Annotated in this window: 50 protein-coding genes (1 of these 50 running past the window's edge); 24 read left to right on the top strand and 26 right to left on the bottom strand. The window is 54.3% G+C overall.

All coding sequences use genetic code 11. From position 1 onward, the window contains the following. From DUE52_RS21645 to DUE52_RS21605, 9 genes are all read right to left on the bottom strand, one after another. Positions 1-103: the beginning of a DapH/DapD/GlmU-related protein gene (locus tag DUE52_RS21645; RefSeq protein WP_114408145.1), read on the bottom strand. Its footprint begins 500 nt before the window's first position; only the first 103 of its 603 coding nucleotides appear in the window; it begins with the start codon at positions 101-103; the stop codon falls past the left edge of the window. Positions 104-146: 43 nt separating this feature from the next. Further along, positions 147-542 carry a (R)-mandelonitrile lyase gene (locus DUE52_RS21640; protein ID WP_114408144.1) on the bottom strand — a complete coding sequence of 132 codons (396 nt, stop codon included), beginning with the start codon at positions 540-542 and terminating at the stop codon, positions 147-149. A 168-nt stretch (positions 543-710) separates the two neighbouring features. Continuing rightward, positions 711-2,945 (bottom strand): xanthine dehydrogenase family protein molybdopterin-binding subunit, encoded by a 2,235-nt coding sequence (locus DUE52_RS21635; RefSeq protein WP_114408143.1) that lies wholly within the window; start codon positions 2,943-2,945, stop codon positions 711-713. Positions 2,946-2,947: 2 nt separating this feature from the next. Continuing rightward, on the bottom strand, positions 2,948-3,967 hold the full coding sequence (locus DUE52_RS21630) for an FAD binding domain-containing protein (RefSeq protein WP_114408142.1): 1,020 nt from the start codon (positions 3,965-3,967) through the stop codon (positions 2,948-2,950). Further along, the gene (locus tag DUE52_RS21625) at positions 3,964-4,614 is read right to left on the bottom strand and encodes a (2Fe-2S)-binding protein (protein ID WP_114408141.1); all 651 of its coding nucleotides are present in this window, start codon (positions 4,612-4,614) and stop codon (positions 3,964-3,966) included. Before DUE52_RS21625 ends, DUE52_RS21630 begins: the two co-directional genes overlap by 4 nt. A gap of 84 nt (positions 4,615-4,698) precedes the next feature. After that, on the bottom strand, positions 4,699-5,130 hold the full coding sequence (locus tag DUE52_RS21620; protein ID WP_229312256.1) for a cyclophilin-like fold protein: 432 nt from the start codon (positions 5,128-5,130) through the stop codon (positions 4,699-4,701). Positions 5,131-5,185: 55 nt separating this feature from the next. After that, complete coding sequence (locus tag DUE52_RS21615) at positions 5,186-5,689, bottom strand: cupin domain-containing protein (RefSeq protein WP_114408139.1); 504 nt, start codon at positions 5,687-5,689, stop codon at positions 5,186-5,188. Positions 5,690-5,899: 210 nt separating this feature from the next. Then, positions 5,900-6,778: a helix-turn-helix domain-containing protein gene (locus DUE52_RS21610; RefSeq protein ID WP_114408138.1), complete on the bottom strand. Its 879-nt coding sequence runs from the start codon at positions 6,776-6,778 to the stop codon at positions 5,900-5,902. A 136-nt stretch (positions 6,779-6,914) separates the two neighbouring features. After that, the gene (locus DUE52_RS21605) at positions 6,915-7,823 is read right to left on the bottom strand and encodes a LysR family transcriptional regulator (protein WP_114408137.1); all 909 of its coding nucleotides are present in this window, start codon (positions 7,821-7,823) and stop codon (positions 6,915-6,917) included. A gap of 153 nt (positions 7,824-7,976) precedes the next feature. On the opposite strand from DUE52_RS21605, the gene DUE52_RS21600 reads away from it, so the two are divergent. Further along, positions 7,977-9,638 carry a carboxylesterase/lipase family protein gene (locus tag DUE52_RS21600; RefSeq protein ID WP_114408136.1) on the top strand — a complete coding sequence of 554 codons (1,662 nt, stop codon included), beginning with the start codon at positions 7,977-7,979 and terminating at the stop codon, positions 9,636-9,638. A gap of 127 nt (positions 9,639-9,765) precedes the next feature. Here DUE52_RS21600 and DUE52_RS21595 read toward each other — a convergent pair whose 3' ends face one another. Both DUE52_RS21595 and prmC read right to left on the bottom strand, forming a co-directional pair. Then, the gene (locus DUE52_RS21595) at positions 9,766-10,740 is read right to left on the bottom strand and encodes an AAA family ATPase (RefSeq protein ID WP_114408135.1); all 975 of its coding nucleotides are present in this window, start codon (positions 10,738-10,740) and stop codon (positions 9,766-9,768) included. A gap of 119 nt (positions 10,741-10,859) precedes the next feature. Then, a complete protein-coding gene (gene prmC, locus DUE52_RS21590) occupies positions 10,860-11,705 on the bottom strand; it encodes a peptide chain release factor N(5)-glutamine methyltransferase (RefSeq protein WP_114408134.1) in 846 nt (281 codons plus the stop codon). 121 nt (positions 11,706-11,826) lie between these two features. On the opposite strand from prmC, the gene ribD reads away from it, so the two are divergent. Then, entirely contained in the window at positions 11,827-12,963 is a 1,137-nt protein-coding gene (gene ribD, locus DUE52_RS21585) for a bifunctional diaminohydroxyphosphoribosylaminopyrimidine deaminase/5-amino-6-(5-phosphoribosylamino)uracil reductase RibD (RefSeq protein WP_114408133.1), read from the top strand. A gap of 6 nt (positions 12,964-12,969) precedes the next feature. Here ribD and DUE52_RS21580 read toward each other — a convergent pair whose 3' ends face one another. The 6 genes from DUE52_RS21580 to DUE52_RS21555 all read right to left on the bottom strand — a co-directional run bounded on the left by DUE52_RS21580 (position 12,970) and on the right by DUE52_RS21555 (position 21,011). Continuing rightward, complete coding sequence (locus DUE52_RS21580; RefSeq protein WP_114408132.1) at positions 12,970-15,234, bottom strand: NADP-dependent malic enzyme; 2,265 nt, start codon at positions 15,232-15,234, stop codon at positions 12,970-12,972. A gap of 59 nt (positions 15,235-15,293) precedes the next feature. After that, a complete protein-coding gene (locus DUE52_RS21575; RefSeq protein ID WP_114408242.1) occupies positions 15,294-17,186 on the bottom strand; it encodes an aldolase/citrate lyase/malate synthase family protein in 1,893 nt (630 codons plus the stop codon). Between the two features lie 170 nt (positions 17,187-17,356). Next, complete coding sequence (locus tag DUE52_RS21570; RefSeq protein WP_114408131.1) at positions 17,357-17,947, bottom strand: LutC/YkgG family protein; 591 nt, start codon at positions 17,945-17,947, stop codon at positions 17,357-17,359. A 33-nt stretch (positions 17,948-17,980) separates the two neighbouring features. After that, positions 17,981-19,375, bottom strand: coding sequence for a lactate utilization protein B (locus DUE52_RS21565; RefSeq protein WP_114408130.1), 1,395 nt, complete (start codon positions 19,373-19,375; stop codon positions 17,981-17,983). Continuing rightward, positions 19,375-20,112 carry a (Fe-S)-binding protein gene (locus DUE52_RS21560; RefSeq protein ID WP_114408129.1) on the bottom strand — a complete coding sequence of 246 codons (738 nt, stop codon included), beginning with the start codon at positions 20,110-20,112 and terminating at the stop codon, positions 19,375-19,377. The genes DUE52_RS21565 and DUE52_RS21560 overlap by 1 nt, the downstream gene beginning before the upstream one ends. A 119-nt stretch (positions 20,113-20,231) precedes the next feature. Further along, positions 20,232-21,011: a metallophosphoesterase family protein gene (locus DUE52_RS21555; RefSeq protein ID WP_114408128.1), complete on the bottom strand. Its 780-nt coding sequence runs from the start codon at positions 21,009-21,011 to the stop codon at positions 20,232-20,234. A 189-nt stretch (positions 21,012-21,200) separates the two neighbouring features. On the opposite strand from DUE52_RS21555, the gene DUE52_RS21550 reads away from it, so the two are divergent. Next, entirely contained in the window at positions 21,201-22,973 is a 1,773-nt protein-coding gene (locus DUE52_RS21550; protein WP_114408127.1) for an L-lactate permease, read from the top strand. Between the two features lie 60 nt (positions 22,974-23,033). Here the strand turns inward: DUE52_RS21550 and nagA are convergent, their stop codons facing one another. The 3 genes from nagA to DUE52_RS21535 all read right to left on the bottom strand — a co-directional run bounded on the left by nagA (position 23,034) and on the right by DUE52_RS21535 (position 25,602). Then, complete coding sequence (gene nagA / locus DUE52_RS21545) at positions 23,034-24,182, bottom strand: N-acetylglucosamine-6-phosphate deacetylase (protein ID WP_114408126.1); 1,149 nt, start codon at positions 24,180-24,182, stop codon at positions 23,034-23,036. Positions 24,183-24,237: 55 nt separating this feature from the next. Next, the gene (locus tag DUE52_RS21540; RefSeq protein ID WP_114408125.1) at positions 24,238-24,990 is read right to left on the bottom strand and encodes a shikimate dehydrogenase family protein; all 753 of its coding nucleotides are present in this window, start codon (positions 24,988-24,990) and stop codon (positions 24,238-24,240) included. 63 nt (positions 24,991-25,053) lie between these two features. Continuing rightward, the gene (locus tag DUE52_RS21535) at positions 25,054-25,602 is read right to left on the bottom strand and encodes a hypothetical protein (RefSeq protein ID WP_133299901.1); all 549 of its coding nucleotides are present in this window, start codon (positions 25,600-25,602) and stop codon (positions 25,054-25,056) included. Positions 25,603-25,761: 159 nt separating this feature from the next. Here DUE52_RS21535 and DUE52_RS21530 point away from each other — a divergent pair, with 159 nt between their 5' ends. From DUE52_RS21530 to rimK, 4 genes are all read left to right on the top strand, one after another. After that, positions 25,762-26,955, top strand: a complete 1,194-nt coding sequence (locus DUE52_RS21530; protein WP_114408123.1) for a GlmU family protein — start codon at positions 25,762-25,764, stop codon at positions 26,953-26,955. 93 nt (positions 26,956-27,048) lie between these two features. Then, a complete protein-coding gene (locus DUE52_RS21525; RefSeq protein ID WP_114408241.1) occupies positions 27,049-28,194 on the top strand; it encodes a DNA polymerase III subunit in 1,146 nt (381 codons plus the stop codon). Further along, positions 28,191-28,667, top strand: coding sequence for an ATP-dependent zinc protease family protein (locus DUE52_RS21520; protein ID WP_114408122.1), 477 nt, complete (start codon positions 28,191-28,193; stop codon positions 28,665-28,667). Before DUE52_RS21525 ends, DUE52_RS21520 begins: the two co-directional genes overlap by 4 nt. A 68-nt stretch (positions 28,668-28,735) precedes the next feature. Then, complete coding sequence (rimK, locus tag DUE52_RS21515) at positions 28,736-29,638, top strand: 30S ribosomal protein S6--L-glutamate ligase (RefSeq protein ID WP_114408121.1); 903 nt, start codon at positions 28,736-28,738, stop codon at positions 29,636-29,638. A gap of 174 nt (positions 29,639-29,812) precedes the next feature. Here the strand turns inward: rimK and ggt are convergent, their stop codons facing one another. The 3 genes from ggt to DUE52_RS21500 all read right to left on the bottom strand — a co-directional run bounded on the left by ggt (position 29,813) and on the right by DUE52_RS21500 (position 36,227). Then, complete coding sequence (gene ggt / locus DUE52_RS21510; RefSeq protein ID WP_114408240.1) at positions 29,813-31,504, bottom strand: gamma-glutamyltransferase; 1,692 nt, start codon at positions 31,502-31,504, stop codon at positions 29,813-29,815. 76 nt (positions 31,505-31,580) lie between these two features. Then, positions 31,581-33,068: a SusD/RagB family nutrient-binding outer membrane lipoprotein gene (locus tag DUE52_RS21505; protein WP_114408120.1), complete on the bottom strand. Its 1,488-nt coding sequence runs from the start codon at positions 33,066-33,068 to the stop codon at positions 31,581-31,583. 12 nt (positions 33,069-33,080) lie between these two features. Further along, positions 33,081-36,227: a SusC/RagA family TonB-linked outer membrane protein gene (locus DUE52_RS21500; RefSeq protein WP_114408119.1), complete on the bottom strand. Its 3,147-nt coding sequence runs from the start codon at positions 36,225-36,227 to the stop codon at positions 33,081-33,083. 312 nt (positions 36,228-36,539) lie between these two features. On the opposite strand from DUE52_RS21500, the gene hemC reads away from it, so the two are divergent. The 10 genes from hemC to DUE52_RS21450 all read left to right on the top strand — a co-directional run bounded on the left by hemC (position 36,540) and on the right by DUE52_RS21450 (position 48,181). Then, positions 36,540-37,463 (top strand): hydroxymethylbilane synthase, encoded by a 924-nt coding sequence (gene hemC / locus DUE52_RS21495; protein ID WP_114408118.1) that lies wholly within the window; start codon positions 36,540-36,542, stop codon positions 37,461-37,463. Positions 37,464-37,496: 33 nt separating this feature from the next. Continuing rightward, on the top strand, positions 37,497-37,940 hold the full coding sequence (locus DUE52_RS21490; protein ID WP_114408117.1) for a GNAT family N-acetyltransferase: 444 nt from the start codon (positions 37,497-37,499) through the stop codon (positions 37,938-37,940). A 95-nt stretch (positions 37,941-38,035) separates the two neighbouring features. Continuing rightward, the gene (locus DUE52_RS21485) at positions 38,036-38,749 is read left to right on the top strand and encodes a peptidylprolyl isomerase (RefSeq protein WP_114408116.1); all 714 of its coding nucleotides are present in this window, start codon (positions 38,036-38,038) and stop codon (positions 38,747-38,749) included. Between the two features lie 9 nt (positions 38,750-38,758). Then, on the top strand, positions 38,759-39,658 hold the full coding sequence (locus DUE52_RS21480) for an SDR family oxidoreductase (RefSeq protein ID WP_114408115.1): 900 nt from the start codon (positions 38,759-38,761) through the stop codon (positions 39,656-39,658). A gap of 37 nt (positions 39,659-39,695) precedes the next feature. After that, positions 39,696-40,130, top strand: a complete 435-nt coding sequence (locus tag DUE52_RS21475; RefSeq protein WP_114408114.1) for a hypothetical protein — start codon at positions 39,696-39,698, stop codon at positions 40,128-40,130. A gap of 90 nt (positions 40,131-40,220) precedes the next feature. After that, positions 40,221-41,480, top strand: coding sequence for a glycosyltransferase 87 family protein (locus tag DUE52_RS21470; RefSeq protein WP_165840987.1), 1,260 nt, complete (start codon positions 40,221-40,223; stop codon positions 41,478-41,480). Between the two features lie 135 nt (positions 41,481-41,615). Continuing rightward, complete coding sequence (locus DUE52_RS21465) at positions 41,616-44,774, top strand: PVC-type heme-binding CxxCH protein (protein WP_114408112.1); 3,159 nt, start codon at positions 41,616-41,618, stop codon at positions 44,772-44,774. 350 nt (positions 44,775-45,124) lie between these two features. Beyond that, a complete protein-coding gene (locus DUE52_RS21460; RefSeq protein WP_114408111.1) occupies positions 45,125-45,928 on the top strand; it encodes a 3-keto-disaccharide hydrolase in 804 nt (267 codons plus the stop codon). A gap of 28 nt (positions 45,929-45,956) precedes the next feature. Next, positions 45,957-47,039 (top strand): Gfo/Idh/MocA family protein, encoded by a 1,083-nt coding sequence (locus tag DUE52_RS21455; protein WP_114408239.1) that lies wholly within the window; start codon positions 45,957-45,959, stop codon positions 47,037-47,039. A 149-nt stretch (positions 47,040-47,188) separates the two neighbouring features. Continuing rightward, positions 47,189-48,181, top strand: a complete 993-nt coding sequence (locus DUE52_RS21450; RefSeq protein WP_114408110.1) for a 3-hydroxyacyl-CoA dehydrogenase family protein — start codon at positions 47,189-47,191, stop codon at positions 48,179-48,181. Positions 48,182-48,745: 564 nt separating this feature from the next. Here DUE52_RS21450 and DUE52_RS21445 read toward each other — a convergent pair. From DUE52_RS21445 to DUE52_RS21435, 3 genes are read right to left on the bottom strand one after another with little or no spacing between them, the layout of a single operon-like run. Continuing rightward, a complete protein-coding gene (locus tag DUE52_RS21445) occupies positions 48,746-49,204 on the bottom strand; it encodes an HMG-box domain-containing protein (RefSeq protein WP_222930310.1) in 459 nt (152 codons plus the stop codon). A gap of 51 nt (positions 49,205-49,255) precedes the next feature. Then, on the bottom strand, positions 49,256-49,564 hold the full coding sequence (locus DUE52_RS21440; protein ID WP_114408109.1) for a hypothetical protein: 309 nt from the start codon (positions 49,562-49,564) through the stop codon (positions 49,256-49,258). A gap of 11 nt (positions 49,565-49,575) precedes the next feature. Beyond that, positions 49,576-50,226 carry an RNA polymerase sigma factor gene (locus tag DUE52_RS21435; RefSeq protein WP_114408108.1) on the bottom strand — a complete coding sequence of 217 codons (651 nt, stop codon included), beginning with the start codon at positions 50,224-50,226 and terminating at the stop codon, positions 49,576-49,578. A gap of 431 nt (positions 50,227-50,657) precedes the next feature. Between DUE52_RS21435 and DUE52_RS21430 the strand changes: the two genes are divergently transcribed. The 7 genes from DUE52_RS21430 to DUE52_RS21400 all read left to right on the top strand — a co-directional run bounded on the left by DUE52_RS21430 (position 50,658) and on the right by DUE52_RS21400 (position 57,537). Further along, positions 50,658-51,248, top strand: coding sequence for a gluconate 2-dehydrogenase subunit 3 family protein (locus DUE52_RS21430; RefSeq protein WP_229312255.1), 591 nt, complete (start codon positions 50,658-50,660; stop codon positions 51,246-51,248). A gap of 108 nt (positions 51,249-51,356) precedes the next feature. Then, a complete protein-coding gene (locus DUE52_RS21425) occupies positions 51,357-53,075 on the top strand; it encodes a GMC oxidoreductase (protein ID WP_114408106.1) in 1,719 nt (572 codons plus the stop codon). 169 nt (positions 53,076-53,244) lie between these two features. Further along, positions 53,245-54,507 carry an Ig-like domain-containing protein gene (locus DUE52_RS21420; RefSeq protein ID WP_114408105.1) on the top strand — a complete coding sequence of 421 codons (1,263 nt, stop codon included), beginning with the start codon at positions 53,245-53,247 and terminating at the stop codon, positions 54,505-54,507. Between the two features lie 75 nt (positions 54,508-54,582). Continuing rightward, positions 54,583-55,134, top strand: a complete 552-nt coding sequence (locus tag DUE52_RS21415) for an RNA polymerase sigma factor (RefSeq protein ID WP_114408104.1) — start codon at positions 54,583-54,585, stop codon at positions 55,132-55,134. Beyond that, positions 55,121-56,518 carry a hypothetical protein gene (locus DUE52_RS21410; protein ID WP_114408103.1) on the top strand — a complete coding sequence of 466 codons (1,398 nt, stop codon included), beginning with the start codon at positions 55,121-55,123 and terminating at the stop codon, positions 56,516-56,518. Before DUE52_RS21415 ends, DUE52_RS21410 begins: the two co-directional genes overlap by 14 nt. A 124-nt stretch (positions 56,519-56,642) precedes the next feature. Further along, entirely contained in the window at positions 56,643-57,197 is a 555-nt protein-coding gene (locus tag DUE52_RS21405; RefSeq protein WP_133299900.1) for a hypothetical protein, read from the top strand. 67 nt (positions 57,198-57,264) lie between these two features. Next, positions 57,265-57,537 carry a hypothetical protein gene (locus tag DUE52_RS21400; protein WP_133299899.1) on the top strand — a complete coding sequence of 91 codons (273 nt, stop codon included), beginning with the start codon at positions 57,265-57,267 and terminating at the stop codon, positions 57,535-57,537. The last annotated feature ends 134 nt before the right edge of the window (positions 57,538-57,671 follow it).

Raw genomic sequence — 57,671 nt, 5'->3', positions numbered from 1 at the left:
ATTTGCCATATTCCGGATCATCCTTTCGTAAAAGCGCCCCCGCTTGTAGCCGCTCAAAAATAGCTGAAGGGTCGACCGTTGGTTTGTTTTCCGTTTCACTCATCGTTACTCGAACTTTTCCTGGTACTATTTTAAACCCGTTGTTTTTATTTTGAATAATCCCGGTCACTTACCTTTTCCAGCCAGTTTACCACTTCACCGTTTAGCTCTTCATGAATGGCTATGTGGCTCATCGCTTTTGTAGGCGAAGCGCCATGCCAGTGCTTTTCATTTGGGGCAATCCAAATGACATCGCCGGGATGAATCTCTTCAATGGGATCTCCTTCCCGCTGCACCCAACCCATACCGGAGATGACGATGAGCGTTTGACCCGCAGGATGGGTATGCCAGGCGGTTCGGGCACCGGGCTCGAAGGTGACCAGCGCGGCAGCCCCTTTCGTGGCTTCTTTTTTTGCGAATAAGGGGTCTATTCGCACAGCACCTGTAAACCAGTCCTCTGGACCAACCATTGATGGCTGGGTTCCGTTTCTACTAATTTCCATACATTCTTTTTAGCTTGTCACTACGTTAGGACTTATGTCTGATAATTCTTTATACTTTCGCTTTTGCCCCTATATCCCCTAAAGGGGACTTATAGCATCCGAGTTAAGCTGCGTCCAAGTCCCCTTTAGGGGATGTAGGGGCAAAAGCGAAAGTCCTATGCGTCAATCTTAAACCAACTTTTGCATCACTTTATCGGGCGTAATCGGTAGGTCACGAACCCGCTGACCGGTGGCGTTGAAAACCGCATTGGCAACGGCCCCGGCAAAACCGATCAGGGCAATTTCGCCCATGCCTTTGGCCCCCATCGGGTTGATGATCGGGTCGGGCTTGTCGATCATGATCGTTTCAATGGCCGGAACATCGGCGTGAACCGCGACGTGATAGTCAGCAAAGTTGTTGTTGACAAACCGGCCAAACCGGTGGTCAATGACGGCTTCTTCGGTCAGGGCCATGCCAATACCGCCCGCTACCCCACCAATCATTTGGCTGGCCGCGGTTTTGGGACTGATGATGCGGCCCGAATCTGCCACACTGACGGCTTTGGCGACCCGCACCACCCCAGTCAGCGGATTGACCCGCACCTGCACAAAATGCACCGAAAACGAATACATCGAATACTTCTGGTGGTCCGGCCCCGCTTTCGATTCCTTCGTTCTGTCGATCACCGTCAGTTTATTGACCTGCATCAACTCACTCACGGTCAATTTCTTACCCGGTTCTTTTTCGACCGATAGAATGCCATTGGCCAGCGTGAGTTCATCTGCCTGCCGCCCGGCGAGGGAACTTCCATCTTTCACGGCCAGTTCGATCAGTGCCTGTTTGATGGCGGTGCAGGCATCGAAAACCGCCGATCCCACCGCCGAAACAATGGCCGAACCGCCCTGGCTGGGTGCTTTCGGCAGAGAGGTATCGCCGTATTCAACCTTGATCTTTTCAACCGGCACGCCCAGCACGTTGTGGGCAATCATCGTCAGGGCGGTTCCTGTTCCCGGCCCGATGTCGGTCACCGCACTCTGCACCGTCAGCGAGCCGTCGGCTTTCAGCAAAGCGCGCGCCGAAGCCTCCCACCGGAAGGCGTTGAACACGCCCGTGCTCATGCCGTAGCCGATGAGCCAGTTGCCCTCGCGCAAACTACCCGGCTGCGGTTTGCGGTTATTCCAGCCGATGGCATCTGCGCCTTTCTCGTAAGCCTCCCGCAGGTTTTTGCTCGAATAAGGCCGGTTGTGTTCAGGGTCGGTTTCGGTGTAGTTGCGCAGGCGAAATTCGATGGGATCGAGGTTCAGTTTATGGGCCATTTCGTCCATCGCCGATTCGAGCGCAAAAGCACCCGTGGCTTCGCCCGGCCCCCGCATCCAGATCGGTACGCTTCGGTCGAGCCGCACAATCCGGTAGCGGGTGCTGACGTTGGGGCAAGCGTACATGAATTTGGTCATGTTGACCGTTGCTTCCGTAAAGTCCTCGTAACGGGCGGTTTCTGCCGTTGCCGCGTGATTGATGCTCACCAGCTTACCGGTTTGGTCGGCTCCCATCCGGATCGTCTGCACGGTGTAGGGCCGGTGACCCACCAGCGTAAACATCTGGCTGCGGTTCATCACGAGCTTCAGCGGACGACCGATTTTGCGGGCAATGGCGACAACGGCCGTTTCCTGCGGCCAGGTCCGAAGGCCCATACCGAAACCGCCCCCCATGAATTCGGTATGGACGTGGATGTTCTTCGGGTCCAGTTTAAACGCCTGCGCCATGGCATTTTGCGTAGCGTTTACGCCCTGCGTTTTGGCGTAAATCATCAACTTGTCCGGCCCCGTCCAGTGGGCCAGAATACCGTGCAGTTCCATCGGATTGTGTACCTCGATGGGAATGGTATAGTTGGCCTCCAGCGTAATCGGGGCCGTCTGATGGGCGTCGGCTTTTCCGCGTGAATAATCGCCTGAGCCGCCGGGCGCAATGCCCTCGGCGACGTGTTTCGACAGATCGGTTCGAGACGCCTGTTTGGCATAGGTCGCTTTGACCAGCGAAGCCGCATAGGTCGCCCGTTCGTAGGTATCCGCCACCACGATCGCGATGGGTTGTCCGTCGAAGAGAATTTTCGGGCTGCTCAGGATGCGGTAGGTTTCTTCCGTTTTGGGTTTGGGAGGTGGCCCATCCGCCTGTCCACCAATGGGGGCGTCCCAGCCCGGAATGGGCGGCATATTCTGGTGGGTAAACACGCCCAGTACACCGGGTGCGCCCTGCGCTTTTTTCGTATCCAGGCTGCTGATGGTGCCCCGGGCGATTTCGCTGCCGACGAGAACGCAGTAGGCCATGCTCGGCAATTCAAAATCAGCGAAGTAGTTGGCCCCGCCGGTCACCTTCATCCGTCCATCGACCCGGTCGATGGAAGGATTTTTCGTTTCTTTCGTCATGATCAGGCGGTTTTTGTGGCGGTTTTCAGGGCGTCGATAATCGAGTTGGGAGCCAGCGTGAGCTTGAAATCGTTCTCGCCGTAGCCTTTGGCGTCTTTCATGGCCAGCGCAGCCGCCTGTTTAAAGTTGACTTCGGTGGCTTCTTTGCCTTTCAAAAACTGTTCGGCTTCGAAGAGTCGCCACGGTTTGTGGGCCACGCCACCCATCGCCAGCCGGACGTCCTGAATCATACCTCCTTTCATATCCAGACCAACGCCTACAGACACCAGCGCGAAAGCATAGGAGGCCCGGTCGCGGATTTTCAGATAATGGGAATGATCGGCAAAACGGTTGGTCGGCAGATCGACCGAAAGAATCAATTCGCCGGGCAGCAACGTATTGTCTTTCTGCGGCAGTTCGCCGGGCAGGCGGTGGAACTCGCTGAACGGAATCCGGCGGTCGCCTTTCGGGCCGGACACGTTCACGGTGGCATCCAGGGCCGCCAGTGCAATGCACATATCGCTGGGATGGACGGCAATACACTTGCTGGAACTGCCAAAGATGGCGTGCATCCGGTTAAAGCCGCCGATGGCTCCGCAACCGGACGGGCCGTTGGGCTTTCCCTTGTCAGGACCGGCCTGCACCGGGCCGCGCTTGTTGCAGGGCATGGACGTATCGTAGAAATACGAGCAACGCGTCCGCTGCATCAGGTTGCCGCCGACCGTTGCCATGTTCCGAAGCTGCGCCGAAGCACCCGCGTTGAGCGCCATCGACAACAGCGGGAAGTGCTTTTTGACCAGCTCATGATCGGCCACGGCAGAGTTCTTCGCCATGGCACCGATCCGTAAACCCGATGCGGTTTTTTCAATCGTTGCCAGCGGCAGTTTGTTGATGTCGACCAGCCGTTCGGGAATGATCACCTCCCGCTTCATTAGGTCGATGAGGTTGGTGCCACCGGCCAGAAAGTACGTGCCGCTCTCTTTCGTAATCGCCGAAATGGCGGCTTTGGGGGTTGTTGCCCGCGTAAACTGAAACGGATTCATACCTTTTTTCCTCCCTGTTTAACTTCCATGATTGCCTCCACAATGTTGGCGTAGGCTCCGCAGCGGCAGATGTTGCCGCTCATGTATTCGCGAACCTCCTCCGGCGAATCAGCGTGGCCTTCCCGAATGCAGGCCACCGCCGACATGATCTGGCCGGGCGTGCAATAACCGCACTGAAAACCGTCGTGCTTGATGAACGCTTCCTGCATCGGATGGAGCCGGGCGGTCGCACCGTGATCATTCGTTGCCAGTCCCTCGATGGTTGTTACGTTGCTGCCTTCGGTCGTCATGGCCAGCGTCAGGCAGGCATTGACCCGCTGTCCGTCTACGTGGACCGTACAGGCTCCGCACTGGCCGTGGTCGCAGCCCTTCTTGGTACCGGTCAGGTGGAGTTGTTCGCGCAGCAGATCAAGCAGCGTAACGCGGGGTTCGATCGACACGTTTTGCACCGTTCCGTTGATTGTAACCTGGAGCGGCAACTGTTCGAAGGCAGCGGCAATTTTTTGATCCCATCCGGTATCGACGGCTTTCACGGCAGCGGTTGGAGCCAGTGCCAGCGCAGCCAGTGCCGAGGATTGCTTTAAAAAATGCCGGCGGGATGCGTCAGGCATTTCCAACTCATCACCGGGGTGTTCGTTCTGGGCCATACAGCAAGGTTTAGTGAGGTTGTTGAAGGATCATTACGGCAACCGGAACGGGATTTCCGAACCCGGCTGGCATCGTTAACGGTTCTACTCTAACTCGTACGTAACGGTTATGTTTCCGGAACCAACGGCCGCAGCCAGGCCCGACGGATTATCGATTTGCCCCAGCTTCGTATAGCTGTAGATCGTCGAAAACGATTTATAAAACAGCACCAGCGTAGTGGAACCGTACAGCATCAAATCGCCGGTATGGATCGTTCCGGGATTGGCGGAATTCGTCGGCAGGTTTTGCGGGAAATTGTACAGTTTCTCATTCCCGTTCAGCTCGCTCATCGTAATGGTCAGGGGTAACCGGGCTTTAAAAGCCGTTACGGTTGGATTATTGAGCAGGGTTGCCTGGAATGTAGTGGCCCCAATCCTGATCCTCAGCCGGTTGCCGGTCGTATCAGGGCTGCTGTTGCCATTGTTTTCGACACCGGTAGCAGGGGAAATGATTTCGCCATCCGTATGGCAAGCCATGCTACCGATTAAAAGTACAAGGAGTGGAAATAAGCTGATCGGTGATCTTTTCATTTTATTCACCCGGATTGGGGGCATTATATTCTTCGTCTGACACCGGATGCAGCCACTTCACGATGCCTTTCTCCGTGTTGGGTAGTATGTACATTTGGTGTAAACCACTGTCGGGCGTGGCTCCATGCCAATGCATTACATTGGGCGGGCATTGGACGACATCTCCCTTTCTGATCGTTTGACGGGGTTGACCTTTGAGCTGATGGTAACCCACCCCGGCCGTTATAATCAGGATTTGACCGGCCGGATGGATGTGCCAGTTACTTCGGGCTCCCGGTTCGAAATAAACATTGCCCACAACGGTTTGATACGTGGAGTCATTTTCGACCAGACCCAAAGCCCAGGCCTTGCCGGTGAAGTTTTGCGCGGGGCCTAATTCGCCTTTGGGAAAAATAGCTTGCTGCTCATCGCCTTTTTCTGAATCCTGATCCTGACAACCCATCAGGAACAGGATCGCAAATACGCTGGCGGTTAGGAGTCCTAATTTTGAGTGATTTGTTTTCATGCTATTGTGCTTAGGTTGCGGATAAGATAAGTGGCTCCAGCGTCGCCATGCCGATGACAAACCGGTAGCGCACGTCCTGGTTGAGCCTTTGCTCGCAGGCGGAATGAAGGTCTTTGATGTCCTCATTTCGCTTCTGACGACATGTAGAAGCAAAGTTACGGGTATGAAAGGGTAGCAAGGTAAAAGTATTCAAACCGATACTTATACATTTCAAACCTCTACCTTACGAAAGTTGCGGGGGTTGGTGCCGGTGAACTTTTTGAAGAAGTTGTTGAAATAGGAAGGATACGCAAAGCCCAGGGCATACGCAACATCCGAAATGTTCCAATCCGTATGCAGTAGTAGAGCCCTGGCTTCGCTGATGACTCGTTCCGCAATGTGGGCCGTCGTCGATTTACCGGTTACCTCGTTGACGGCCCGGTTTAGGTAATTGACATGGACATTGAGACTCCGGGCGTAGTCCTGCGCGGTGGTCAGTTGCAACGGGCGGTCGATGGTCTCAATCGGAAATTGACGCTCCAGCAGTTCGAGAAAAACGGAGGTAATACGGGAAGTCGCAGTGGTATGGTGGTCAAAGTTTTGGGAGGGTTCCAGTTTCAGGGCTTCATGAATGATCAGGTGGATGTAGTTGCGGATCAGATCGTCCTTGTAGGAATACGTCGTCTGTTGCTCCTCGATCATTTTCTGGAAGATGGTGTTCAGGAATTCTCGTTGCGATGGGCTGATCGTTAAGATGGGCGTGCCGCTGAGCTTGAAAAAGGGAGAGTTTTGCAGGCTCTCCGACCGGTCCGACAACTTCAGAAAATCCTCCGAAAAAAGGCAGGTATACCCCACATACGTGGTCGAAATCGTTTCCCAGGAATATGGAATGTGGGGGTTGCCAAAAAACAAAACCGTATCGTTTGCTTCATAGCTCCGGTCCGCATAATGAATGATGCTTTTGCCGGTGGTCAGGCAAATTTTGTAGAAATCTTTCCGGCTGTAAATGCGGGTGGCGTTGCCGTCACTTTCAATTGGGAAGACATTGAAGCCTTTTAGCTTAAGGTCCGTATTGAACTCCGAAACCGAATGTGTCCGTTGATTTGACATAGTCAAAGTTAATAAATTCAAATTAACTTTTGGTTGGATAGGCGTTGCAACTCACCAACTTTTTCGGAGTAATTCAATCTGCTGAGGCAAGGTTCACGTAGCCCACGGTGGAAATTGGTCGAATCGTACACGGATTTCACCGCCGGTTCACTAAACCGCTCAGCGCCTGAACCAGCGGTTTGGCGTGTTCCGCTTTGTGAATGAGCACATGCTGAATGACGACTTGTTTGAACGCGCTGCCGTCGGCATTGATGATGGGCATCGCCAGCAAATCAGGCTCCTGGCGTAAATCCAGCGAAACCGGAATAAAGGCAATCCCCCTTCCCAGCCGAACCATACTTTTCAGGAGATCGAACGAGGGAACGTATTGCACGATGTTGTTTTGTCGGACAAAGCCCGCTTGCCGACAGGCCTCCTCAAGCTGGCCAAAATAGAGTCCGGCATCCGGGCCGTGGTCGATCCACCGTTCGGTTTGCAACTGCGAAAGTCTGACGGCCGTTTGGGTCGCCAGTGAATGGTTTTTATCCAGCAGAACCGCGTAATCGGCTTCTGCATAGGGCGTGGCAACCAAGCCTTTCCGCTCCAGGGGAAGCACCGTCATGCCCAGATCAACCTGGTCGTTCGCCACCGAATCCTGCACCAGAACCGGGTTGGGTTGCTCCACCAGCCGGATATCGAGGGTGGGAAAATGGGTCGTAAAAAGCTCGAGCATCCCCATGATCCGCTCCGGAAGGATCAACTTGAAGACGCCCAGGGTAACGATCAGTTGGTTGGCGCCGGCCTGTCGCACATTTCGGACGGCGTTTTCACTCAGTTGCAAAATTCGTTTGGCTTCGGCCAGGAAGTAACTTCCGGCTTCGGTCAACGCCACTTTATGGTGGCGGTTTCGCTGGCTGGTCACAAACAACTCGACTCCCAACTCGCCTTCCAATAACTTAATCTGCTGGCTCAGGGCTGGTTGCGACACAAAAAGGGTTTTAGCCGCCCGGCCAAAATGCAACGCATCCGCCACTCCCACAAAATATTTTAACTGGCGTAATTCCATATCGTATGCGAATCGACCCTGGATTAGTAATCAGTTGTGATAAGAAAAACTTATCACAAGGTAAGAAAGTATGATTAGACATTTCGGCGATTTTTCTGTCTTTTTGTATGAAAGTTAAGCGCAGGCTTTAAAGAAGACCATTCTTACAGAAAAATGAACCCAATCGGCAGACGGGATTTTTTAGCTCAACTATCGCTGGCCACCGCAGCGGTTTCTGTTTCTCACGCTGCTTTTTCGTCAGTCAACCAATCGGATGAATTCATTGAAACGGAAACCGCCTATGGCCGCGTCCGTGGGATTCGGAAAGATGGTGTGAATTTGTTTAAAGGCATTCCTTACGCCGGACGTACTTCCGGTGATCGCCGGTTTCGCCGGGCTGCTCCACTCGATCCCTGGACCGGAGTTCGGGATTCGTTGCAAGTGGGCCCACCGGCCATTCAGTCGCCCCGTCGCAACGAGCCGGCTCCGTCGGAAGACTGTCTTTTTCTGAACGTCTGGACCCCGGCCAATGATAATCGAAAACGTCCGGTCATGTTCTACAGCCACGGGGGCGGTTTTGTGATTGGTTCAGGAGCGTCGGCCAGTCAGGATGGCTCCAATCTGGCCCGGAATTTTGATGTAGTCGTCGTCGAAACCAACCACCGGCTGGGGCTGCTGGGCTTTCTGTACCTGGACGAACTGGGCGGGTCGGACTATGCCGGGTCGGGCAACATGGGCATGCTCGACATCACGGCGGGCCTGAAATGGGTGCATGACAACATTGGCCAGTTCGGGGGCGATCCCAACAATGTGATGATCTGGGGTGAATCGGGTGGGGGAGCCAAAACCTCCTGTCTGTATGCCATGCCCGAAGCGGCTCCGTATTTCAACAAAGCCTCGATCGAAAGCGGTCCGGGGGTGCGGATGACGCCCAAAGACGTTGCGGCCGAAACCACCGCCATGCTGCTCAAAGAGCTGAACATTGCGCCCAAAGACTGGCGGAAACTCCTGGATGTTCCAGCCGCCGATTTGCTGACCATTCAGGGAAAACTGCCGTTTGTGCCGCCTTTTCAGGAAAAAAACCAAAAGCAGGGCCTGATGCGTCGCAATTACGGGGGCTTCGGTCCGGTGGTCGACGGCGTCGTGTTGCCCCATCATCCCTTCGATCCGACTGCTCCGGCCATTTCGCGCAATAAACCGCTGCTGGTGGGCTGGAACGAGGATGAATACACTTTCTTTGCCTGGGAGCGCAAAGACACCGAGTTTGCCAAACTGGATTTCGACAGCCTGCCGAAAAAACTGGAACCGCAGTACGGAGCCGATGCCGGAAAAATCGTCGATACCTACCGCAAAGCCAATCCCAATGCTTCGGCTCCGGCTATTTACGTCGCGGTCTCGTCCATTACCATGATGGGCCTGGGGTCGGTCGATATTGCCGAGAAAAAAGTGAAGCAGGGCGGGGCACCGGTGTATCTCTATAACTTTGGCTACAAGTCCGAAAAGAAAATTCCGGGCACGGACTACGCGATGGGAACACCCCACGCGATGGATATTTCGTTCAAATTCAACAATGAAATACCGCCCCGCGACGGTTCCGAGCCGAAGGAAAGCTTCTTTGGTGGCAACCGGCCCGAACGGTTTACGGCTTCCCGACACTTCGCCGAATTGTGGACGACCTTTGCCCGAACCGGCAAACCAGCGGCAAAAGAGGTACCGACGTGGCCAGCCTATAACCTGAAAACCCGCCCAACCATGCGGATCGATGCCCAATGCGAGGTCATCAACAACCGGTTTAGCGAAGAACTGGCCCTCTGGCGATCCGTCGGGAAGCTCTAGGGAAAGGCAGAGTTTCGCTCAACTCAACCCCGTCACTACCATCTCTATTTATAATTCATTCAAAACCGGGCTACTCAGTACTGTGACCGCAAAAAAACAACTGGCTGAGGTTTAAAACCGGATTATTTTACCGCCCAATCGCCACTTTCCGAAGGATCGAATCGATAATCTGAAGTGTCGTCACGCCATCTGCTTCGGCTTCGTAATTGAGCAGAATCCGGTGGTTGAACACGTCGGGCGCGACTTCCTTGATGTCTTCGGGCAACACATAATCGCGCTGGTCGAAGTAGGCGAGGGCTTTGGCGGCCCGGTTGAGGTTGATGCTGGCGCGGGGCGACACGCCGTACTGAATATACCGGGCTTCGTCGCGCAGGTTGTAGTCGAGGGGTCGGCGGGTGGCAAAAACCAGCTCGATGATGTAGCGTTCGAGGGTTTCTGAGATGGTAATTTTGTTGATTTCGTTCTTGATCGCGAAAATGTCTTCCTTGTCCAGAACCGGTTGCACTTCGTAGTCGAAATTCAGGTTCGACATCCGGCGCATCACCTCCAATTCTTCGTCTTTCGAGAGATAGCCCACAAAAACCTTCATCATAAACCGGTCGATCTGGGCTTCCGGCAGGGGATAGGTTCCTTCCTGCTCGACCGGGTTTTGCGTGGCCAGCACCAGAAAAGGCTTATCGAGAATAAACGTTTCTTCGCCAATCGTCACCTGCTTTTCCTGCATGGCTTCGAGCAACGCCGATTGCACTTTGGCGGGAGAGCGGTTGACTTCATCGGCCAGAATCAGGTTCGCAAAAACCGGTCCCTGCTTCACTTCAAACTCGCCGGATTTCTGATTAAAAATCATCGTACCGACCAAATCGGCCGGGAGCAGATCGGGTGTAAACTGAATCCGTTGGAAATCGAGCTGCAAAGCCTTGGCCAGCGTGTTGATCGTCAGCGTTTTGGCCAAACCGGGAACGCCTTCCAGTAAAATATGGCCGCCCGTAAACAGGCCGATCAGCAGCCGGTTGAGCAGGGCCTGTTGTCCCACAACGACCTTGCTCATTTCGTCGAATACCTGACGGATTTTGGTATGATAGGTGATGTCTGCTGAAGTCATTTTTTAAGAAGAAATGATAAATGTAAAATGATAAATATCGAATGTAAAAGTTGGGGCCGCGCTCTTGAAACACTTTTACATTTAGCGTTCGTCATTTTACATTTATCATTTGAAATCATTCATTTAACCGCCTTAACAAATCGCTCTTTGCCATGAATATCCTTGAAAATCTGCACATTCCGATAGCCGCGTTCTTCGAACACCTGCTGGGTTTGTGGTCCAAACCGCTCGTTGATTTCTACGTAACAGGCGCCCTCCGTATTCAGGTGTTGTTGCCCGAAATCGGCGACGGCTTTGTAAAACAGCAGCGGATCCTGGTCTTCTACAAATAACGCCAAATGGGGTTCATATCGTAAAACATTTGTTTCCATGTGTTCCGCTTCCGACAACGTTACGTATGGCGGATTGCTGACCACGCACTCGAAACGGCGGTTTTCTTCGCCAACATTGAGAATATCGCGTTGTTCAAATTCCACGTCCGCCAGGAGTGTTCGGGCGTTTAACTGCGCCACTTCCAGGGCTTCCGGCGACAAATCCCAGGCCACAACCGTAGCCTGCGGCAGAAACCGGGCCAGGGTGACAGCGATGCAGCCACTACCGGTTCCGATGTCGATCAGGTTCAGTTGCCCGGTGGTTTCGGCATAATCCCGGACGATGAGCCGGATCAATTCTTCGGTTTCGGGGCGGGGAATCAGCACCGCCGGCGACACCTGAAACTCCAGACCGCAAAACTCCGTTGTGCCAATGAGGTGCTGAACGGGTTCGTGGCTGTTGAGCCGCCGGATGAGTTCGGCCCAGTCGGGTTGGGGAGGATTAGTGGGAATGGGCTTACCGGCCACCACGTCGGTTCGGCGAAGCAACAGGTAATGTTCCAGCAACAAAAACACGATGGCGCGGGCTTCTTCCGGGCGGTAACCGACCAGTTGCCCCACCAGCGAATCAAATAACGACTTGGCTGTAATCATGCGGACGTAAAATTTGCGTAAATCTAAACCTTCGCGAAACAGATTTCACGGATTTTACTGATTTCTTTACGTTAGAGTTTACAACTGATCCTGAAAACCGTTGATCGACGACTTACTATTTATGTCACGCGCCCTCGAATTGGCTAAACTGGGCCGGGGGCACGTCAGCCCGAATCCGATGGTGGGCTGCGTGATTGTCCACAATCAGCGCATCATTGGCGAAGGCTGGCACCGGCAATACGGCGGCCCACACGCCGAAGTGAACGCCGTTCGCTCGGTGACTGATGAATCACTGCTGCCCGAATCGACGGTATACGTTACGCTGGAACCCTGTTCGCATTTTGGAAAAACGCCACCCTGCGCCGATTTACTAATTGCTAAGGGTGTAAAAAAGGTGATCGTTTGCAACGACGACCCGAATCCACTGGTGGCCGGCAAAGGGTTAGCCAAACTACGGGCAGCCGGTATTGAAGTAGAAACCGGCTTGCTGGCTGAGCGGGGCCGTGAATTGAACCGGCGGTTTTTTACCTTTATCGAACAACAACGACCGTATCTAATTCTGAAATGGGCCGAAACCGCCGACGGTTTTATGGCTCCCGCCGATTTTCGCCCCATTCCGATCAGCAGCCCGCTGTCGCGGCAGTTGGTTCACAAATGGCGGACGGAAGAAGATGCAATTATGGTGGGCACCAACACCGCCCGGCACGACAATCCGCAGTTGAATGCCCGGCTCTGGACCGGCCGAAATCCCGTTCGCATTGTGATCGATAAACACTTGCAATTACCCACTTCCCTGCACCTTTTCGACGGTTTGCAGCCGACGCTGGTGTATACGATCGTTGTGAAAAAAAATGCTTCTGAGTTTCCGGCGGATGCCCCTAAAGTCGAGCGCGACCCCGGCCCTGAAGAGGACTTTAAGCATCCGGATGCAGGTGCGTCCAAGTCCCCTTTAGGGGATTTAGGGGTAAAAGCACCGACTTTAGGGGCTTTAACAAAATACATCCATCTAGACCCCGAAGACCCCTTTCTACCCCAACTCATCACCGATTTATACCGGCAAAAAATTCAGTCGGTAATTGTGGAAGGGGGGGCGGCTTTGCTGGAAAGCTTTCTGAAGATGGGGCTTTGGGATGAGGTGCGGGTTTTTAAAAGTCTGAAAGTGATGGGCGAAGGGCTGGCGGTTCCCGTGGTTCGGGGAAGGCTGGTCGCTACCGAGCGGATCGGCGATGATTCGCTGATGACGTACCAACCTTCCTGAACCGAATTACCGATCGACAACCGCGACCGCAACCATGTTGAAAATTTCCCGCACCGTACTGCCGAGTTGCAAAACGTGGATCGGTTTTTTCAGCCCCATCAGCACCGGGCCGATTTTTTCAATCTGCGCAATTTCTTTCAAAAGATTATACGCAATGTTGGACGATGACAGATTGGGGAAAATCAGCGTGTTGGCGCCCGATTTTGCCAGTGGAGAAAATGGATACGTTTCCTTCAACAAGTTCAGATTAAAAGGCAAGTGAGCCTGCATTTCACCGTCGACAATCAAATCCGGGCGTTTGGCGTGAAGAATTTTGACGGCTTTCTGCATTTTCAGAGCGTCTTCGCCACCGGCACTGCCAAACGTCGAATAGGACAGAAACGCGATCCGGGGTTCCACATTCAACCGTTTTACTTCATTGGCCGTAATTTCGGCAATTTCCACCAGCTCTTCGGCGGTCGGGCTGATGTTGACGGTGGTGTCGGCCAGGAAAATCGGGCCGAAGCGACTCATCAAGATATACATCCCCAGAATCTTGTTGATGCCGTCCTGTGGTCCAATGACCTGCAAGGCCGGTCGCAGCGTTTGCGGATAATTGCGCGTTAAACCCGAAATCAACACATCGGCGGCCCCGACTTCCACCATCACCGCGCCGTAATAATTGCGGTGCAGCATCAATCCCTTCGCATCGACAAAGGTCAGTCCTTTCCGTTTCCGTTTTTCATACAGCACTTCGGCGTAATCCAGTACGGTTTTTTCCTGTTTCCGGGAACGCGGATCGATGATGGTAACCCGCTCGATGGCTAGTTTATTTTCCCGAATGATCCGGTTGATCTTCGTCGCGTTCCCCAGCAAAATCGGCACCGCGATCTTCTGTTCAAGCACTTCCTGAACCGCCCGTAGCACCGTTAGATTTTCGCCGTCGGTGAAAACCACCCGTTTCGGCGACCGTTTCGCCTGGTTGATAATGCCCCGAATCAGCGAATTGTCCAATCCGATGCGGTGCGATAACTGCGAATTGTATTCTTCCCAATCGGTAATCAACTTGCCGGCAACGCCCGATTCCATCGCGGCTTTGGCCACGGCGGGCGCAACGGTGGTCAGAAGTCGGGGGTCCGTCGGTTTGGGCAAAATATATTGCCTTCCGAACGACAGATTCTGTTGGCCGTAGGTCATGTTGACAATTTCAGGAACCGTCTTTTTCGCCAGATCGGCCAGCGCCCGAACGGCCGCCAGTTTCATCGCTTCGTTAATCGCCGTGGCCCGAACATCCAGCGCACCCCGAAAAATATAGGGGAAGCCCAGCACATTGTTTACCTGATTGGGATAGTCGGACCGGCCCGTGGCCATGATGATGTCGGGCCGGACAGCAACCGCTTCTTCGTAGGAAATCTCGGGCGTGGGATTCGCCATCGCAAACACGATGCAATCCTTCGCCATCGATTTAACCATATCCTGACTAACCACCTTCCCGATCGATAACCCCAGAAAAACATCCGCGCCCTGCATGGCATCGGCCAGCGACCAGCCGTCCGGGAGCTGATCCCGGACGTACTTATATTGATTCGGAACCAGATTGGTCCGGGCGGGGTGCAACAGTCCGTCTTTATCAAAAACCGTAATATGCTCTTTTTTGACTCCCAGCGCGACGTATAAATCCAGACAGGCAATGGCTGCTGCACCCGCACCGTTGACGGCCAGCTTAATGTCACTGATTTCTTTACCAGAAATAGTCAGGGCATTCAGCAAAGCCGCTGCGCTGGTGATGGCGGTTCCGTGCTGGTCGTCGTGCATGACCGGAATCGTCAGTTCTTTCCGGAGCCGCTCTTCAATTTCGAAGCAGGCCGGAGCCGCAATATCTTCCAGATTGACCCCACCAAACGTAGGCTCCAGAATCTTGACGGTCCGCACAAACTCATCGATATTGGTGGTATTCAGTTCAATATCGAAGGCGTCGATGTCGGCATAGATTTTAAACAGGAGGCATTTGCCTTCCATCACCGGTTTGGACGCGCCGGGGCCAATATCGCCCAGACCCAACACCGCCGTGCCGTTGGTAATCACCGCAACTAGATTCCCTTTGGTCGTGTAATCGTAAATTTTCTCGGGGAAACTGGCAATTTCCAGACACGGTTCCGCCACGCCGGGGGAATAGGCCAGCGACAGGTCCCGTTGATTTAGCGTTTCTTTGGTCGGAACAACCTCAATTTTTCCCGGACGTCCTTTGGCGTGATAATGCAACGCATCTTCCCGTAATTTTTGCGAACTCATGGAATCGTAGTTTGCTGATGGCGATTGTTGCGACAGCCCAATGCTGCCAAAAACCGCCCCTAAACATACGGACTCGTTGCTACAAAGTCTAAATTTTCGGTGATTCGTTTCCCGTCCTCTACCAGCGTGTTCATATACAGTTGAATCCGTTTTTTCGCCACGTCCAGATCCAGATTGTTGAGGTTGATGTTCAGCAGGTCGATGAACCAGGGCGGTTTTACTGCGCTCAGCGTGTAGACGTTCGCAATCGCCAGCGCAATGGGCAAGGTCGTCGTTTTCGAGGATTCGTACACATCCTTACTGGCGGCTTTCAACAGCTTTTCGTATTCTTCGGCCACCAGTTTTTGGTACAGTTCCTCCGAAAAAACCGTCCCCGCTTTGGTACCGGTTTCGGGATCATCGTCCGTCAAAACCGCCCCTTTGTGAACCCATTCCCACAAAATACTCAGCCGGATTTCGCCCGTTGCCATGTCTTCCATCAGGTACAAAATATCGTCGTTGCCGAAAAAATCCGCCGGTTTCAGGGCTGCTGCCTGCATCCCCTGCCCGAACGCATTGCCGTATTGCAACGCCACACTCACCAGATTCCGCGCACCCCGAATGTCGGTCGGTGCCGGTTCGATCAGAATCAATCCGTCGGCGTCAGCTTGCGTGTAGGTCAGCCGGGGAAATTCGCGCCCCAACTGATTGGCTTCCCCCACTTTCTCCCAAACCGGTCGGACGATGTGTACCATTTTCCAGTGCGCCACCCACTTGCCGCTGGCTCCCTCGCGCTGTTCGCGACCGGCACCCGCCACGGCTTTTTCCATGCTGGCTGCGACTCCGGCTTCGGAACCCACCGGAATGTTGGGTTCCATACCGCCCTGCCACAAGGCAAAATTGCCGTGCAAGTCCGGTGTGTTGACGGCCCGGCGAACCCGGTCTTCGTAATTGCGCATGTACCCGTAGGTCATCGTAATGGCTTCAATGTTCGGATTGATGAACGTTTTGTCCCACGCCATGGCATCCGAAACGCTGTTGATGTAATCCCAGCGCCCGGTATTGTAGCCTACGAAATGTTTCCCCAAAGCCGCCCGGATTTCCATCAACTGGTGCGTCGCTTCGAGTTGTTCGACCAGCACATACACTTTAATCGTTCCAGCGGGGAGTCCAATCTGGCTTTCCAGTGCGTCGAGCAGGTCGTTCCAGACGGCGGCTTCCCCGGCAGTCTGGATTTTGGGCAGATACAGCACGATGGACGACCCGGCTTTTTGCAGTGCCTGATGATTGTTGACGACGTACAGCGTGGCATCGACAATCGAAGCGGCCAGAGCTGTTCCGTCGGCGTCGCGGATGTGCCGGTCGTCGAGGTGAAGACCCCGCGCCCGGAAGATTTTGGTAGTAAAATTCAGTTGGGTTTCCCAATCGGTGATCATTTCGCGGCCCAGAAATGAGTTCGACCAGCGGTTCATTTCCTGGGCGACCTGTTCGGCGACTTTCAGGAAAACCGGGTCTTTGTGAATGGCGAGTTTGAGGTTGCGCTGGTTGTCGAGCGACATGGTGGTAATTTGTCCCAGCGCATCTTCGCCGTCGAACATCCAGCCGTCGGCACCGGAAAGCAACGCGTAGGCCACATTTCGGATGCTGTTCTCGACGGGGGCGTTGGGTTTGGCGGCTGGTCCGGTTCCCTGAATCCACTGGCGTTGCAGATCGGCCGGAATAACCGAACCTTCGAATTGGCCGTCACGGGCGTCCTGCACGGCAATCGCCGTACCGGGAATCAAACTTTCCGGTTCGAGGAAGGTGATGCGGGTTTTAGTCTTTTGCCGATCAGCCCGCCGTTTCAGTCGGTCGGCCATGGCGGTTTTGATGCGTTGGTTGAAGGGAACCAGTGCCGAAAGGGCCGCGAGGGCTTCGTCGGTGTAGACGTCTTTATAGGTTTCCTGTAGGTTGTCGCGGATGATAAGGGTCATGTTCGGGGTTGAGTTACTGATCATTTAAAGCAAATGATGCGAATAGTCCTTTCGCTTTTTGCCCCTAAATCCCCTAAAGGGGACTATTAGCATCCGGATGATTCCGCGTCCAAGTCCCCTTTAGGGGATTTAGGGGCAAAAAGCGAAAGGACTATAAATTATAAAATCTCCTAATTAGTAGTTAAAATAAACACGCTCATCGTAATCGGTCCGTGCGCGCCCATCACCAGCGCCTGCTCGATGTCTGCCGTTTTGGAGGGACCGCCGATGAACGCACCAAAACCGTAATCGCCCACCCCGATTTGCGCATAGGCTTCGTGCAGGGTCGGAACGATGGTTTCAGACAGGACCACCACCGCCAGATGTTGGCAGATATACGGAATGATGCGTTGCCCCATCCGTTGTTCCGGTAACCAAACCGCCCCGTTTTCGGCAACGGCGAGTTGGGCTTCGATCACGGCCAGTTCGACATCGTTGAAGGTGCGCGGATCGGCGGTTTTGGAGAGAACTTCAAACGGTTCGCCCAGATCCGGCAGTGTGGTAACCAGTCGCTTCGTGGGGTCGAAGTTCTCCCGAAGCCGGGCGTTCACGGCGGCCAGATCGTCAACGACAAAGACGCTGCCACCGATGCTGGTAAAAACCGCCTGATAGGTTGCAACGACGTCCGGTCGGTTGCCTTTTAAAAACGACAGGTCGGGCAACGGACTGGCGGGAGGCTGGTTTTTCAAAACCGCAGCCAATATACTTTCTCGGGTGCTCATGCCGGTTTTCAGGTTCAGGATGGAAAGGGGAGTTTAAACTTTTTCGGAACCGTTGTCGCCCTGGTTTTTGGCGTACCATTCCCCGAACGACTCCTTTGGACCGTCCGGCATTTCCCGCTGTTTGTACCACGGATTGAACTTGTTGTTCACGGCAAACGGGATGTTGTTCAACACCCACCGACCAGCCCTTCCGATGGTTGAATACGAACCGGGTGAGGATAACGTCCAGGCCATCGCTTTCATTCCCAAAACCTTGGTATTGGCCGCGTATCCCTCCTGAACAATCACCTGCCGCCACTGGTACAACTGATCGTGAATATTGATTTTTACCGGGCAGACGTTGGAACATGAACCGCAGAGCGTCGAGGCAAAAGGCAGATCCGCGTGCCTTTTCATGTCCAGATTCGGGGCCAGAATCGCGCCAATCGGGCCGGAAATGGTGTTGTGGTAGCTCAAGCCGCCACTTTTTCGATACACCGGACAGGTGTTCATGCAAGCGCCACATTTGATGCATTTCAGCGAATCCCGGAAATCCGGTCGACCCAACTGACGGCTTCGGCCGAGATCGACCAGAACCAGATGCATCTCCTGACCCGGACGCGGTTTTTTAAAATGGCTGGAATAAATCGTGATGGGCTGGCCGGTGGCACTCCGGGCCAGGAGCCGTAAAAAAACGCCGAGGTGTTCTTTTTTGGGAATGATCTTTTCGATGCCCATTGACGCAATCTGGATGTCTGACAAATGAGCACCCATGTCAGCATTCCCCTCGTTCGTACAGACGACGTATTCCCCGGTTTCGGCTACGGCGAAATTAACGCCGGTCAGGGCGGCCCGGCGGCTGATGAAAGCATCGCGCAGGTGCCAGCGGGCAAACCGGGTTAAGGTGGTCGGGTCCGAAACGCCTTTTTCAGTGCCCAGGTGTTCGTGAAAAATTTCGCCGATTTCCTCTTTTCGTTTGTGAATACAGGGCAGCACAATGTGGCTCGGCGGTTCGTTGTCCAGTTGCTGAATGTACTCGCCCAGATCCGAGTTGATGACGTCGATGCCGCGTTCGATCAGGTATTCGTTCAGGTGGCATTCTTCCGTGAGCATGGATTTGCTCTTGATCATCTGCGTGATTTCCTTCGCTTTCAGGATGGAATACACAATCCGGTTGTGTTCTTCCGCATCAGCCGCCCAGTGGACGGTTACGCCGTTTTTGGTGAGGTTGGCTTCAAACTCCAGCAGATAATCGTGCAGATTGGACAGCACGTTGCTTTTGATGCGCGAAGCGGTTTCGCGCAATTGCTCCCATTCGGGTATGTTTTTGGCGGCTATGTCCCGTTTTTGCCGAATCCACCAGAGCGCACCGTCGTGCCAGTTCACGTGTTCTTCGTCCTGGTTAAAGGCTTCGGCCAGGGCGGCATGATCTTTCGTTGATTTTTCCATCACACGGTAGCGTTTAGAATTTCGGCAATGTGTACGGCTTTGACGGCGCTTTTATTCCGGTGCAGGATGCCTTCCAGGTGCATCAGGCAGGAAAGGTCCACGGAGGTAATGTATTCGGCACCATTTTTCACGTGATCGGTCACGCGGTCTTTGCCCATTTTGACGGAAACGGCCTCTTCGGCCACGCAGAAGGTCCCGCCAAAACCGCAGCATTCGTCCGGGCGATCCAGATCAACCAGTTCCAGGCCGTCCACCATGTTCAGCAACTGCACCGGTTTGGAAAAGGGCGACGCATTGAGTTCGCTCATCTGGGCCAGGTAAAGCCCCCGCAACCCGTGGCAGCTCTGGTGAATGCCGACTCTGTGGGGAAACCGGGCCGTCAGATTGTCCACTTTCAGCACATCGGTCAGAAACTCCACCAGTTCATAGACTCTTGATCGGGTACGTTCCGCCAGAGCAGGATTCGTCGGCGCATGGAGGTGTTGCTTGACGTGTAACACGCAACTGGCCGAGGGCGCCACGATGTAATCGAAGTCGGAAAAGTTTTCCAGAAAAAGGCGGTTACAATCCTGCGTGAGGTGTTCGAAGCCGGAATTGGCCATCGGTTGTCCGCAACAGGTTTGCCGGGGCGGATACACCACTTCGACCCCCAGTTTTTGCAGCAGTTGCAGGGTCGCAATGGCGGCCTGGGGGTAAAACTGGTTGACGTAGCAGGGAATAAATAGTCCGACAGTCATGGGGTAAGGTTTAGGATCGGGTTGCTTAGACTCTTTTCTCCCTAAAGCAGTGAAGCGAATCAATTTACTAAGCAACTGCGAATCAGCTCCCTTTACCCTTTCTAGTGACGGATCATGGATCAGTCGACCGGCAAGGCTCGCTCCAAAAAGTTGGCGTAAAAATCCGGGATTGCACTGCGCCGGATGCCGTCGGCGGTCTGCCCAATAGGGTAGTCCACCTGAATCAACTCATACGCAATCGAGTCGGCATCAAACCGCTTCTGAACGCCGGATGTGGTGATGAGCAGGTACGTAGCCAGCGGAAGCGTTTCTTTGGATCGCCCGACGGAGCCACAATTGATGGCGGTTTTGGCCGGAAAACCGGGGCGGTTTTGAATCGTTCGGATGTACGACTGGTGCGTGTGACCCATGATCAATACGTCGGCGTTTTGTTCGTCCATCATCGTCGCCAGCTCATCGGAATCGTGGTCTTCGTAAATGTACTCGTCGATCGACCGGGTGCTGGCATGGGTCAGGAGGACGGAAAGCGACGCATCCGCAAATGTAAATTCTACCCGGAGCTGGCGCGGCAGGCTGGCCAGGAATGACTTGTTTTCCGGCGTAATGTGCTGGCGGGTGTAGGCTATGGCGGCTATGCGGGCCTGCGTTTCGGAATCGCCGTGTTTCGCCAACGGAATAACCGGTTGGTCGAAGGCAATGCGTTCGTCGTGGTTGCCCATGATCGTCGGGATGCGGTTTCGCCGGATCAGGTCGATGACTTCGTTGGGCCAAGGTGCAAAATCGACCAGATCACCGAGGCAGAAAAGCTGATCGACCCGACGGTTTTCAATATCCTGTAAAACCGCTTCCAGAGCGGGCAAATTGGCGTGAATATCGCTGATGACGGCAATTTTTAACATTCTATAAACCAGAAAGTAACATCAATACAAGCCACAAAGATAACGGTTGGCGGATTGACAAGACGGTAAAAACGAATCAGAAAAGAGACGCAGATCCCGAACGGGCGAAATCGTATAGTAAAAAGTGGTAAAATTTGCTTTATCTGATTGATCTACCTTTACCCTGAACCCTTAACGCCCGGATAGTTTATGAAATGGACCCAGGTTATTGATCCCCTGCAGAACCTCACGTTGTCCGTCCTCGTCGCGGCCCTCCCCATTCTCTTCATTTTCTGGGCGTTGATCATCCGAAAAATGAAAGGCTATCAGGCCAGTTTACTCGCCACGGTCATTGCCGCCCTGCTGGCCATTCTGGTGTACGGAATGCCGGTTAAACTGGCGGTTTTGTCCTTCGCCCACGGCGCGTTATACGGGTTGTTTCCCATCTGCTGGCTGGTGATCATGGCGGTTTTTCTGTTCAATCTGACGGTCAAAAGCGGGCAGTTCGAAATCATCAAACACTTCATGGCTTCCATCACGTCCGACCGGCGGTTGCAGGCGCTGCTCATTGCGTTCTCGTTCGGCTCTTTTCTGGAAGGGACGGCGGGTTTCGGAGCGCCGGTGGCCATCACGGCGGCCATGCTGGTGGGGTTGGGGTTCAATCCGCTGTATGCGTCGGGGATTTGCCTGATTGCCAATACCGCCCCGGTGGCGTTTGGCTCCATCGGGATTCCCATCACCGTAGCCTCGCAGGTTTCCGGGATTCCGGAGTTGCCGATTTCTCAAATGGTGGGCCGCACGCTGCCGATTTTGTCGATTATTTTGCCTTTTTACCTCGTAACGATCATCGCCGGTTTCAAAAAAGCGAAGGAGGTGCTGCCAGCGGTCATGGTCTCCGGGATCTCGTTTGCGTTCCTGCAATGGTTTTCGTCCAATTACCTGGGGCCGTCGCTGCCCGACGTGATCGCGGGACTGGGCTCCATTATCTGCCTCATGGTTTTCCTGCGGTTCTGGAAACCCGAAACCGTCTGGCGGTTTGCCAACGAACCGGCTCCCACGTTCAACACTGACGTTTCGTATAGCAGCGGGCAAATGCTGCGGGCTTGGTCGCCGTTTCTGGTGCTGACCATCATGGTAATTGCCTGGGGTGTGCAACCGATCAAGGACGTACTCAACGCCGTGGGCATGATCCAGTTTGAAGTGCCCGGACTGCACAACGCCATTGTGGGTGAAAATGGAGCGGTTTTGCCAAAAATATTCAAATTCAATTACTTATCGGCGGCCGGAACCGCCATTCTCATCGCTAATCTGGTGGTGATTCCCTTGATTGGATTAACCTACCGGGAGGCTGCCCGCATTTTCATCAGCACACTCAACCAGTTAAAATTTCCCGTGCTGACCATTGCTGCGGTTTTGGGTTTTGCCTACATCGTCAACGACTCGGGCATCACGCTCACCCTGGCCGCTGTGCTGGCCAATACCGGTTTTTTATTCCCCTTTTTCGCGCCGATCTTGGGCTGGCTGGGGGTGTTCATTACCGGGTCCGATACGTCGGCGAATGCGTTGTTTAGTAAACTCCAATACGCAACGGCTCAGTCGATTGGCGTCGATCCGGTGGTAACGGTGGCCGCCAACGTGTCGGGGGGCGTGGTGGGGAAAATGATTTCTCCGCAGTCCATTGCGGTGGCGGCTGCGGCTGGCGATCTGGTCGGCAAAGAATCGGAGTTGTTTCGCTTTACGGTCAAGCACAGTTTTATCATGCTGACGGTCATCTGTTTCATCACGCTGGCGCAGGCCTACGTCTTCCAATGGGTCATTCCGACGTATGAAATGCTCAGCAACCAGAAAACCGTCGTGAGTCCGGACGCATCGCGGGGCTATCTGTATCTGCTGATTCTGGCGCTGGTGCTGGTCGCCCTGATCGCAACGATCCGGGTGATTGCGAAGAAGAAAACGCTACGATTTCATCAATCTGAGACCTAATGAACCGTCTAAGTTCGTACCCTTTATTGTTTTGCAGCCACCCGGCAAGGTCTGAATGCGTTAGCGGTTCTGAAACCGCCCATCCACTAGCACGTCAGCAAACCGAAAGTCTTCCGTCAAAACCGCCAGATTGGCAACAAAACCGGCCTGAATCTTGCCCAGTGAATCCCCCAATCCAATGATTTCTGCCGGAACGGTGGCCGCCATCCGGAACACCTCGGCGGGTTCCAGACCCACGTGCTGAATGCAATTCTGGACGGCTTTGAGCAGGGTAATCGACGAACCGGCCAGTTTGCCTTCCGGATTGGTATAGCGTCCGTTTTCGTAGTGAAGGATAAAATCTTCGAAGGCGTAGGTGGGCTGGGTCGGGTTGGCAAAGGTTGCATCCGAAATCAGAAAGAGACGCTCGCCGAGCAGCCGTTTCGCAATCCGGATCGTGGCCCAGTCGCAGTGAAAACCGTCGGCAATGATGCTGGCCCGAACGCCCGGATGGTCGAAAACCGCCCCGACAACGCCCGGTTCGCGGCTTTCAAACGGGCGCATGGCGTTGTACAGGTGCGTCGAAAGGGTGATTCCGTGGTTGAATGCCCCGGTAGCTTCCGTGTAGGTGGCGTTGCTATGACCCAGCGACAGCAGGGTAGAAGCCTGACTGGCTTGTTCAATCAGCCTGGAAAGCTGCTCCGGACTGAAAATTTCGGGGGCAATGGTCAGCAACCGGATGACATCACGGCCCTTCTCAAACAACTCGACCAACTCGGCATCAGTAGGCTGGCGAACGTAATTCGCACTGTGCGCCCCCCGCTTCACGGCGTTGATATACGGCCCTTCTACGTGCAGCCCCAACACGCCATTCGGATTCGTTTGCCGCACCTGCCGCACGGCTTCAACGGCCTTCAAAATGGTTTCCAGCGAGGTTGAATACAAGGTCGGCACCACGGAGGTGGTCCCCGTTTTTAGGTGTGTTTCGTAAATGTGCACGACGGTTTCGGCGGTGGGCGATGCGTTCAGGAAAAAGTCGGAACCACCGTACAGTTGCAGATCGACAAAACCGGGAACCAGCCATTGTCCCTGAAGGTCGATGGCGTCCGGGTCGTCCGCTGTTCCGGCGAAGACCTCCTGGATCAATCCGTTCGAAATCCGCACCGAGGCATTCGGCAAAAGGGTCGTTCCGGTAAAAACCGTCGCGTTGGTCAGTGTTAGTTCGTGCATGGTTGCGAGGCCCTGACAGCGCCCGAAGACCCTGTCAGCGGCCTTTCGAGATTGGCTATATATTCCAGATTTCCCAGGCTTTTTCTGCCTGCAGGTGGAGCATCGGCAGTCCGTTATACGTCGCGGCTCCCTGTTCGCGTCCTTGCTGTAAAAACCGGGTTTCCGCCGGATTATAGACCAGATCATACAGCAAATGCCGACTCGTCAGCAGACCGTAAGGAATGGCCGGACTGGCTTCGACGTTGGGGTACGTACCGACGGGTGAGGTATTGATAATAAGGCGGTATTCGTCCAGAATCGTCGGGCTGATATTTTCGTAGGCCAGGGCTTCGGCGGTTTGCTGGCGGGAAACCAGCCGGTATCGGATCTGCAAATCAGTCAGGGCGGTGGTGACCGCTTTGGCCGCTCCGCCATTGCCCAACACCATCGCCTGGAGTGTTTCCGGCGCTAGGTCGAGCGACTTCAGCCAGACTTCCAGCGACGACCGAAACCCGTAGTAATCCGTGTTGTAGCCGATTTTTCGACCGTCGGGCAAAATCCGGATGGTATTGACCGCGCCAATCCGCCCGGCTGAAGCCGGATCGAGTTCATCCAGAAACGGCAGAATGGCCTGTTTGTGCGGAATAGTAACGTTCAGGCCAACCAGATCGGGAATTGAAGCGATCAGGTTTGGAAAAGTCGTCGGGTCGGGCAACTCGAACAGGTCGTAGCGACTGTCCGGAATGCCTTCTTTTTCAAACTTTTCAGTAAAATATTTCTGGGAAAACGAGTGGGTCAGCGGATACCCAATCAGTCCGTAACGGCGCATAGCAAAAGATAAATCGGTTGCCCAAAGCTACGACCAAAACCGGTAAACCCGACAAAAAAACGGCTAAATTGCCCCGTTGACCACCACCGAAAAAATGGCATCCCGAATCCGGATGGTGTCGGGCCGCGACCGGCCGGGCGAATCACTGTCGGGGTCGATCACAAAGGTTGCGTTCAGATGGCCTTCGAGCTGGCGGCTGGTGGGGTTGTAGGCGTCGATGATGACCTCATTGGTCTCAGTATTCGATGCGTACAGGTTGTAGCGGTCGCCGGTCGTGTTGTCGCCAATGCGGGTGTATACCCAGGCCGAAAGCGGGGTGCCGTTGAGATCATCCCAGCGGATGGGCCGCAGCCGATAGGTGCCGGGCTTTGTGGGTAACTGATTAATACTGAGCCAGTCGACTTCGCCAGCGGTGCGGAACGTGCCGCATTCTTCCACCATGACATTAATGCTGTCGCGGTTCGCAAAGGTCGCCGTTGAAGCGGCCGACCATTCCTGCGAATTCTTCAATGCCATGAAATTGCCACAATTCGGGATCTGAGGAACCCCTATTTTTTTGTTGTCGCAATTCAGCATGGAACCAATCAAAGCCAGTAAAAGGATATTCTTCATGTGGATATAGGCGGGAAAAGGCAATACTATGTACAGTGACCATTTAGACGGGGTAATGGTTTAAAAGGCACATCAAAAAAATTAATTTATTTGATAAAATTCAGGCAGTCACTTTCCCGATTAAACTCGGATATTTGCAACCTGACTGTCGAGTAGTGTATGCACAACCTGATTCTCTTTGACGATCCACCGATTCGCACGGCTCTTCTGCCCTTGACCTTTACCCGGCCCGTGAGCGAAATCCGGATCGGCATCTGCACCATCACTGAAAAATGGGCCATCCGGCTCCAGACAACGCCTTCATTTTTGACGGATTTGTATCTGCAAATAAAGTATCCCTGTCGCACAATTCACGATAATTTTTTCGTAAACGGCGCTGTTTGCCCTACCAACGCCCTGATTAATGCGTTGAACGGGTTAAAACCGGAGTCGGGACTGGTAACGGCAGAGGGGTTGCTGCTGGCACTTCGCACCGAAAAACCGCTGGAAACCGCTCCCTCGGCCGACGATGCCGGTACCTGGGACGTATTCGGAGAGCCGCTGACGATTCTGAAAGACCTGCCGTCGATCTTTGTTCACAACGGCGAGCAGATCCGAACCGACTTTGAACTGCTGACGGCGGGCCGGACTTCGCAGCCGATAACCGACCCGCACACCCGTTGTTACGCCCCCGAAAACATTTTTGTGGAAGAGGGCGCGGTGATTCGGGCGGCTATTCTGAATGCCGAAAACGGGCCGATTTACATCGGCAAAAACGCACTGATTCAGGAGGGTACAGTGATGCTGGGTCCGTTTGCACTCTGCGATAACGCCACGGTGAACTGGGGTGGCAAAATGCGCAGCAATACTACCATTGGGCCGTATAGCAAAGTGGGCGGAGAAGTCGGAAACTCGGTTTTTCTGGGCTACAGCAACAAGGGCCACGACGGTTTTCTGGGCAATTCGGTCATTGGCGAGTGGTGTAATCTGGGCGCCAATACCAACAATTCCAATCTGAAAAACGATTATACCAACGTGAACCTGTACAGCTACGCGACCAACCGGCTCGAAAACACCGGTCGGCTGTTCTGCGGGTTGATGATGGGCGATTATACGAAGGTGGGCATCAGCACGATGTTCAATACCGGCACCGTCGTGGGCGTGAATGCCAACGTGTTCGGGGCCGGTTTTCAGCCCAAACACATTCCCTCGTTTTCGTGGGGCGGTGGGGCCGAAGGGTTTACGGAATACCGGCTCGACAAAGCCTTGCAGGTAGCCCGCGAAACCATCGGACGCCGGGGGCTGGACTTTGACGAGGTTGAAGAAACTATTTTGCGGGAAGTGCATCGGATTGAGAAGGAGAGAAAGGAATAGGGGAGTAAAGGAAATAGTAGACAGGAATTTAAACAGGATGAAAGCAGAAAAGTGTGGAAGGGCATTCTCCCTTCTTCCTTTCCTTCCCAGATTATGCAATTCAACGAAATCATCGGACATGACGACACGAAGCGGGCGTTGACGCGGGCGGTTCAGACCAACCACCTGGCCCACGCCCAGCTTTTCGACGGGCCGCCGGGCAGTGCGAACCTCGCGCTGGCGTTGGCTTTTGCGACGTTCATCAACTGCGAAAACCGGCAGGCACTTCCGGACGGCCTGGCCGACTCCTGCGGGCGGTGTCCGTCCTGTACGAAAATGAATAAACTCGTTCATCCGGACCTTTCCATCATTTTTCCGGTAGCGGGCAGCAAGGTCACGAGTGAAACGTTCATGGCCGACTGGCGCAAGTTTGTTGCCAAACATCCCTACCGCGTGCTGGATGAGTGGCTGGCTGCGATCAGCATCAAACAGGGCAACATTCCGGTTGAGGAAGCGCGAGAGCTGATGGGTAAACTGTCGCTGAAAGCGTACGAAGGCGAGTATAAAATCGTGCTGATCTGGTGTGCCGAAAATCTGCATACCGCAACGGCCAACGCCCTGCTGAAATTGCTGGAAGAACCGCCCGCCCGGACGCTTTTTCTGCTGGTCACCAACCAGTCCGACAAACTGCTGATTACGATTCTGTCGCGAACACAACGCGTGGCCGTGCAGGCGTTTTCAGACGACGAAGTGGCCATGCACCTGCGCCAGCACCTGAATCTGCCCGAAAAACGCGCCCGGGAAATGGCCTATCTGGCCGACGGAAATCTGTCGGAAGCCATTCGGTTGTCGGAAGAAGAACCGGAGCAGAAAGACGGCGAACCGGGGTCGGACCGGCACGCGTGGTTTGCCGAGTGGATGCGGTTTTGCTACCGCCAGGATCTGATCGCGCTGGTCAAACAGGCGGATGGATTCGATGCGCTCGGGAAAGAAAAGCAGCGCGGTTTGCTCGACTACAGCCTGAACCTCTGCCGCGACCTGTTTTTGTGGAAACACGGCGTCAACGAACTGTTGCGACTCCCCGCCGAAGAACGTACGTTTGTGGAGAACTTTGGCAAAGTACTCGAACCGGAACACCTGGAACACATGGTCGGAAACCTGAACGAAGCGGTATTTCACATCGAACGAAACGTCCGCGCCAAGATGGTCATGATGGATTTGTCGCTCACGTTCAGCAGCCTGATTCGCAACGGAAAATGAAAAAACCGACGCACAAGGCTTTGGCTGAGCACCCCAAACAGGTTATCGGTTTTGCCGACCGGGTGGATTTTCCGGATCTGGACTGGACCGACATCGAAGCCAAAATCGACACCGGAGCCTATACCTCCGCCCTGCATTGTACCGATGTGAAACTGGTGTCCAACGGCGACCAGTCCCGGTTGCATTTCACGCTGGCGGGCGCACGGGGCCGGAAAAAAAAGCAGTTTGTAACCGACTTTTTTCAATACAAAACCGTTAAAAACTCATTCGGACAATCCGAAAAGCGGTTCGTCATCCAAACCCGCGTTCTGGTGATGGGGCGGCTCATCCGGGCCGAATTTTCGCTGGCCAACCGCGGCACGATGCGCTTCCCGGTTTTGCTGGGCCGCAAACTATTGCGTAACAAATTTGTTGTTGACGTATCACTGCAAAACGTTTCGTATCAACTCAAACAACAGACGCCGAAATCCTGATTTCTGTCGCGAAAACCGGGTCTGTTCTTCCCTGAATCTACACCAACCGACTTTCCTTATTTACGGATATGCGTATTGCCATCCTGTCTACCAATCCCGACCTGTATTCCACCCGGCGATTGGTCAAAGCTGCCGAGCAGCACGGACACGAACCCGTTGTGATCGACCACCTGCGGTGCCAGGTGATGATCGAAGGCGGAAAACCTGAAGTTCTCTACAAAGGCCAGCCGCTGGAGCAAATTGACGCCATTGTGCCGCGGATCGGGGCTTCCGTTACCGATTACGGCTGCGCGGTGGTTCGCCAGTTTGAGATGATGAAAGTGTTCACAACGGCCCGTTCGCAGGCCATTACGCGTTCCCGAAACAAGCTGCGGAGCTTGCAGGTGTTGTCGAAAGCGGGGGTGGGGCTGCCCAAAACCGTGTTTGCCAAACACCCCAAAGACGTCGATCAACTGATTGCGCTGGTGGGTGGTCCACCGGTGGTGATCAAACTGCTTGAAGGCACGCAGGGCATGGGCGTGGTACTGGCCGAAACCGCCAAAAATGCCAAGTCAACGATCGAAGCGTTTTACGGTCTGAAAGCGAATGTGTTGATTCAGGAATACATCGCCGAAGCCAGAGGGGCCGACATCCGGGCGTTTGTCGTGGGCGGGCGCGTGGTGGGGGCCATGAAACGTCAGGGCAAGGAAGGCGAATTTCGGTCCAACCTGCACCGGGGCGGTTCCGGTCAAGCGGTTTTGCTGACGCCCGACGAGGAATGGACGGCGGTCAATGCCGCCAAAGCCCTGGGCTTGCGGGTCGCCGGGGTCGATATGCTGCAATCGCAGCGGGGGCCGCTGGTGCTGGAAGTCAACTCGTCGCCGGGGCTGGAGGGCATCGAAAAAACAACCGGGATCGACATTGCCGGTCAGATTGTGGACTTCATCGAGGAGAAAATTCCGACGGATGAAAACGATACGGTGGGGGTGTGAAGAAGATGAATGATAAATGCTAAATGTCGAATGCTAAATGGAAAAGTGCTTCGCCCGCTGGCTTCAACTTCTCCATTTAGCATTCTTTGTACTACTATCACTTGTGAACATTTCGAAGACCGCCATCAGGGTATCCCTGAATTCAAGTGACTACTGGAACGCTCGCCAACTACATCAATAACCGGCGGCATGACCGTCTTTGCGGGATTCGGAGGCTCCATAATACACCTTGTTTTTCGGGTCGTAGAGAATCCCCTGATAACCGCCGTAGCCGCGCAGGTCGTAGCCAACTTCGTGGCCCATGCGCATCAACTGGAGCACGGTTTCGGCGGGAAAACCGTTTTCCAGACTCACCTGACCACCGCCCTGCGATTTGGAACCCGTGGGACCGGACGAGCCGGAATGACTGAAACGGGGCGCATCACCGGCTTCCTGCAAATTCATCCCGAAATCAATGAGGTTGGTGATGATCTGAATATGACCCTGCGCCTGAAAATCGGCACCCATTACGCCGAAACTCACGTAGGGCTGACCGTCTTTGGTAATAAAAGCCGGAATGAGCGTGTGAAAAGGTCGTTTTCCGGGTTCGAACGTGTTGGGCTTGCCTTTTTCCAGCGTAAACGACGTTCCGCGATTTTGCAGGCTGAAACCCAGACCGTCGGGGACAATGCCAGATCCCATACCGGCATAATTGCTCTGGATCAGCGAGACCATGTTGCCGTCCTGGTCAGCCGTGGTCAGGTAAATGGTGTTGCTGGCGCCTTCCAGCAAACCCGCTTTGTAGTTCCGCCCGGCACGCAGGGAGTCGATGAGTTTCCGGCGTTCGGCCGCGTACGGTTTTGAGATTAACTGGGCTGTAGGTGCTTTGTAAAAATCCGGATCGGCGTAATAGACGGCGCGGTCTTCAAAAACGAGTTTCTTGGCTTCGATCATCGCGTGCAGGTGAGCCGGGCTGCCAAAACCCATCTTTTTAAGGTCGTAACCTTCCAGAATATTCAACATCTGAAGCACCGCGACACCCTGACCATTCGGCGGCAGTTCCCAGACATCGTAGCCCCGGTAATTGGTCGAAACCGGGTCAACCCAATTGGAGCGGTGCGTGGCCAGGTCTTCGTAACTCAGAAAACCACCGTCGCGTTTCACAGTAGCTGCGATGGTCCGGGCGATGTCGCCCTTGTAAAAAGCATCCCGCCCGCCTTTGATGATCTTTTCCAGCGTAGCAGCCAGGTCTTCATTTTTGAAAATATCGCCTTTTTGGGGAGCCTGTCCACCGGGCATGTAAAGCTGGCGGTAATTGGGGAATCTTTGCAGCGAGCGGGCGTACCCCTGCCATAAAAACGCGATGACTTCCGTAACTGGATAACCTTCCCGGGCGTAGTTGACCGTCGGTTGCAGCAGGTCTTTCATGGGCAGTTTCCCGAACCGCTCGTGCAGCGTATACCAGCCATCGACACAACCCGGCACAGACACCGAAAGCGCACCGGAGCCGGGGATCTGTTTCATCTGCTGTTGCTCAAAATAGGCCAGCGAGAGGGATTTTGGCGAACGGCCGCTGCCGTTAAAACCATACAGTTTTTTGGTTTTGGCATCCCAGACAATGGCAAAAAGATCACCACCGATCCCGTTTCCGGTGGGTTCGACCAGCCCCAAAAGGGCATTGGCGGCAATGGCGGCATCGACGGCACTGCCGCCTTTTTTAAGCACATCGAGGGCCACCTGCGTGGCCAAAGGCTGGCTGGTTGCGGCCATGCCGTGCCGGGCAATCACCTCCGAACGGCTGGCAAAACTACGCCCGGAATACCTGAATTGGGCCTGAACACAGGTCGTAATTAATAGAAGGGTAACAACTAGAACGGTTGATTTCATGGGATACGGTTTCAGTCGTGGAAAATAAAACGACCCGCTCCGGCTAACGATCGGAGCGGGCATTCAACCCGGTATTTTATTTCGCCCACCAGGAGCGGGTGTTGATGTCGTCGGGACCTTGCCGCTGGACGGCTTCGGTATAGCTGTCCCGATTGGTCACCTGCTGGGCGGTCGGGTAGCGGAAGCGGACCGGGATTTTGTCGTTGTTGTTATTGACAAAAGCCGGTTTCAGATCCGGGAAGCCGGTTCGTTTCCACTCGTGCCAGCCCTGTAAGTCCGTAAAATAGAGCGCGATCCATTTCTGTGTGCCGATCAGTGCCAGGGCATTTGCAGGGTTAAACGCAACACCGGGTCGGGCCAGGAACTCCGCCGACGCCGTCAAATTCGTGCCGGAAATCAGTTGGTATTGCTCGACCGATGCCTTGATGCCGTCGTAATAATAGCTCTCGGCTGAACCGGTAATCCAGCCCCGCTGGGCGGCTTCGGCCAACAGGAATTTTACCTCGGCGACCGTCATGATCAGGCCCTGAGCCGGCACGGGCGTCTGGAGACCGCGGTAATACTGGTCACTGAGTGCCGACACTTTTTTGTCCAGGTTACTACCCAGATTCTGGTCGGTTTCTCCGTTGCGTACCCCAACCCATTGCAATGGCCCTTTGCCAGCCGCCAGCGCTTCCTGCGATTCGGTGGTGGGAGCCGCAAAAACCGGCAGGCGCGGGTCTCTGATGGTGTTCAGTTGGTCGATGAACGTTTTGCTCATCCGGCGGTCGAAGAAAAAACCGGAACGCTGGCCCGTGATGGGAAACAGATTCGGAGCCTCCACGTATTTCAGCGCAGCATTGTCGGCATTGGTCTGCATGATGGGGAAATTGGCGGGGCTGGCCAGCATTTCGCGGAGGGCCGTCGAAGGATCGACGCGCTTTGACTGACGAACCAGCAACCGAATCCGCAGCGAATTGGCCAGTTTTTTCCATTTGGCAATGTCACCGTTGAACAGAATGTCGTTCCGAATGGCCACACCGGTAGCCGTCAGCAGGGTATTGGCCTCGGCGAGATCTTTCAGCATACCCTGATAAACGACTTCCTGCGAATCGTACGCGGGAGAATAAACCGCCTGCGTTTCCTTGCCTTTCTGGGCCTCCGTATAGGGCAAATCGCCGTAGGCATCCGTCATCCGGGCGTAGATCAGCGACTTCATAACCAGTGCGATACCCTTGTAATTGGGCAGGTTGCGTTCTTCCGCAATTTTCTTCAGGTTATTGACGTCCCGCAGGATCGTGTAGCCATTGTTCCAGGTGTCAAATGAGCCCCAGATGTAACGATCGGTATTGGGTTCACGAATCTCGGCGGCATACTGGGCCACCATATTCCCCGTAGAAAACGCTTCGTTGACCATTTGATTGACCGTACCCCGAATGATGGTGACCATCAGCAGTTCGGGGTTGACGGTTTCCGGGTTATTGGGGTTGGAATTGACCTGTTCAAAGTCCTTTTCGCAGCCCGTCAGCAAAACGATCAGGAAGGCAATGAGCGAAACGAGGGTTGTTTTTTGAATCGAAAACATGATTTCTGAAGATTAGAGCCGGAAGTTTACGTTGAAACCAATGCTGCGGGACGCGGGCAGCGACATGTCCTCGATGCCGGGCAGAATGGTGCCGCCACTGATGCCGGTGGCATCCGGATCGATGTGCGGTACTTTGGTCCAGAGGGCCAGGTTGCGGCCCACCACCGACACCGTGATGTCGCGGAAAGGCGTGTTGCGCACCAGTTGGTTGGGTAGCGCATACCCAAACTTCAACTCCCGGAGTTTGAGGTACGTGGCGTCGAAAGTGGATTGTTCGGGGTTGAAATACCCGGAACCCCAGTAGCGCTCGGCCGTTACATTCACGTCGTTGGGGCGGAACGTGCCATCCGGGTTTTTGATCACACCGGGACCGACGTAGCCGTCTTTCCGGCCCGGCAGCGATTCGACCAGTTGACCGGCTTCGTTGCCGCGAACGTACATGTACGAGTAAATACTGCCGCCCTTGCGGTAATCCAGCAGTCCGCCCAGCGTAAAGCCTTTGAAGCTGAATGTGTTATAAAGACCGGCCATCCAGTCGGGATTGTAATTGCCCACCTTGATCAGTTCGTTGGTAAAAAGCGGAAGGCCCTGGCTGTGGATGATATTGCCCTGCGGATCGCGTTGAAAACCCCGGCCATACATGTCGCCCATGCGCTCGCCCACGCGGGCCTGAACCGATACGTAGCGACTCGCCAATTCGTAAGTGGTCAGCCCATCGCCCAGTTCTTCCACCTTCGCCCGGTTGGTCGACCAGTTCAGGCTGAGATCCCACTTGAAACCGCTGCTCGTTTTGATGGGCGTCGTGGTGAGCACGGCTTCAACACCCCGGCTGCGGATCACCCCCGCGTTGAAAAACCGAGACGTGTAGCCGCTGGTCAGGTCGATGGGAATGTTCAGGATCTGGTTTCGGCTGACAGTGTTGTAGTAGGTGAGGTCCAGGCCAAGCCGTCCGCCAAACAGCCGTACATCGGCCCCCAGTTCGTAGGTGTCGAGGGTTTCCGGTTTGAGGTTGGCGTTGTTGATCGTCGCCGATTCGGAAACCGCCTGGCTGCTTTGCCAGGGCGAACCGTAGTTGTAGACATTCCGCAGTCGGTAGGGATCGGTGTCATTGCCGACCCGCGCCCAACCCGCCCGCACCTTGGCAAAGCTCAGAATGCCCCAGTTTACCTGGTCGAAAAGATCCGACAGAACCGCACTGGCCGATACGGAAGGATAGAAATAACTGTTGTTGCTGGCGGGGAGCGTACTCGACCAGTCGTTGCGGGCACTTACGTCGAGGAATAAAGCGTTGCGATACGCAAACTGGCCGAACGCATAAAGGCTGTTGATCCGGTAATTAAAATCGCGTTGAATGATCACGAGCGGCACCTGTGAATTCCCCAGATTGTAGATGCCCGGAACACTCAGCGCATTGGCCCGGCTGCTCAGTTCGTCCCGTCGCTGGCGCATCTGATTCCCGCCCAGGGATAATTTGACCTGCAAATCTTTCCCGACTGCTTTGTCGTAGGCCAGCAAAAAATCCGAGTTACGCTCTTCAAAATAGTCTTTGTCCTGGCTGTACATCCCCAGCGGAAAAGCCGTGCTGCCCGGCGTTCGGCGACGGTCGGCGCGCTCGTTGCTGATGTCCATCCCCGTCCGAACGAGCAGGCTCAGCGCGGGCGTAAATTGGTAGGTGAGGTTCACCTGACCCGTGGTCCGGTTTTTCATCAGCCCGTTCAGGTTTTCGTATACCGTATAATACGGATTGTCGTTGAACTGGTAGTTGTAGGTAAACGGCTGGATGCCTTCGAGGCCCTTCACCCAGTAGTCGCGCATTTTATCGGTACGCACCTGCCGCCCTTCCCAGATCCAGGTATACACCACCGATTCGTTTCCATAACTGACGACGGGGCGGTTTTTGCTGTTCGTGTAGATGTAATTGACGGACGTATTGACCTTCAGCTTGTCGGTCAGCGAATACGCTCCGTTGATGGCAAACGTGTGTCGGCGTTGGGCGGTGTTGGGCACAAGGCCGGTTTGGTCCAGGTTGGTGTAGGACACCCGGAAGTTGCCGTTGTCGTTGCTGCTGGAAAGCGAAATGTTATTGGACAAGGTCCGGCCGACTTCATAAAACTCCTTGACGTTGTCGGGATACGGCACCCAGGGGACGGTTTCGCCCACTTTGGGAGGCCACTCGGTGTTGACCGGAACCGCCACCATCCGGCCGTCGAGCGCAGGTCCCCAGCTACGGCCCCCGTCGCCGATGTTATACTGTCCTCCACGACCCTGGCCATATTCATTCTGGTAGTCGGGTAACCGCAGGGCCGATTCGAAGGAGGTGGTGGAATTGACCGAAATGCCCAGCCCTTTTTTTCCTTTGCCGGATTTGGTCGTGATCAGAATAACCCCGTTGGCCGCCCGCGAACCATAGAGTGCGGCTGCGTTCGGCCCCTTGAGCACGGAGATGGTTTCGATGTCGTCCGGGTTGATCTCAGCCGCTCCGTTGCCGTAATCGATGTTTTGCCGTTGATCGGATGCACTGACGGCGTTGTTGATCGGCATACCGTCGACGACGAAAAGCGGCTGGTTGTCGCCCGCCAGGGAGGTTTCGCCCCGGATCACAATGCGGGATGAGCCGCCGATGGAATTGGAGCCCGCCGTGACGTTGACCCCGGCGACTTTCCCGGCGAGCGCATTGACAAGGTTGGTTTCCCGGGCCTGGGTCAGGTTGTCGCCCTTCACTTCCTGCACGGCGTAGCCTAACGCCCGCTTTTCGCGGGTGACGCCCAATGCCGTGACCACCACTTCATTGAGTTGTCCGGCCACGGCGTTCATCCGAATGGTGAGAACGGTGGATCCCGTGACCGGAACTTCCTGGGAAAGATACCCGATAAAGGAAAAAATCAGGGTTCGAACACCCGCCGGAACCGTCAGATTGAATTCGCCTTTTTCGTTGGAAAGCGTACCGGTGGTGGTGCCTTTGGCGAGAATACTGACGCCGGGCATGGCTTCGCCCTGTTCATTGACAACTTTTCCGCGCACGGCGGTCTCCGACTGGAACGCCAGAGCCTGAGCTGGCAACAGGCTCATGTGGAGGTGAAACAGGAGAAAAAGTAAAAGAATGGATCGGCAAAACGGTTTTCGTTCGCCCGGATGGATAGGTGATACAGTAGATTGCATACGGAAATTAGGTTTATGATTAGGGTAGTAAATGCAATGCAGAACCGCCTTGATGAGCATACATCAGGTAGTCGATCAGAGAATTTGGTTAAACGGAATGTAGAGGAAGAGATGGCTGGTAATCAACCTGGTGTGGTGAGTTGATTGAAAGACGGGGCAAATGTATAAGGGGGGTGTTACCGGCAGATGCCGTAATTATTAAGGAATGGTGAAGTATGAACGCACCGCTTGCAGACCCGCCCGGCGTTTTCGTTGGTCGGCAAGCAATTCTTGAATAACTTGCCGACTTCATTTCAGATACGGTTTTTACCCATGAAAATAAAAATTGGAACGCGCAGCAGTCGGCTGGCACTTTGGCAGGCCTATTACATTCAGGATCTGCTGAAAGCGGCTGAGGTGGAGTCGGAGCTGGTGCTGATCGAAACCAAAGGCGACCAGATTCTGGATCGGTCACTGTCGAAAATCGGCAGCAAGGGCGTTTTTACGCAGGAACTGGAAGACCAGCTTCGCGCCGGTACCATCGACATCGCCGTTCACAGTGCCAAAGACCTGCAATCGTCCCTGCCAAACGACTTGGCGATCATCGCCTTCACGGAGCGCGAACGGGTCAACGACGTGCTGGTGAGCCACGACAAAAGCCTGTCGCTGACCGGTGGCCGGGCGTTTGTTGTCGGCACCTCCTCGACGCGCCGGGTGGCCATGCTGAAGCATTTTTGCCCCCACATCACCACCGTCGACATGCGCGGCAACCTGCAAACCCGTCTGCGTAAACTGGAAGAGGGGCAATGCGATGCGTTGCTGCTGGCCTACGCGGGGGTTCACCGGATGCAATACGACGATTTGATTGCTGAATATTTGCCAACGCAGGATTTTACGCCCGCCGTGGGGCAGGGTAGCGTGGCCATCGAAGCGGCTACCAGCTTACCCATCGATAAACTCAACACGGTTCGTCAACTCACCAACCACGCGCCCACCGAAGCCTGTCTGAAAGCCGAACGGGCCTTTTTGCGGAGGCTGGAAGGTGGTTGCAGCATCCCGGTTTTTGGGCTGGCCACCTTGCAGGGTGAGGAACTGACGCTGACCGGTGGCGTCGTGAGTCTGGACGGCCAGGAGCTGTTGCGGGAACAATTCAGCGGGACGCTGGCGGAGGCCGAACAGATTGGGCATGATCTGGCGGAAAGTTTATTAGCCAAAGGCGGGGACGAAATTTTGCGGGCAGTTCGCCAAAACTTGTAACTTGTCGGCTCAAGCCATCTGCCACCGTTTCCCATGATTAAAATTGCCCAAACCGAAGCCGATCTTCGCCGTTGTCTGCCCGCTCTGGTAACCCTGCGCCCGCATTTGACCGAAGAACAGGCGCTCCGACAGATTTTTTTGTTGCAGGAAGAGGACCGCTACGTGGTCGCTTTTGTCGATCAGTCAGATGAGAATCCGGCCGAAACCGTAGCCCCGGCGGCCATTGGTTACCGCTACATGAATCTGCTTTTCAGCGGAAAAACCCTGTACATCGATGATTTGTCGACCCTGCCCGACCAACGCGGGAAAGGCTACGCCAGCCAGTTGCTCGACTTCGTGATTGAGGAGGCCCGGAAGGCCGGTTGTGTGGCCGTTACGCTCGATTCGGGCCACAATCCGCAGCGCTACGATGCCCACCGGCTGTATCTGAACAAGCGGTTTAATATTGTCAGTCACCACTTTGCGTTGAAATTGTAATAAAATTGCCCCCAACCCCCTAAAGGGGGCTTCAGCATCCGAATTTATAAAGCCCCCTTTAGGGGGTTGGGGGCGAGCAAACCAACACACCACGTATGCGACTATTTGTTATCCTTATTTGCTTTCTGTTAACCGAGCCGGTTCTGGGGAAGAAGCCTTCCAAACGCAAGGATTATCTGGTGACGATCCAGACGGATTTTGGCGTTATGCGGTTGATTCTCTACGATCAGACGCCGAAACACAAGGCGAATTTTATCAAGCTGACCCAGGAAAAGTTCTACAACGGGTTGCTGTTTCACCGAATCATCCAGAATTTTATGATTCAGGGGGGCGACCCGAACTCCCGCACGGCCCAGGCCGAACAGATGCTGGGCAGTGGCGACGTGGGCTACACCATCCCGGCCGAATTTGTCCCGGAATTGTTTCACAAAAAAGGAGCATTGGCGGCAGCCCGCGACAACAATCCCGAAAAAGCATCGAGCGGATGCCAGTTTTACGTGGTGCAGGGCCGGGTTTGGGACGATGAGAATTTTCAGAAACAGACCGAGCGCATCACCCAACTGAAAGGACGACAGCCAACCGACGCGCAGAAACAGGTCTACCAGTCGTTGGGCGGAACCCCGCATCTGGACGGGAATTACACGGTTTTTGGCGAGGTTATTGACGGATTAGCCGTGGTAGACAGCGTGGCCAAACAACCCGCCAATCCACTCAATCGCCCCCTGAAAGACCTGCGCATGACGGTTTCGGGCGAGTGGATGAAGAAGAAAAAAATTACGAAACAGTTTGGGTATACCTATCGGAAGTGATTGAATGTTATGAAAAAACGAATTCTTATTACCGGTTCCAACGGCCTTCTCGGACAGAAGTTAGTCGATTTATTGACCCAGCAACCAGAGGTGGAACTCATTGCCACGGCGCGTGGGGCCAACCGGCTGCCGCAGTCGGACCGGTATTCCTACCAACCCATGGACATCACCGACCGCCAGCAGGTGCTTGACGTAATTGGCGAAACCAAACCCGATGTGGTGATCCATACGGCGGCCATGACCAACGTGGATCAGTGTGAATCGGAGAAAGACGCCTGCTGGGCGCAGAACGTGAAAGCCGTCGAGTATCTGGTGGAAGCCTGCCGCATCAACGACAGCTTCCTGTTGCACGTTTCGACGGATTTTATCTTCGACGGTGCCGCCGGGCCTTATACCGAAGAAGCCGAAGCCAACCCGATCAGTTTCTACGGCTGGAGCAAATATGCCGCCGAAAAAGCCGTTATTCATTCAGGCATTCGCTGGGCCATTGCCCGGACGGTTCTGGTCTACGGCATTGCCCACGACATGAGCCGGAGTAACATTATTCTGTGGGTGAAGAAATCGCTGGAAGATGGCAAGACGATTAAAGTGGTGACCGATCAGTGGCGCACGCCAACGCTGGCCGAAGATCTGGCCCTCGGCTGCTGGCTCATTGCCGATCAGAAAGCGGAGGGTATTTATAATATTTCCGGGAAGGACTTTTTGAATCCCTACGAAATGGCCATCAAAACCGCCGATTATTTCAACCTCGATAAGTCGCTCATCACCCAGGCTGATTCGTCGACGTTTTCGCAACCGGCCAAACGCCCCCCGCGCACCGGTTTTGTACTGGACAAACCGCGTCGGGTATTGGGCTACGAACCCAAAAGTTTTGAAGAAGGCATTGCGGTTCTGGCCGCGCAGATTTAAAATCGGTTGGTAAACCCTAAACCCCTTCCTGAATCGTATGAAATGGATCCTGTTTTTTGTTCTTGCGGTCGTTTCCCTGAACAGTCTGGCGCAGTTACCGGCTGCGGGCAAACGCATCGACGGCCCCGTTACCACGAAGCGCGGCATTGTCCTGAAAGCGGGGGATTCGGTTCGATTTGGGAAGGGTGGGTGGCCTTCGGGGGCTTATCAACATGCCTATCTTTCGTTCGACAAATTTGGACAAAAAGCGGCAGCGCTGGAAGAGGGCTATGCCTACAAATACGCGACCATCAAAGAGTTTCGGGAAGTTGGTACGGGGGCTGAAAAACGGTTGGTAGTGCTGGTTCGGCCGAAAGGAGGGATTAGCGTCAACTTCAGAGCCATCGACATTGAGCCAGCGATGGAGGCTAAAGAAGTCATTTCAATCAACGGCACCGCGATCAGCAAGCTCGTCACCAAAAAGCAAATTTGAGCCGAATCTTTGCACCGCGAAAAACCGTCCGAGATTGGTTGAACAATGGTTATCCGGTATATTGCGCCCAGGTGCTAACGAATGGTCAGTGTGAAGGTTAAGGAAACGGTTTTCAAGTGGGTCGCCGGGGCGATGGGGATTCTGCTGCTCAGCTACGGTTTTTTACTGTGGCAGCGAAAAGCAACGGCTCCACCAGCCGATATGAAATTGTATTTTTCGGTTTCTACACAACTGTCCGAAGGAAAAATACCGTACCGCGATTTTACTGTCGAATACCCGCCATTGGCCCTGTTGCCGCTGGCAATTCCGCACCTGCTTACGGCTGGCCTGACGCTCGATTACCGGGCGTATTCCCTGCTGTATTTGCTGGAAACCTTTTTATTGCTGCTGCTGATTGCTTTCACTTTACAACAAGTGGCCCGGCTTTGGCCCGAATCGTTATCCCCCTGGCGACTCCTGGCGGTTTATTTGCTGCTGGTCATCCTGAGCAAAGATTTTGTATTCTGGCGGTATGATCTCTTTCCTGCCTGGCTGACCTTACTGGCCCTCCTGGCGGTTCTAAAGAAGCAACCCCTGCTGGCCGGGATGTGGATTGGTCTGGCCATCATGGCCAAATTATATCCGGTTATTCTGGTTCCGGTTATGCTGGTATATTACCTGGCCGGGCAGCAATACCGGGCGTCGGTGCGGCTGGTGGCCGGAACGGGTCTTGCGGTTGCGCTGGTGCTGCTGCCGGTTGTGCTTCTGTCTGGTAATCAGGTGTTTTCCTTTCTAACGTATCACCAGTTGCGGGGACTGCAAATCGAAAGTGTGGCCGCAGGCTTGGTCTTGCTGGGACATTTAACGGATTTAACGCGGGTCAGCACCGAATTTAACTACGGGGCCTTTCACCTGGAAGCCAGTGGGGTCGGGCCGGTTCTGAAAGCCTTACCGGTAGTCTTTCTGGCGGCTTTTAGCGGGCTTCTGGCGCTTGGCTGGTTCCGATTCCGGCGCGAATACGGGCAGACCGGAACGGTTTCGGCGGACAGTCTGCTTCGGTTTTTGCTGGGTGCATTGCTGGTTTTTATCAGTACCAACAAGGTGTTTTCGCCCCAATACCTGATCTGGTTACTTCCGTTTGTGCTCTTTCTACCCGTTAAACAGATCGCATGGATGGGCTTCATTTTCTTACTGACCACGCTGGTCTACCCGGTTTTTTACGGACAACTGGTTGATCCAACGGTTTTTGGCGTTTTGCTGCTGACAGCGCGAAACGGTTTTTTTCTCTTTTTTTTCGTTTACATTCTGCGAAAAAAACGCCCCTCTTCATCCCTACCGAATCTCTCCCCAACGCTCTATCCGAATGGGTAACCTGCCGCCGGGAGGAGCCGATTCTACATTTTTGCTGATTAATAATACTTTATTTCGGGATTGGGTGGCCTCGCTTGCGTCTACGCAGGAAATGCAATAAGATTGTTGTGTGTAAAAGTCTTCTTTGCTATACCTATGTCTCTTCGTACCAGCACATACCGGTGGGGCCGTCGAGTGAGCCAGACCGGGGGCTTTTTTCTGGCGGGCCTGTTCCTGATTGGATCAACGGGTCAAAAACCCAACGAAACGCCGGCCTTTCAGGTGCCGGACGGTTTTACCATCGAACGGGCTGTGGCGCCGGATTTACTTTCCTACCCCATGTTCGCCAGCTTCGATGGCGCCGGCCGTCTTTTTGTCTTTGAGTCAACCGGCCCCAATACCATGGGGACCGAAAAAATGCTGGCCGAACCGTCGTATCACATTCGTTTACTGGAAGATGCCGATGCGGACGGCCAGTTTGAAAAAAGCCGGATTTTTGCCAAAAACATTCCATTTCCCAAAGGCGGGGTATTTTATGAGGGTAGCCTGTATGTGGCCGAATCGCCCAATCTGGTGAAGTACACGGATACGAACGACGATGGCGTTTCGGACAAAAAAGACGTGATCCTGACGGGCTGGACGCTGCACGCCAACGGAGCCACCCTGGGTGGCCCTTTTTTCGGCCCGGATGGCTGGCTCTACCTGACCGACGCCCGCCGGGGATTTTCAATTACCACCAAAGAGGGCAAGCTCCTGAAAGGAAAAAGTGCCCGAATCTGGCGCTGCCGCCCCGACGGAACCGGCCTGGAGTCGATGGCGGGGGGCGGTTTTGATAATTCGATTGAAATTGCCTTTATGCCGTCGGGCGAAACCATCGGCACCATGACCTATTTTGTCGATCCGCAGGATGGGCAGCGCGACGCCCTCATGCACTGGGTAGAAGGCGGCACGTACCCCAAGCCGAACCCCGTTATTGCCCAAGATGGCCTGAAACTGACCGGCGACCTGATGCCGACGATGACCAAAATGCCCCGCGTGGCCCCCTCCGGCATCATGCGCTACCGGGGTGTCGGCTTTGGGGCGGCTTATCAGAACAACTTGTTCAATGCCGAATTCAATACCGGACGAATTATGCGGCATATTCTTTCGCCCGACGGTGCCACGTTCAAAACGGTGGATGAAGTCTTTTTGAAGTCGTTCAGCGCGGATTCGCACCCGACAGATGTGCTTCAGGATGCCGACGGCAGTATGCTGATGGTGGTTACGGGCGGCTGGTTCATCGAAGGGTGTCCGCTGTCGCGCGTTGCTAAACCGGATGTTCAGGGCGGTATTTACCGCATCCGCAAAACCGGTGCGCCCAAGCCGGGCGATGCGTGGGGCAAAAAACTCGCACTGGCCAAACAGACGCCCCAAACCCTACTGAAATACCTTGCCGACGCCCGACCCGCCGTCCGCGACAACGCGATGGAGCAACTGATCCAACGCGGAAATGCAGCCGTCAACCCACTTCTCACGGTTTTGCCTGCCTTAAAAGACAAGGAGTTGCGGGCATCGGCGGTTTTTGCCTTGTCCCGGATCAATACGCCTGCGGCCTGGAATGGCGTTCATAAAGCACTGACGGATCGGAGTAGTGTCGTTCGTACGGCAGCCGTTCGGGCGTTGGGATTGCACAAAGACAGGATGGCTGTGGACAAGCTCATCGCCTTGATGCAGAAGGATGCGCTGCCGGTTCGTCGCCAGGCGGCCACGGCATTGGGTCAGATTGGCGATCAGAAAGCCGTCCCGGCCTTGCTGAACGCAGCCGCGAGCAACACCGACCGGTTTGTCGGACATGCCATCGTCCATTCGCTCATTACGCTCAGGAATACGGAACTTCTCGTCAGGGCGCTGGAAAATCCGTCTTCGAAAATCCGCATTGCTGCCCTGATTGCCTTGGATCAGATGGATGGTGCCCCGCTTCAAAAAACGCATCTGGCCGCAGCCCTGGCCGCCCGGGAGACGGATTTCCAGAAAACCGGTATCTGGGTGGCGTCTCATCACCCGGAATGGTCGGACATCGTCATCGGTTTTCTGGAAAAAAAAATGAAGGACGGGACGCTTTCGGATGCCGACGCCGGTTCGGTGCGGGAGCTGATGCTGACCTTTAGCAAGGAACCCGCTTTGCAGAACTTTCTAGCCGCGCAACTGGCAAGTGCGGCCACGACCTCCGCCCGTAAAGGGTTGCTGCTGGATGTCATGGCGAAATGTACGTTGAAGAAGCTGCCGGACGCGTGGGTGGAAGAGTTGGGAAATCAACTCCGGAGCAATGATGAGCAGGTGCTTTCCCAGGTGTTGGGATTGATAGAATCCCGGCGGATCAAGGTGCTGAATCCGCACCTGGACCGGATCGTTCAGGCCGAAAAGACGCCCGTTGGTTTCCGGCTGAAAGCCCTGAGCGCGCGGATCATGTCGTCGCCCGCGCTGTCGGATACTGAGTTTCAGCGCTTGCTGACCTACCTCGGCCCATCGTTCGATTCGCCGGTGCGCCAGCAGGCGGTTCGGCTCCTGAACCACGCCGAACTGACCAATGACCAGCTTCTGGTGATCGCCCGCACCCAAATCGGGAAGACGGACGCCTTCCTGCTGCCGCCCCTGTTGAGTGCCTTTGAAGGAAACCGGGATGAGCGGGTCGGCCAGGAACTGATCACCGCCCTGCAAGCGGTTTCGGGGCGGCTGGACAATGTGCCGGAGCAGGATTTTCAAAACCTGTTGAAGCCGTTTCCTGCTTCGGTGCAAACCCAGGCCGCCCCGCTGCTGGTCAAGCTAAAGTCCTTACATGCGGAGCGGTTGGCTCACCTGCAAAACCTGGAAGCCCGGTTGCAAGGGGGCGATGTGGGCGAAGGCCGGAAACTGTTTTACGGCAAGGCATCGTGTTCTACCTGCCATGCCGTGGGAGCCGAAGGCGGGCGTTTTGGCCCCGACCTGACCAACATCGGCGAGATCCGTTCCCAGCACGACATTCTGGAAGCCATCGTGTACCCGAGCGCCAGTTTTGCCCGCGAGTATGAAACGTTCCGGGTGGTCACGAAAAATACGTCGTATACAGGCATTCTCAAGGAACAGCTTCCGGAGTCGGTCGTGATTGAACTGGGGCCTGCCCCCGGTTTACGAATTGCCCGTTCGGAAATCACCGCTATTGAACCGCAGACGTTGTCGATGATGCCGCCGGGCCTGGACCAGCAACTGAATCCGACCGAGATGGCCCATCTGATCGCTTTTCTCAACGCGCTGCCCTACCGACTGGACCGGATGATTCAGGCCAGTCAGAAAAAATAAAACCGGAATCTATTCCTGATAAAAGTGAGAATGATGCTTTTTGCCCCGTTCCCCTGGTTGATTAAAATTTAATGCGAACTATGAGATTATTGGCCGCGTAGCGGACTGATGTTTGTAGCCAATCGGATCACCCGGTTCCTCCGGCGTGCCCTTGGGTACGCAACAAGTGCAGCAGATTGCGTACCCAAGGGCACGCCGGAGGAACCGGGTACCCGATTGGCTACAAACATGTCGTGCCTATGGCACTTAATTAGCTCATAATCAATACATATCATAGTTCGCGTTAAATTTTAATCAATCAGGGAAGAGGGGCAAAAAGTATATATTCTAAAACAAAAAACACCTTGAAAATGAGGGGCTTGAATTTTTCCGTTCTGGTGGTGATCATCGCCCTGTTGGTTGCCACGGGCGACGCAGCGGCTCAATCGGCGCGGTCGAAAACCGTCAAACTATTCAACGGAAAAAACCTGAAGGGGTGGTACGTCTTTATTGAAAAACGGGGACGGGAGAATGATGTTAAAAAGGTCTTTACGGTACACGACGGGCTGATTCACGTCTCGGGCGAAGAATATGGCAGCATCATTACCAACGAAGAGTACGAGAATTATACGCTGACGGTGGAATTCAAATGGGGAGACAGAACCTATGCACCCCGGGAAGACCGCGCGCGGGATAATGGCATCCTGTTGCATTCCACCGGGCCGGATGGTGGGTATCGCGGTATCTGGATGCGTTCCATCGAATGCCAGCTCATCGAGGGCGGGTCGGGTGATTTTCTGGTGGTGGGCGATGGCAGTGAGAACTACGCCTTGACGGCCACCGTAGCGCCCAAACAGGAAGGCCGGGGAAATGTGTATTCCCCATCGGGTACGCCCCTGACCATCCACAGCGGCCGGATCGACTGGTTCGACCGGGACCCGGCCTGGAAGGATGTCAAGGGGTTTCGGGGTGCCAAAGATATTGAAAAACCGCTGGGCGCGTGGAATACGATGGTTTGCGTGGCCGAGGGCGACACGGTTTCCATTTACCTGAATGGGACGCTGGTCAACCAGGCTACCCAGGTGAAACCCGCGAAAGGTCGCATCCAGATTCAATCCGAGGGTGCCGAGCTATTCGTTAGAAAAGTAGAACTTGCTCCTTTACGAAGGAAATAACACCGAAAACCGATTAACCGAAACCGTCATGTCTGATCAGTCAACCCCTTTGCGTGTCCTTGTGGTGGGATGCGGTAACATGGGGTCATCCCACGCCCAAGCCTATCACCTGCTGGAGGGCTTCGAAATCTGTGGCATTGTCTCCACCGGAAAAAGCAAGGAAATCCTGAATGAAAAACTGGGGGGCGGTTTTGCCCTTTTCAGTGATTTTGAAGAAGGCTTGGAGCAGACCAAACCGGATGCGGTGTGTATCTCGACCTACCCGGACACGCACGAGGCATTTGCCGTCAAGTCGTTTGAGGCCGGGTGCCACGTTTTTATCGAAAAACCGGTGGCCGACTCGGTGGCCGGGGCCGAGCGGGTGGTGGAAGCTGCCGTGAAAGCGGGCAAGAAACTGGTGGTCGGCTACATTTTACGCCATCATCCGTCGTGGGAGAAATTCGTCGCCCTGTCGCATGAACTGGGAAAACCGCTGGTGATGCGGATGAACCTGAACCAGCAAAGCGAAACCAGCATGTGGACCCTGCACCGCAACCTGATGAAAAGCCTGAGCCCGATTGTGGACTGCGGGGTGCATTACATCGATGTGATGTGCCAGATGACGCGTTCCAAACCCGTTCAGGTCTACGCCATCGGTGCCCGGCTGACGGACGAAATACCGGCGGATAATTACAATTACGGCCAACTCCAGATCCGGTTTGCAGACGGGTCGGTGGGCTGGTACGAAGCCGGGTGGGGACCCATGATCAGCGAAACGGCGTTTTTCGTCAAAGATGTTTTCGGGCCGAAGGGCAGTGTTTCCATCGTGGCCAAAGAAGCCGGGGGCGCAGGTAAATCGTCGTCCATCGAAGCCCATACCAAAACTGAATCCATCCGGTTTCACCATGCAGACTTGGACGCCAGTGAGCGGTTTGCGAAACCGGATGAGTGGATTAATCTGGAGGACGAACCTGATCATCAGGAGCTTTGTAACCGGGAGCAGCGGTATTTTCTGAAAACCATCCGGGAAGATATCGACCTGACCGATCACATGCAGGATGCCGTCAACAGCCTTCGCATTGCCTTTGCCTGCGATGAATCCGTGCGAACCGGCCAGGTTGTTATTTTGTAAAAGCCCGGTTTCCTGTTGAGGTGGTTGAAATTTCGTACCAGAATTAAGAAGGAAAAAAGTAGTCAGTTGACCGAAACCGGAATACCTTTAGGCCGTTTGTGCCGCGCTTTTGCGTTCCGGCATCCGGTTGAACCACTAGATTTTAGCTAATGACCCCAATTCCGCAAGAAATCCCGGTCGGCATCGTTGGCCTTGGGCTGATGGGATGCAGCATTACCACCTGTTTACTGATTGCGGGTCATCCCGTCGTTGCAGTTGCGCCGATTCCCGTTGACATGGTCACCGCCCTGCCCCGGATCAAAGAGCACCTCGAACGGTCGTATCAAAAGGGACTGATTACGAATCAACCGGAATCGTATCTGGAAAACCTGATCCTGACGGAGGATTACGAAGAACTCCGGCCCGCCCGGCTGGTCATTGAATGCACCATCGAAGACCGGGGGATTAAGGAATCGGTGTACCAGAAAGTGGAAGGAGTCATTGATGCCGATGCGCTGCTGGCCAGCAACACCTCGGCCATTCCAATCAGTGTGCTTCAGAAACTAACCCAGCACCCGGAGCGGTTTTTTGGATTGCATTGGGCCGAACCGGCGCACACGACCCGGTTTCTGGAAATCATTTGCGGTGACGACAGTGCAGTTTCCCAGGGCGAATACCTCTATGAACTGGCCCACTTTTGGGGCAAGGAACCGATCCTGGTCCGAAAGGATATTGCCGGTTTTATCACCAATCGCCTGATGTATGCCATGTACCGGGAAGCCATCAGCCTGGTTGAAAACGGTTACGCGACGGTGGAGGATGTGGACCGTTCCTGCCGCAACAATGCAGGCTATTTCATGACGCTGGTGGGGGTTTTCCGCTGGATGGATTTGACCGGTGTTCCGGCCTACCATACCGTCATGAAAGACCTGTTGCCCACCCTCAACAACAGTACGGAAGTGCCTAAGCTGATCGACGACATCGTAAAAAGCGGGGGGCGGGGCGTTGCCAATGCACACGGTTTTTATGACTATACGCCGGAAGAAGCCCGGCTTTGGGAGGAAACGTTTACGGAATTCAGTTACAAAATTCGCGAAATCGCCTTGCAATATCCGGCTGATTATGTGAAGCAAAAATTAAAAGAGAAGGAGGATTCGGTATAGAAACGATTTCGAACTCTTTAGGATTGCATAAAACGAATATCAAATGATAAATGTTAAATGTAAAAGTGGCTTCCAATCCAGTACTTTTACATTTAACATTTATCATTTTTCATTTGATACCAGTCCTGTACGAAGGATTTAAAACGATTGGCAGACCGCTTTTTCTTCTTTTTTTGGTTACGATTTTTGCAAACCCTTGTCGATGCTAACGCCAATGAGGGGGCCGCGTAGCGGACGAATGTTTGTAGCGAAAAGACTACCCGGTTCCTGCCGCGTGCCTTTGGGTACGCAATTGCCTGCCCCTTCCTGTTGCGTACCCAAAGGCACGCGGGCTGTCTCGATGACACACTGTGGCTACAAACATCCGTCCGCTACGCGGCCCCTCATCATTCGCGCCACAGCATCATAAAAAGCCATTCTAAAGATCGTTCTGCGCCAGTAGCCAAAGAGGTTGGGGGGAAATGCATCCTTCGTACAGGACTGATTTGATATTCATCCTTCTGTATTCCTGGAAGAGAAATGAAATCCTGAACGAGTTCTTCATTTCCCCTGTATCACTAATAATCAACTCTTCGTCGCCGTAGGCTCCGCCGGATGGCCGGGTTCCGTTTCCTGCGGTTCCGGCCCCCAGTGCTGTCGTCCGCGGCCGAATCCGCGCGGGCCACAGCCGCCTTTCCATTGTTCCTTCATTTGCTGCTTGAACTGCTGACGTTCTTCGGGCGTCATGTTCTGCCAGCGGTTCGACATTTTCTCGCGCCAGTAAGCGTGTCTCGGGTGGCCGTAGGGACCTCCGCCCCAGCCGCCACCGCCCCACCGTCGGCCACCCCAGCCCCCGCGAAAACCGACCAGAATCCGGCTCAGCAGGAGCAGGCCCAACGCCTGAACGAAGGTGATCGTCGGGCCGGCAAACAGCACCGGCACCAGCCAGTTCCAGAGACCTGATACGGCCCAACCGGCCGCCGTTACAAAAATGACAGCGAGTAACAGGCCGCCGACTACGCGTTTAATCCAAAATAGTTTCATGGTAATAAATGGTTGTAATGGTTTGATGGTTGAAGGGTTGTTTCAACCGCATTATTGTTGGAGCGATTTCTCGGTTTTTGAGGGATGCTCATGCGGCTGGCAAACGGCGGCATGGTGGTGATTAAAACCGTGTTGCCCGCGCCAGTGTCCGCCGTGCCCACCGCCGAAGCCAAAATCACCCACCAGCAGTCTCGTTAGAAACAGCAGGCCCAGCGCCTGGACGAAACGGATTTTCGGCCCGTTAAAAACCGAGGGCACCAGCCAGTTCCACAGCCGCATGACGACCAGCGTGACCAGCATGAAGAGGGCAATTCCGAGGGCTAAAAAGCCGATTCCTTTTAAAATTAACAGAGGTTCCATTGTCGTTGTGTTTAGTTTATAATCCATTCTTCGTATAAGCCCCGCAGGCGTTCCCGCAGATACAGAATCGCGTAGTGTTTGCGCGACAGCAGCGTGTTGATCGGAATACCGGTTTCGTCGGCCATGTCCCGAAAACTCTGTCCGTCGATCTCGTGCCGGACAAACACCTCACGTTGTTCGGCGGGGAGTTCCGAAACCGCTTCCATGACGGCTTCCATCATCGCTTCGCGCATCAGCATCTCGTCGGCGGTCAAGTCGTTGGCGGGCAGCAAACTGGCCATCAGCAGCGGTTCTCCATCGTCGTCGGCGTAGCCCCTGGATTGATCTTCCAGCGAAACCGTCCGCTTTTTCCGGTACCAGTCGATGATTTTCCGCCGGGCCACCGCAAACAACCACCCGGCCAGATGCTCAATGGGCTGCGTCAGTGGGTCCGTGGGCGACGGCAGTTGCGTTCGCCGGTCGATTTCGGCCCAGTCCATCAATACATCCTGCAACAGATCTTCGGCATCCTCGCGCGTCGGGAGCCGTCGACGGATAAAATCCAGCAGGCGGGGTCGTTCGCGCTGAACCGTCCGGGCCGCCCCGTCGGGTGGCCGGGAGTCGGAACCGGAATGATCCGATCCTTTCGGGTTGATGGGGACTGACAGCGCAACGTTTCTCATACACCAGGGAAGTCGGATGAAAACAGCGGATATTGTATCACCAGTGCCTGAAGTCCTTAAAAATGGATAAGTGGCGCAATCGACCCGATGAAAGGTCGTTTAGGGCTTGGGAGTAAAGAAGTTAGACAGGAGATGAGAGACTGAACGGGCTATTTTTTGGGTCTTTCGTCTCCTGTTTCAGCGCTTTTATCGCGGACGAAAAAAAGAAAAATGCCCCATCCATTTCATTTCTACCGGTTTTTTGGCAGATTCATAGCCCGAATTCCGGATGACGTATCGGGGCATCACCGGTAAGAATATACGCTCTGTTGGCCTTCCTTTTTCGGATGAAACCTGCCGAACGCCATACAAATAGCCGATCGATTGCCTATATTTGTCATGGATTATTCCGTTAGTTTTTTGAATCTCACTAATCTTTTACTCAATACAGTATGAACAGAAGAGATGCCTTGATGCGGGTTGCGGCTTTGATGGGAACCACCCTGACGCTGCCTGCACTCGCGGATACGCTCGAAGCGTCGGCCACCAGACGGGCCCTGAGCGGAAAGCCTCTGTTGTTTACGGCTGACCAGGATACGATGGTCGCTGAAATGACCGAAGTCATTATCCCCACGACCAGCACCCCCGGTGCGAAAGCCGCCAAAGTCAATGAGATCATTGACATTATCCTGAAAGACTGTTATCCGCAAAAAGACCAGAAGCAGTTTTTAGACGGACTGGCCCATACCAATGAGCTGAGTCAGGCTGCCTACAGCAAGAATTTCGTGGCGCTCGATGCCACGCAACGAACGGAGATCATGACGAAACTGCAGGCCGAAGCCGCCGAACAGCGCAAGGCCATGGCCTCGATGCCCGCTGAAAAACGGTATACGCCCTTCTTCAACACCCTGAAATCCTTGACGCTGAACGGGTATTTTACGTCGGAAATCGGTGCCACTCAGGCCCTGGCCTACATTGCCGTTCCGGGCCGGTTCCAGGGGTGTGTTGATCTGAAACCCGGCCAGAAAGCCTGGGCTACCTAGTGTCGATGAACAAGGACGAGTGGATGGGTATCCGGTTCATTCGTCATTTGGAACTGCCTGAGCAGTCCCGGAAATTGTTCATTATCCATTTTATTCGTCATTAAAAACATGAACCTTAACATAGATAGTATCAAAGCCACTACCTACGACGCCATTGTGGTCGGATCGGGGATCAGCGGGGGATGGGCAGCGAAAGAGCTGACGGAGAAGGGTTTGAAAGTGCTGATGCTCGAACGGGGCGAAGATATCAAACACATCGAAGGGTATAAAACCGCCATGACCGACCCCTGGCAGTTTCCGCACCGGGGGCGGGTGACGTCGGAGATTGCCGAGGAACAGGCCGTTCAGGCCCGGACGGGCTATACGGTTTCGGAAGGAACCGCTTACCTGTTTGTTAACGATAAAGAAAATCCGTATTTGGAAGACAAGCGGTTCGACTGGATGCGCGGCTACCATACGGGCGGGCGTTCGCTGATGTGGGGCCGTCAGAGCTACCGCCTGGGTGATCTCGATTTTGAAGCCAACATTAAGGAAGGCGTTGGTGCCGACTGGCCGATCCGCTACAAAGACATTTCGCCCTGGTACGATTACGTCGAGAAATTCATCGGCGTCAGCGGTTCACGCGATGGTTTGCCGCAGTTGCCCGACGGGCAGTTTCAGCCGCCGATGGACATGTATTGCCTCGAAAAACACGTCAAAGGCGAGGTAGAGAAGAAATTCAAGGAGCGGACGATCACCATCGGCCGCGTGGCACACATCACCAAGCCTACGGCACAACAAAGCGCACTGGGCCGGGCGCAGTGCCAATACCGGAACCTGTGTAGCCGGGGGTGTCCGTTCGGCGCGTATTTCAGCACGCAGTCGGCCACGTTGCCAGCGGCTATGAAAACCAAGAATCTGACGCTCCGGCCGCATTCCATCGTAACGTCGGTGATTTATGACGAAGCGAAGAAAAAAGCAACGGGCGTTCGGGTGGTCGATCAGTTGACGAAAGAAGAACTGACGTTCAACGCCAAAATTATTTTCCTGTGTGCCTCTTCGATGGCGTCGACGCAAATCCTGATGGCTTCGGTTTCCAACCGTTTTCCGAACGGTTTGGGCAACGAAAGCGGGGTGCTGGGTCACTACGTGATGGACCACCATTTCCGGGTGGGTGCCAGTGGCGTCTACGAAGGGTTTGGCGATAAATACTACTACGGTCGTCGGGCGAACGGCATTTACGTGCCACGTTTCCGCAACCTGCCCGGCCAGGCAAAACGCGATTACCTGCGTGGTTTTGGCTACCAAGGCGGTGCTTCCCGCATGAACTGGGGGCGTGGTACGGCTTCGGAGGGCTTCGGAGCGGCTTTCAAAGACGAAATGACCAAACCGGGACCGTGGGCGATGAACCTCGGCGGTTTTGGCGAATGTCTGCCGTATTTCGAAAACAAAGTCGTGATCGACAAGTCGAAAACCGATAAGTATGGCCTGCCGGTGCTGCGCTTCGATGCCGAATTCAAGGAAAACGAAATGAAGATGCGCAAGGACATGGGCAACGATGCCGCCGAAATGCTCGAAACGGCGGGTTTGAAAAACGTGACCATCAACGACAACGGTTCGTGGCCGGGTCTGGGCATTCACGAAATGGGAACCGCCCGGATGGGGAATGATCCGAAGCAGTCGGTGCTGAACAAATTCAACCAGGTGCATTCGGTGAAAAACGTCTTCTGTACGGATGGCGCATTCATGGTTTCGGCTTCGTGTGTCAATCCATCGCTCACCTACATGGCCATGACCGCCCGTGCGGCCAACTACGCCGTGCAGGAACTGAAGCGGCAAAACCTTTAGGGAGTGAAGAGTGAAGAGTTAAAAATTAAGAGTAGAAATACGCCACGGCCTGTTTGGCCGACGGAGTCACTTTTAACTCTTAATTTTTAACTCTTCACTCTTCACTTTTTTTGCAACCCTTTCGGTATCAGCCTTGTCATATCGTTCAGAGCGTTGTCTCGACGGTGATATGTTTACATCCAGATTTTATAGTACGGTATTGACGGTGTTATTGCTGGGCACAGTGGCTTGCGATCGAATCGCGCAGGATGCTGCACCCGGCCCCGATGGCGTGGATACGGAAGAAATAGAGTATTATACCCTGCCCGACCAGCAGGTGGCGATTGATCTCACGTCCATTTCCGGCCTCAATTCGGTTACGACGCTGTACATTACCCAAACTCCGCGACTTGGTAATGCCCGATTCAGCGGCAGCGGTTTGCTGGTTTATACGCCTTATTCCACTTTTGTGGTGGGTGAAGACCAGTTTGCGGTCAGCACGGGCAAAGAAACCCGGCTTGCCCGGTCGTTCCGGATCAGCATGGCGGCCGACAGCAGCCGGATTCCGTGTAATGCCGGCCCGATTCCGGATTGGTACCGGACGGCCGAAAGCCAGCCCATTACGGTAGATGTTTTGAAAAATGACCGGTTTTGTGATGCCACGGTCGATCTGGCCAGTCTGGCCGTGCAGCAGCAACCGGAACATGGCAAAGTAACCGTCGAAAACGGGGAAATAAGTTATACGCCTACGGCCGGTTTCAACGGTTTTGATTTTTTCTTTTACAAAGTGAAGGCGGTTTTTCCGCAGAAAAGCCGCACGTTTCTATGTCCGGTTCGGATTAGCGTCGGCGATCCGTATAAAGACTGTAAAATTCTGTTGAAAGACGAGCAGGTCTACTGGAAGCAATGGTTCATTACCGATTCATTACGCATTCCGGTTTTGTCCAACGACCAGCTCTGTAAATCCCGGTACGATTTGCCGGTTACAATCGTCAAAGCACCCGGCAAGGGTACGGCGCGGGTGTTGAAGAACAATACGATATTGTATTTTCCGACAAATGGCTATACGGGAGAGGACGAATTGACGTACCGGCGTTGCGATGCCGGGGATTGTCAGGAAGCCACGGCCCGTATTTCGGTTACCAGCCCGGATGCCGGTTGCACATTGAATGCCCGCAACGACAACGGGCAGATTTCGGCGGCTATTTTGCCTGCTGACCCCAAAAAGCGGCTTGTTTACATTTATGCACTGGGAAATGACCGCGTTTGTACACCCTTGCGAAGTATGACCATTACGGATAATCCATCGGGTGCCGCTCTGGAAGTCCTGCCAAACGGGGTTATTGTGTACCGGCCATCCCTGGATTTTAGAGGAAGTTTTCAGTTTACCTATGAATTAACAGACGTGAAAAATAACAAGTCGTCGGCGACGGTGAATCTTGCCATTCAATAAATTAGGAATGGTAAATTGGGTCGGTTTAAGGAAAAGTTGTAATTCGTACGTACACCGTCGTCCTGAAGAAACTCTTTGTCTGAAATAGAATTGTTGCGGGCATGCCAGCGTCACGATGCGCGGGCTCAAACGGCTTTGTACGAACGTCACAAAAGCCGGATGATGGGCCTTTGCCGTCGCTATGCCCATTCGCGTCCGGAAGCGGAAGACATGTTTCAGGAAGGGTTTATCCGCATCTTCCAGCAAATTCATACCATCGAACAACCCGAGCGGTTGCTGAACTGGATGAAACGGGTGATGGTCAACACGGCCATTAACTGGTATCACAAGCACCACCACGAACAATCCGAAACCGATTACGAAGAAGCCTGGGAAACCAGCAATACCGAACACAACGACATCCTGGCCCGCATCTCAACGGAGGAACTGCTCACGCTGGTGCAGGACCTGGCCGATGGCTACCGCATGGTGTTCAACCTGTACGTTGTCGATGGCTACAGCCACCAGGAAATTGCCCGGATGCTGGGAATTTCGGAAGGAACCTCGAAGTCGCAACTGGCGCGGGCCAAAGACGTTTTAAAACAAAAATTGAAGAAAATAGGGATTGTCAGCTATGGCAGCTACTGAAGAGGAGTGGGAACGGATTTTCCGGCAGCGACTCGAAAACTACGCGTCTGAACCGGCGGAAGACGCTCTGGAACGTATTTTAAGGGGATCAAAACCGCCATCGGTCGAAAAACCGGGGCGTCATATGGGCCGACGAATCGGCATGAGTGTGGCGTTTCTGGGTATTCTGGTCCTGCTAACTGTTGGAGTCCGGGAGTATACAGCCTCGTCGACACGCACCGTTGCTCAATTACCGGCGACGGTGAAGGCGGATCCGAAACCGGAAACAGAGCAGACCGGGATGGTTGCTGAAAGCCGTCCGACGGCCGGGAATATCCCAAGGGCCGGGCGTCGTATACCCCAAAACGAAAGGTCGGCCCACGTGATTGACCAACCGGCAGCGACCCTTCCCGGCCTTGCCAGAATCCGGATTGGTGAATCATCGGTTCTTGCCCGGGCGACCGAAAAACTCCGGCGAAAACCGGTTGGCTCAGGTTCTGACCCGTTGCGGAGGAATGATCAAAACACGAGCGAAAAGTTAGTAAATCAACTGAGCAGTATACCGAAAGAACTACCAAACAAAGCCTATGATGTAAACTCTACAATCCAATCATCCTATCCACAAACGAATATGGAGACGGAAACGGCTCTGCGCTACGCGTTTGTGGCCGGAAAAGCGACCCGGCTTGTGTTTCCCGTTGCCACCTTACCCGCTGTTCATGCACCGGCCGGGCAGCAGGCGCCCGGCGTCGAACCGGAGCGTCTGGCCGCGCGCCCTTCCATTTTTGCCAGTGTAATGCCGCTGTACACGTTCCGGGAAGTGACGCCGGTGCGGCAGGATGAGGTTGTGATGGAAAAAATTCGCCCGTCCACGTCTTTGTCTGCCCGGACGGGTTTGCGGGTGCAGGCCGGGGCCGAATGGCCGCTGAACCGCAGGCTCAGTCTACGGGTTGGGGCGGTTTATCAGAAATTGCAGCAGGAAATGACCTACTCCGCCCGAGCCCTTCGCTCAGATTCGACTAAAGTGGAGTGGGTCGATCAGCAAACCATTAAATTAACGCCTTTGTATAAATCGGTGGAACACCGGGTGAAAACCACCTGGCAGTATGTCGCCCTGAGTGCAGAAGGCCGGTGGCAGTTGAATCCGGGTCGGATGACGGGGCTGCGGCATTTGATGGCGATTGGAGGAAGCCTGGGTTATCTGGCCAGTGGCCGTTCCGGCCAACGCTGGCAGCCTTTCCTTCAGGCTTCCTACGGAGTTGAGCGCCAATTGACGGAGAAACTGCGGTTGCAGGTTGAGCCCGGAATCGTCTATAATCTCAACGCCATCAGCGATAATTCCCGCAGTTTCAGCGTTCGACCCTACAGCTACGGTCTGGTGATCGGACTACACTGGCAGCCTTAAATATGAACAGACGGTCGTCCCGTTGGCTCAGGAAATTGAAATTTTTCCGAACAACTTTAGTATGATCAGAGTTTGTTTTATAATTGATTTGGTTCAAACAACCATCATAAAACAAAACTCAACGATGAAAAAGCTAGTGATGATGGGGGCTATGTTCGTGGCGGTTGCCCTCAACGCCAAAGCACAGAACACGACCGGGTCGACAGGCACGACAACGGGCACGACCGTAAACCCGCAAACGCAGACGACCAATCCGCAAACCCAGGGGATGAATAGCCAGTCGACGGGTACGACTGGAAACACAAACACGACGACGTATCCGCAGGGCCAGACGACTTTAGGGTCGCAATCGCCTACCGGTTCGACGGCCAATCCGCAAATGCAAACGCAGCCTCCGACGACCGGAACCACTACGTTCCCGCAAACGCAGCAAGGCCAGCAGGGACAAATGAACCAGCAGGGTCAGATGAATCGTGAGCGCCGGACTACCGACCCCACGTCCAATCAGACCGATTCGGTTCAGGGTTCAACGACGACCAATCCTTCGACTACGACCAGCCCGACGAACTCAGAAATGAATACGAAGGGAACGACCAACAATTCGAACGACCGCAAAAACCGGAGAAATAGAAACCGGAATGATTCGACGATGAAGCGTGATACGCTGAAAAATAATTAATTAAGATTCAGTTAGGTAATCCAAGAAAAGCAGTCATCGCTCGGTGTCTGCTTTTTTTCTTACAACCATGAAAAAGCTACTGATTGCCAGCCTGATCGGGGTTTCCTTTTTTGGAATCTCCGCCCAATCGACGGGGATGGTCCGTCTCTGGAATCCTGTTGCCGGGCAAACCGTCACGCAGGATACAATTAAAAAAGACACAAACCGGCTTCGGCAGGGCGACCGGATGCGCCGGGGTCAGATTGAGGACCGACGACCAACGGGCGACCCGAATCCGAAGCAACCCCGCACCGATTCGCTTCGGCGGGGTGGAGCGATGAAAGTGGATACCGTCCGGTAGTAAAATGAACATGAGTCATCCCGAATTTTAGGGGATGTGCAAAAAAGAGCCTCCTTTCTTAGTTTTGAGCATCACCACAACGCCAAAACCAGAAAGGAGGTCTTTTTATGTCGAAGACATGCCAACAAAAAAAG

This window comes from Larkinella punicea (genome assembly GCF_003334855.1).
Taxonomy (GTDB): Bacteria; Bacteroidota; Bacteroidia; order Cytophagales; family Spirosomataceae; genus Larkinella; species Larkinella punicea.
Note: the sequence above shows the minus strand (reverse complement) of the source record. Positions and strands in the feature narration are given on the sequence as shown.

Bases quoted from the DNA above. Each gene is read 5' to 3' on its own strand.
- DUE52_RS21640 (WP_114408144.1), bottom strand. From the start codon at position 542: ATGGAAATTAGTAGAAACGGAACCCAGCCATCAATGGTTGGTCCAGAG.
- DUE52_RS21635 (WP_114408143.1), bottom strand. From the start codon at position 2,945: ATGACGAAAGAAACGAAAAATCCTTCCATCGACCGGGTCGATGGACGG.
- DUE52_RS21630 (WP_114408142.1), bottom strand. From the start codon at position 3,967: ATGAATCCGTTTCAGTTTACGCGGGCAACAACCCCCAAAGCCGCCATT.
- DUE52_RS21625 (WP_114408141.1), bottom strand. From the start codon at position 4,614: ATGGCCCAGAACGAACACCCCGGTGATGAGTTGGAAATGCCTGACGCA.
- DUE52_RS21620 (WP_229312256.1), bottom strand. From the start codon at position 5,130: ATGGCTTGCCATACGGATGGCGAAATCATTTCCCCTGCTACCGGTGTC.
- DUE52_RS21615 (WP_114408139.1), bottom strand. From the start codon at position 5,689: ATGAAAACAAATCACTCAAAATTAGGACTCCTAACCGCCAGCGTATTT.
- DUE52_RS21610 (WP_114408138.1), bottom strand. From the start codon at position 6,778: ATGTCAAATCAACGGACACATTCGGTTTCGGAGTTCAATACGGACCTT.
- DUE52_RS21605 (WP_114408137.1), bottom strand. From the start codon at position 7,823: ATGGAATTACGCCAGTTAAAATATTTTGTGGGAGTGGCGGATGCGTTG.
- DUE52_RS21600 (WP_114408136.1), top strand. From the start codon at position 7,977: ATGAACCCAATCGGCAGACGGGATTTTTTAGCTCAACTATCGCTGGCC.
- DUE52_RS21595 (WP_114408135.1), bottom strand. From the start codon at position 10,740: ATGACTTCAGCAGACATCACCTATCATACCAAAATCCGTCAGGTATTC.
- prmC (WP_114408134.1), bottom strand. From the start codon at position 11,705: ATGATTACAGCCAAGTCGTTATTTGATTCGCTGGTGGGGCAACTGGTC.
- ribD (WP_114408133.1), top strand. From the start codon at position 11,827: ATGTCACGCGCCCTCGAATTGGCTAAACTGGGCCGGGGGCACGTCAGC.
- DUE52_RS21580 (WP_114408132.1), bottom strand. From the start codon at position 15,234: ATGAGTTCGCAAAAATTACGGGAAGATGCGTTGCATTATCACGCCAAA.
- DUE52_RS21575 (WP_114408242.1), bottom strand. From the start codon at position 17,186: ATGACCCTTATCATCCGCGACAACCTACAGGAAACCTATAAAGACGTC.
- DUE52_RS21570 (WP_114408131.1), bottom strand. From the start codon at position 17,947: ATGAGCACCCGAGAAAGTATATTGGCTGCGGTTTTGAAAAACCAGCCT.
- DUE52_RS21565 (WP_114408130.1), bottom strand. From the start codon at position 19,375: ATGGAAAAATCAACGAAAGATCATGCCGCCCTGGCCGAAGCCTTTAAC.
- DUE52_RS21560 (WP_114408129.1), bottom strand. From the start codon at position 20,112: ATGACTGTCGGACTATTTATTCCCTGCTACGTCAACCAGTTTTACCCC.
- DUE52_RS21555 (WP_114408128.1), bottom strand. From the start codon at position 21,011: ATGTTAAAAATTGCCGTCATCAGCGATATTCACGCCAATTTGCCCGCT.
- DUE52_RS21550 (WP_114408127.1), top strand. From the start codon at position 21,201: ATGAAATGGACCCAGGTTATTGATCCCCTGCAGAACCTCACGTTGTCC.
- nagA (WP_114408126.1), bottom strand. From the start codon at position 24,182: ATGCACGAACTAACACTGACCAACGCGACGGTTTTTACCGGAACGACC.
- DUE52_RS21540 (WP_114408125.1), bottom strand. From the start codon at position 24,990: ATGCGCCGTTACGGACTGATTGGGTATCCGCTGACCCACTCGTTTTCC.
- DUE52_RS21535 (WP_133299901.1), bottom strand. From the start codon at position 25,602: ATGAAGAATATCCTTTTACTGGCTTTGATTGGTTCCATGCTGAATTGC.
- DUE52_RS21530 (WP_114408123.1), top strand. From the start codon at position 25,762: ATGCACAACCTGATTCTCTTTGACGATCCACCGATTCGCACGGCTCTT.
- DUE52_RS21525 (WP_114408241.1), top strand. From the start codon at position 27,049: ATGCAATTCAACGAAATCATCGGACATGACGACACGAAGCGGGCGTTG.
- DUE52_RS21520 (WP_114408122.1), top strand. From the start codon at position 28,191: ATGAAAAAACCGACGCACAAGGCTTTGGCTGAGCACCCCAAACAGGTT.
- rimK (WP_114408121.1), top strand. From the start codon at position 28,736: ATGCGTATTGCCATCCTGTCTACCAATCCCGACCTGTATTCCACCCGG.
- ggt (WP_114408240.1), bottom strand. From the start codon at position 31,504: ATGAAATCAACCGTTCTAGTTGTTACCCTTCTATTAATTACGACCTGT.
- DUE52_RS21505 (WP_114408120.1), bottom strand. From the start codon at position 33,068: ATGTTTTCGATTCAAAAAACAACCCTCGTTTCGCTCATTGCCTTCCTG.
- DUE52_RS21500 (WP_114408119.1), bottom strand. From the start codon at position 36,227: ATGCAATCTACTGTATCACCTATCCATCCGGGCGAACGAAAACCGTTT.
- hemC (WP_114408118.1), top strand. From the start codon at position 36,540: ATGAAAATAAAAATTGGAACGCGCAGCAGTCGGCTGGCACTTTGGCAG.
- DUE52_RS21490 (WP_114408117.1), top strand. From the start codon at position 37,497: ATGATTAAAATTGCCCAAACCGAAGCCGATCTTCGCCGTTGTCTGCCC.
- DUE52_RS21485 (WP_114408116.1), top strand. From the start codon at position 38,036: ATGCGACTATTTGTTATCCTTATTTGCTTTCTGTTAACCGAGCCGGTT.
- DUE52_RS21480 (WP_114408115.1), top strand. From the start codon at position 38,759: ATGAAAAAACGAATTCTTATTACCGGTTCCAACGGCCTTCTCGGACAG.
- DUE52_RS21475 (WP_114408114.1), top strand. From the start codon at position 39,696: ATGAAATGGATCCTGTTTTTTGTTCTTGCGGTCGTTTCCCTGAACAGT.
- DUE52_RS21465 (WP_114408112.1), top strand. From the start codon at position 41,616: ATGTCTCTTCGTACCAGCACATACCGGTGGGGCCGTCGAGTGAGCCAG.
- DUE52_RS21460 (WP_114408111.1), top strand. From the start codon at position 45,125: ATGAGGGGCTTGAATTTTTCCGTTCTGGTGGTGATCATCGCCCTGTTG.
- DUE52_RS21455 (WP_114408239.1), top strand. From the start codon at position 45,957: ATGTCTGATCAGTCAACCCCTTTGCGTGTCCTTGTGGTGGGATGCGGT.
- DUE52_RS21450 (WP_114408110.1), top strand. From the start codon at position 47,189: ATGACCCCAATTCCGCAAGAAATCCCGGTCGGCATCGTTGGCCTTGGG.
- DUE52_RS21445 (WP_222930310.1), bottom strand. From the start codon at position 49,204: ATGAAACTATTTTGGATTAAACGCGTAGTCGGCGGCCTGTTACTCGCT.
- DUE52_RS21440 (WP_114408109.1), bottom strand. From the start codon at position 49,564: ATGGAACCTCTGTTAATTTTAAAAGGAATCGGCTTTTTAGCCCTCGGA.
- DUE52_RS21435 (WP_114408108.1), bottom strand. From the start codon at position 50,226: ATGAGAAACGTTGCGCTGTCAGTCCCCATCAACCCGAAAGGATCGGAT.
- DUE52_RS21430 (WP_229312255.1), top strand. From the start codon at position 50,658: ATGAACAGAAGAGATGCCTTGATGCGGGTTGCGGCTTTGATGGGAACC.
- DUE52_RS21425 (WP_114408106.1), top strand. From the start codon at position 51,357: ATGAACCTTAACATAGATAGTATCAAAGCCACTACCTACGACGCCATT.
- DUE52_RS21420 (WP_114408105.1), top strand. From the start codon at position 53,245: ATGTTTACATCCAGATTTTATAGTACGGTATTGACGGTGTTATTGCTG.
- DUE52_RS21410 (WP_114408103.1), top strand. From the start codon at position 55,121: ATGGCAGCTACTGAAGAGGAGTGGGAACGGATTTTCCGGCAGCGACTC.
- DUE52_RS21405 (WP_133299900.1), top strand. From the start codon at position 56,643: ATGAAAAAGCTAGTGATGATGGGGGCTATGTTCGTGGCGGTTGCCCTC.
- DUE52_RS21400 (WP_133299899.1), top strand. From the start codon at position 57,265: ATGAAAAAGCTACTGATTGCCAGCCTGATCGGGGTTTCCTTTTTTGGA.